This window comes from Solibacillus sp. FSL W8-0474, from assembly GCF_038004065.1.
Lineage (GTDB): Bacteria > Bacillota > Bacilli > Bacillales_A > Planococcaceae > Solibacillus > Solibacillus faecavium.
The window spans coordinates 515,856-573,526 of record NZ_JBBOQJ010000001.1 but is presented as its reverse complement, the minus strand read 5'-3'; the positions used below and the strand labels follow the sequence as shown (position 1 = coordinate 573,526).

Here is a 57,671-nt window from a genome sequence, read left to right as displayed (position 1 = left end):
TGCCCGGCTATTATACCGGGCATTAATTATATAATATCGTAAATTAAATGAAAATGGGATTTTCTATGTTAATTACAATATATGAGAAGTTAGAGTTGACCGTACTTTGGTTTTTTGGCAATGCTGTGACGCCCTTCGATAAAGCGTACTGTACCGGATTTTGCGCGCATAACAACAGAATGTGTCAGTGCATAGGAACCTTTATATTGAACACCACGTAAAAGTTCTGAGTCAGTTACAGCAGTCGCTGCAAAAATCGCATCGTCCCCCTTAACTAAATCATCCAACATTAATACTTTATCAACATCAATGCCCATTTTTTTACAACGTTCTAGTTGTTCTTCATCTTCCGGAACTAGTTTAGCTTGGAAATCGCCACCTAAACATTTTAATGCTACTGCTGCGATAACACCTTCTGGAGCGCCACCCATACCAAACATAATGTCGATACCAGTTTCGTCAAAAGCTGTATTAATTGCAGCAGCTACATCGCCATCTTGAATAAATTTAATACGAGCACCTGTTTCACGGATCTCATCAACAATATGTTGATGACGATCACGATCTAAAAGAGTTGCTACAACATCAGAAATATCCTTATTTTTTGCCTTCGCTACTTGCAGTAGGTTATAAGTAACTGAGGCATTAATATCAACTTTACCTGCTGCTTCTGGACCTACTGCAATTTTATCCATATACATATCCGGTGCGTTTAAAAGATTCCCACGATCTGCAATAGCTAGTACTGTCATCGCGCCATTTGTTCCTTTTGCTACGATATTCGTACCTTCTAATGGATCCACTGCAATATCAACTTCAGGTCCGCCATTTCGAAGCCCTAATTCTTCACCGATATAAAGCATCGGTGCTTCATCCATTTCTCCTTCACCAATTACAACTGTCGCATGCATTGGGATTGTATCAAACATAACACGCATTGCTGTTGTTGCTGCGTCATCTGCTTCAATTTTAAGTCCGCGCCCCATCCATTTCGCTGATGCAATCGCTGCTGCTTCTGTTACACGTACTACTTCCATTGATAAACTACGTTCCATTTTGTGTTTGCCTCCTGTAATCGGTTAAAGCCGATTTTAACAGCATTAAAAACCGCTGTTTTGAAATTATATAGTTTGCTTACTTTTTTTTCACATTTAATTTTAACATATTCTAAAGATGTGTGAATTTGCGCATCAATTATGGCAAATTTTATGCTTTATTATTCGTTTTAATGACAGTTGGCTCTTTGCGGATATTCGCACCTAACGCACATAATTTTTCAATTAATGAACTATACCCGCGTTCGATATGATGAATCTCATGGATTTCAGTCTCGCCTTTTGCAATTAAACCAGCTAAAACTAATGCCGCACCTGCACGTAGATCAGTTGCTGTTACAGCCGATCCTTCTAAAGAGGCAGGTCCTTGTATGATTGCGGTATTCCCTTCTACTCGTGCTTTTGCACTCATACGACGTAATTCATCGATATGTTTGAAGCGTGCTGAATAAATAGTATCCGTAATCATCGATGCGCCTTCTGCCTGTGTCATTAATACCGATAAAGGCTGCTGTACATCAGTTGGGAAGCCTGGATATACAAGAGTTTTAACATCAACTGCCTGTAATTTCGTTTGTTTGGGAATGTACAGGCTTTCTTCGTTCTCTTCCACGATTACGCCCATTTCCCGAAGCTTCGCTGTCACTGCCTCTAAATGTAGTGGAATAACATTGTCGATTACTACGCCATCACCAATCGCCGCTGCCATTATCATAAATGTTGCAGCTTCAATTCGATCCGGAATAATCGTATGTTTCGTTCCTTTTAGCTCATCGACACCTTCAATACGTATAACACTTGTTCCAGCACCTTTAATATTTGCGCCCATATTTGTTAAAAGTGTTGCAACATCAATAATTTCAGGCTCTTTAGCAGCGTTTTCAATAGTTGTTTTACCTTTTGCCCGCACTGCTGCTAGCATAATATTGATTGTTGCACCTACACTTGCCACGTCTAAATAAATTTTTGCACCGATCAGTTCATCTGCACGCAAATAAATTGCACCGTGCTCATTCGTCACTTTTGCACCTAAAGCTTCAAACCCTTTAATATGCTGATCAATTGGACGCGGGCCTAAAAAACAGCCTCCTGGCAAACCAATTACGGCTTGCTTAAAACGTCCTAACATAGCACCCATCATATAGTAGGATGCTCGTAATTTTTTTACATTGCCATTCGGCAGAGGCATTGCTACCATTTTCGACGGGTCTATTGTCATCTTCCCATCTTCAAATGTTACTTCCCCACCGATTTCTTCAAGTAGTGCTTTTAATGTCCACGCATCCGAAATCTCCGGAATTCCTCCAATTGTAACGGAAGAATCCGCCAAAATTGATGCAGGAATTAAAGCAACTGCACTATTTTTTGCACCACTAACAGTAATTTTCCCTTTTAGTCGACGTCCGCCTTGAATTTTAAATACATCCATTTTGTGTTCTCCCTTATAATTGGACAAATTTCACAATGAACCAGATTGCTGTGAAGTATTCTTATTATTTCCCTTCACGCTTTGCCCAATCCGCTAAAAATCCTTCAATTCCTTTGGCTGTTAATGGATGGTTAAACAGTTGCTGTAAAACTTTATATGGCGTAGTCGCAATATGTGCACCTGCCAATGCCGCTTGCGTAATATGTTGTGGATGACGAATAGAAGCAGCAATTATTTCAGTATCAATCTCATGGATTGCAAACATTTCAGCAATTTCACGAATTAATTCAACACCGTCTTGACCAATATCATCTAAACGTCCTAAAAATGGAGATACATATGATGCGCCAGCACGAGCGGCCATTAATGCTTGGTTTGCAGAGAAAATTAATGTCACATTTGTTTTAATCCCTTTTTCAGAGAAGTGTTTACATGCTTTTAAACCATCTGGAGTCATCGGCAGTTTTACTGTAATGTTTGGGTGAATTGCCGCTAATTCTTCCCCTTCACGAATCATTCCTTCAGCGTCTAAAGAGATTACCTCACCTGACACCGATCCGTTTACTAATTCCGCGATTTCACGTAAGCGATCATGGAAGTTTACACCTGATTCTTTCGCTACTAATGATGGGTTCGTTGTTACACCTGAAAGAATGCCCCAAGAGTATGCTTCTTTAATCTCGTCAAAGTTTGCTGTATCAATAAAAAATTTCATTATATGTCCTCCGATTTATGTGTACTTAGAAAAACACATCCCGCCCAGTTGTGAACGAGATGCTTGAAGTTGAAAACAAGTGTTCACAAAGAAATGTGCTCTACTATGCGCATTTCTTTTGTGGAATCATTTATTTGTTAAGCTTTCCCCGAGCTACCGAATTCACGCATTTTTCCGATTACTGTTGCTTTAATCGCTTCACGAGCCGGGCCTAAATATTTTCGTGGGTCATATGTTTTCTTGTCGCCATCCAAAAATTCACGGATTACTTTAGTCGCCGCGATTTGGTTTTCTGTATTTACGTTAATTTTAGCTGTACCTAACGAGATAGAACGTTGAATATCCTTTGTTGGAATTCCAGTACCACCATGTAAAACTAAAGGTACATCCGTTAGTGTAGAGATTTCTTCCATTTCAGTGAATCCTAAGTTTGGCTCCCCTTTATAAGGACCGTGTACTGAACCTAGTGCTGGTGCTAGGCAATCTATTCCTGTAGCTTCCACTAAAGCTTGGCACTCTTGTGGGTTAGCATACATAATACCACCGATAACTCCATCTTCCTCGCCACCTACTGTACCCAATTCAGCTTCTACAGAAACACCTTTTGCATGGGCATATTCAACAACAGATTTTGTTGTTTCTACATTTTCTTCATATGGATGATGGGAAGCGTCAATCATAACAGAAGTAAAGCCAGCATCGATTGCTTCTTTACATTTATCGAAGCTCGAACCATGGTCTAAATGAATGGCAACTGGAACTGTTGTTTTATAGCTTTCCATTAAGCCCTCAACCATTTTTACAACAGCAATGAAACCGCCCATATATTTACCGGCACCTTCTGAAACACCTAAAATTACTGGTGATTTTTCTTCTTCTGCTGCCTGTAGAATAGCTTGTGTCCACTCTAAGTTGTTAATATTAAACTGACCTACTGCATAACTTTCTGCTTTTGCTTTAATTAACATTTCTTTCATTGAAACTAACGGCATTATTAAAATCCTCCTCGAAGATACATAAATAGTTTGCTACTAGAAAAACATAGTTTGTGCAATATGCTTTTTTTAAGTATTTTTTCTATTGTCAATTCTATGCAAATTCACAAGAATTGATATAAACATTCAGATTAATCATAACAAAAACAGACAGTATGCGCTACTGCCTGCTCACCGGTTCCTTTATATTTTTTCGTGGATTGTTAATATTTTTTTGACTTCATCCCGTATTTCAAATATATTGAATGGTTTAGAGAAGTACTTTGTCACGCCAAGTTCTGTTGCGGTATCAATCATATGCTGTTCAACATACGCTGTCATCATTATTACCGGTAAATCGGGATTTTCACTTTTTAAATGCGCTAAAATCTCCAATCCATCCATTCCAGGAATTTTCATATCCAGTAAAACGCAATCTATTGCATTTTCCTTTGCTATTTTTAATGCATCGTAACCATTTGCAGCCAGATGTGTGATAAAACCTTCTTTTTTAAATAATTCATCTAACAGCAACCTTATCCCTCTTTGATCATCTACGATTAATATTTCCCTCATAGTCATTCCCCATTTACGATAATGATTTTATATTACTAAGAATTCAATTTTTATCTTTATTTTCCTTCTTTTACAATAAGTATATATGATTTTGCTTTTTCTTGAGCACAATTTTATAATAGCTTTGAGGTGGAATTATGTCTAAAATTTTAACTACACAATTAACAGGGCTATTTCAGCGCATTCAACAGTCCGAAGAAGAACCAATTGAGGAAACAGCCCGTTTATTGGCACAGGCAGCAATCGGGCAAGGAACTATTTACTTTGCTGCTTTTGGTGAAATGGACGCTGTTGCAATCCATGCAGAGCTTGGTGCAAGTCCTTTTGCAAAATTTGCACGTTATACGGATGAGGTAGAGCTGTTACCTGCCGATCGTCTCATTATTTTTACGCAGCATGCAACGGATGAACAAGCGTTAAAACTGGCGCAAAAAATGCATGATGACTTTATTCCCTTTGCAGCTGTGGCAAGTGAGGTTGCTGAGACTGGCAATCAATTAAGCGAGCTTGCCTATACGTATATTTCGTTGAAAGTACGTGGCGGAATTTTACCCCATCCAACTAAACTTGGTGAGCGAATTGTGTTCCCTCATTTAATGGCTGCTTTATATATTTATGAGGCGATTAAAATGGAATTTGATGAAATGCTGGTCGATGATGACGAAAATGACGAAGAGGAATCTATCTCTCCATTTGCTTAAATCGCAAACGATTCTTATTACGTATTACAACGTAATGGGGGTCGTTTTTTATTTGGGTTTTCAGCTCTTCAAAAATTAAAGCGTGCCCCATTTAAAATAGGACACGCTTCTGAAGCATTATTTTCGGTTGTTAAACGCAGCTCCAACAAACTCACGGAATAGTGGCTGTGGGCGTTGTGGGCGAGAAATTAATTCTGGGTGGAATTGACCTGCCACAAAGAATTTTTTCTCTGGTAATTCAATAATTTCTACTAACTTATTATCGGGTGATACGCCTGAGAATACCAAACCTTCCGCTTCCATTGCTTCACGGAATTCATTGTTGAACTCGTAGCGGTGACGGTGACGCTCATACACTAATTCTTCACCATTGTATGCAGCGCGTGCGCGTGATCCTTCTTTTAATTTACATGGATATAGTCCAAGACGTAACGTACCGCCTAAATCGATTTCCTCAGATTGATCTGGCAGGAAGTCAATGATTGGGTACTTCGTGTTTTTATCTAATTCTGTTGAATGTGCACCATCTAATCCCATTACATTACGCGCAAATTCAACAGTAGCCATTTGCATACCTAAACAAATACCGAAGAATGGAATGTCATTTTCACGTGCATAGCGAATGGATTCGATTTTACCTTCAACACCACGGTCGCCGAAACCACCTGGTACTAAAATACCGTCTGCTTGTCCTAATAATTGCTCCACGTTTTCAGCTGTAATATTCTCAGCATTAATCCAGTCAATTTCGATATCCGAATTGTAAACATAACCTGCATGCTTTAATGCTTCTACTACTGAAATATACGCATCCTGAAGCTCTACATATTTACCGACTAATGCGATACGTGTTTTATGTTCTAAGTTTTTCACTAAATGTACAAGGTCTTTCCAATCTTCCATATTTGCCTGTGGTGCGCTAATGCGGAAGTGGTCAAGAACGATTTGATCGAATCCTTGTGCATGTAAGTTTAATGGTACTTCATATAAATGTTCGGCATCACGCGATTCGATAATATCAGAAGATTGCACGTCACAGAATAGGGCAATTTTCTCTTTCATATCCTGAGGTACCGGCTGTTCAGTACGTAAAACGATAATGTTTGGCTGAATACCTAATGAACGTAACTCTTTTACAGAGTGCTGTGTTGGTTTTGTCTTCATTTCTCCTGCAGCCGCGATGTAAGGCATTAATGTACAGTGGATATACATGACATTTTCATGACCTAGATCACGACGCATTTGACGAATTGCTTCAAGGAAAGAAAGGGATTCGAAGTCACCTACTGTACCGCCAATTTCCGTAATTACCACATCCGCCGAAGTTTCACGGCCTGCACGTTGAATACGGTCTTTAATTTCATTTGTTACATGAGGAATTACTTGAACTGTGCCACCGTTGTAGTCACCACGGCGCTCTTTATTCAATACAGACTGATATACTTTACCAGAAGTTACTGTTGAGTGTTTTCCTAAATTAATATCAATGAAACGCTCATAGTGTCCTAAGTCTAAATCCGCCTCTGCGCCATCATCAGTAACGAAAACTTCACCGTGCTGGTAAGGGCTCATTGTACCTGGATCGATGTTTAAATACGGATCAAACTTTTGGATTGTTACTTCCAATCCACGGTTTTTTAATAAACGACCTAAAGAAGCAGCTACAATTCCTTTACCAAGAGATGATACTACCCCACCTGTTACGAATATATACTTTGTCATATAATAAATTCCTCCTTCTTTCTAAAACAAATTAGAAAAACACCCGGTTACTTACTTGAAGCAAGTGAATGTTTTTCTAATATACATATAAAAAAATAAAAAACGCTCCTCCTGCATCAGTTTGCAGGGGGAGCGTATTACTTATACGGTCAATCTCCTTTTTAAAGGAGCCCAAGTAAAAGATTATACGTAACTGAAAAAGAAGTCAAGCACTTTCAATTTTTCAATTGAAACACTACTTATTTTAAATCTTCTTCCTCTTCCAGCTCTTCATCCAATTCCTCTTCATCGTCATCCTCGATAATAAAAGTATCATCTTCATCGATCAGCTCTTCATCGATGTCGGCGTCGATTTCCTCGATGTCTTCTTCTACAAAGTCAATGTCTTCTTCCACTTCATCTTCATCGTCTTCGTCGTCTACGAATTCATCATAATCTTCCTCGAATAATACATCCTCTTCTTCAAGGTCAAGTACTTCTTCATCTTCGTCATCCGCGACTTTAGCTTTCTTTTTACGCGTCTTAATAGTCGGTGCAGTTTCTTCTTCGATTGTTTCTACTTTATACCATTCACGTAATCCCCAACCATTTTCCTGGTTTAATAAGAAACGACCTTCTACATTTAAGTCTGTATAAAATTGTACTAAACGAGATTTCAAGTCTTCATCAGAAATTCCATTTAATTCTTGGATACCTTTTAATAATTCATTTAAAGGCATTGCTTGTTTTTTTTCTTCTAGTAGTGCGTATGCTAAGTCGATTAATGACTCTTCTGCTAATTGTTCATCTGTCATACCACGAAAGTTCAAATCGTGCACGTCCTTTCTTATCTTACATATCTATTTATCCAGAGGCACTATGTTCATTCAACCACACTCAAACACCAGCCGAATGAAGATAAGCATAATACCCATTATATACAAACATGCCTTCACTATGCTAGTTTCATTTCTTGTTTTTTAAATTTGTTGCTTTTTTATATGCTACATAAAATAAAATGAATGATAATATCAGCAAAGGGACTGCTGCTAATTGCTGATTGTATAAAAAGAAGGTTGCGATCAGGCATGCTAATATTAAAATGTAATGTAAATATTGCTGCACAATGCCGCACCTTCTTCCTTTAAAATATCATGTGTTTACTAGTATAACGAAATTTACTGTCCACGTGGTATGCCAAATTAATTTATTTGCAATTTTTGCAAAATATTAGTGATTTTTTGCTTTTTCTATTACATATTGCGTCGGTATTGACCTCCAACTTCATAAAGAGCTTGCGTAATTTGCCCTAAGCTTGCTACTTTTACAGTCTCCATAAGCTCTTCGAAAATATTGCCACCCGTTTTTGCAACTTCCTTTAACTTATTAAGTGCTTCAGTGCAAGTATGTGCATTGGCACCTTTAAAACTTTCTAAATTAGCAATTTGTAAATCCTTTTCTTCTTTTGAGGCACGTGCAATCTCCATATTATTGATCGTATCCTCAGAAGGTGGATTTGGATTCAGGTACGTATTTACGCCAATAATCGGCAGTTGCCCTGAATGCTTTAAATGCTCGTAATACATTGATTCTTCCTGAATTTTCCCACGCTGATACTGTGTTTCCATCGCACCGAGCACACCGCCGCGATCATTCATGCGATCAAATTCCTCAAGCACTGCCTGCTCCACCAATTGTGTAAGCTCCTCGATAACGAAAGCGCCTTGTAAAGGGTTCTCATTTTTCGATAAACCATGCTCTTTTGTAATAATCATTTGAATCGCCATTGCACGACGAACCGATTCTTCTGTCGGAGTAGTTATTGCCTCATCATATGCATTTGTATGCAATGAATTACAGTTATCCTGTAACGCCATTAATGCCTGTAATGTTGTACGAATATCATTAAAATCGATTTCTTGTGCGTGCAGGCTGCGACCCGATGTTTGAATATGATACTTCAACTTTTGTGAGCGTTCATTTGCTCCATACTTTTCACGCATAACGACTGCCCAAATACGACGCGCTACACGGCCAATCACAGTATATTCAGGGTCCAGTCCATTCGAGAAGAAAAAGCTTAAGTTCGGTGCAAAATCGTCAATATTCATACCACGACTTAAATAATATTCTACATAGGTAAAGCCATTTGCGAGTGTAAATGCCAGCTGTGAAATTGGATTTGCTCCTGCTTCGGCAATATGATACCCCGAAATCGAAACAGAATAGTAATTACGGACTTTATGATCGATGAAATATTGTTGAATATCCCCCATCATACGAAGTGCAAATTCTGTTGAGAAAATGCATGTGTTTTGCCCTTGATCCTCTTTTAATATATCCGCTTGTACAGTACCGCGCACGACTTGCAATGTTTGTTCTCTTGTTTCCGTAAACTCTTCCATAGTTAATGTACGACCAAGCTCTTGTTCGCGCTTTCGGACTTGTTGATCTATTGCTGTATTCATAAACATCGCCAAAATAATCGGTGCCGGTCCATTTATAGTCATCGAAACAGACGTTGAAGGTGCACATAAATTAAAGCCTGCATACAGCTTCTTCATATCTTCAAGTGTACATATACTTACTCCTGATTCGCCAACTTTCCCGTAAATATCCGGGCGTGTATGAGGGTCCTCCCCATATAGAGTTACTGAGTCAAATGCAGTTGATAGGCGCTTTGCATCATCATCCTTCGATAAATAATGGAACCGTTTATTTGTACGTTCTGGTGTTCCTTCTCCAGCAAATTGACGTTTCGGATCTTCTCCTTCACGTTTGAACGGAAACACGCCCGCTGTATAAGGGAATTCCCCTGGTACATTTTCTTTATACACCCAGCGTAAAATTTCACCGTAATCCTTAAAGCCTGGCAATGCTACTTTTGGAATTTTCAAGCCCGCTAAAGACTCTGTTCGTAAAATGGTTTTAATTTCTTTATCGCGTACTTTAGTAATTAACTCATCACCCGCATACGCATCTTTTAATGTTTGCCAATTTTTTAAGATACGCTTTGATTCTGCTGTTAGTTCATTTTGTACCCCTTCCAATAAAGAATCAATCGACAGAATCAATGCTGATTCATTTTCGTTCAGCAACGCTTTTGTTCCTTCGAGCTGATACCATTTTGTTGCGAGGTCCGCCTGTTGTTCTGCATGCTTATGATAGTTACGTACTGTTTCTGATATTTCGCGTAAATAGTAGCGGCGATCATTTGGAATAACAATGTTTTGCTTTTGTGTTTTCACAAATTGCTCATAGGAAGTTTCCCAATTGTAGCCGAACTTTTCATTGATTTTGGATACGAGTGCAGCAAACAATGAATTCGTTCCTAAATCGTTAAATTGTGAGGCGATTGTTCCGAAAACCGGCATTTGTTCAATTGGCTCATCCCAAAGCTCACGTGAACGCTGGAATTGTTTTTGCACTTGGCGTAGTGCATCTTCAGAGCCTTTTCGCTCGAATTTATTGATTGCGATTAAGTCGGCAAAATCTATCATATCAATTTTTTCGAGCTGCGTTGGCGCACCAAACTCACTTGTCATTACATACATTGAAAGATCTGTATATTTTGTGATTTCAGCGTCCCCTTGCCCAATGCCGCTTGTTTCGACAAGAATTAAGTCAAATCCTGCTGCACGTACTACATCGAGTACATCGCCAATTGAGCTTGATAATTCTGTATGCGAGCCACGTGTTGCCAAACTACGCATATAAACCCGATTATTAAAGATGGCATTCATACGAATACGGTCACCAAGCAATGCACCGCCTGTTTTTTGCTTCGTTGGATCGACTGATATAATAGCGAGCTTTTTATCCGGAAACTCTTGCAGGAAACGTCGGATTAATTCATCCGTTAATGAAGATTTCCCTGCTCCACCAGTACCGGTAATTCCAATAACCGGTGTGTTTAAATTCTTGCTACGTACAAGCTGTAGCATATTTTGAATCTCTTCTCCATCACCATTTTCGGCAGCTGTTATTAAATTCGCCAAAATTTCCGGTGTATCTGTCGAAAGCTTTTCTAAAAGCTCTTTATAATTCCCGTTTAATGTAGAAAAGTCCGCGCCTTCTAGCTTTTTATTGATCATTCCTTGCAAGCCTAATTGACGACCATCTTCCGGTGAGAAAATGCCTGCAATGCCATACTCATGGAGCTCTTTAATTTCACGCGGTAAAATAACTCCCCCACCACCACCAAAAATCTTAATATGTGGTGCACCTTTTTCACGAAGCAGGTCATACATATATTTAAAATATTCCATATGTCCACCTTGGTATGATGATATCGCTATCCCTTGTGCGTCTTCCTGTATAGCAGCGTTAACAACTTCCTCTACTGAACGGTTGTGACCTAAGTGAATTACTTCTGCACCACTTGATTGTAAAATTCGGCGCATAATATTAATCGAAGCATCATGACCATCAAAAAGACTAGATGCTGTAACGAAGCGAATATGATTTTTTGGTTTGTATACTTCAATTTTCCCCATTTTATTACCCCTTTGTTATAGTGAAATAATGAAAAAACACCATACAAAGCACACTTCCTAAAATAGTTGCTCTACATGGCGTTTTTCCTTTCTTATTTTTCAAACTGCATAATGCCTTGTAAAAACATTTTTGTTTGCAATTCAATATATTCTTCAATTGTATAGCGTTTTTGTAATGCCCATTTACGGAAAGCCCAACTTTGCCCCTGAACGACAATTTGATGCGCCGCCAAATAGATGGCATCGTTTGATAAAGATAAATTACCAGAGTCGACACAATCTTTTAGTATACGCTCAAAGATCGCGACCATTTCAATCTCCTTGTCGAGAATATAATGCATTGCTTCTTTCGGCAGTGACTTCGTTTCTTGGTACATAATCGTAAACTCTTCCGGCATTTTATCAATGAGCAAATAATATTGACGGATTGCTTTTTCCAAACTTGCCACTGAACCTATTTCAGAGGGAAATTCCAATAAGCATTCCGTCACTTCATTGAAGATATTGTCACACACTAAAAATAAAACATCTTCCTTAGTGCGAATATATTCATACAATGTCCCAATTGAAAATCCGGCAGCCTTTGCAAGTTCTCGTGTTGTTGCACGGTGGAAGCCCTTTTCCTTAAAGAGCTTCACACCAGCATCGATAATTTGCTGGCGCCGCTCTATAATTTTATTTTCATCCTTTATTGACGATCGTACGTGCAGCTTATCATTGTTCGCCATACACTATTTCGTAATCATACGCGAAATTACGAGGCGTTGAATCTCTTGTGTACCCTCATAAATTTGCGTAATTTTCGCATCACGCATATAACGCTCTACCGGATAGTCTTTTGTATAGCCGTAGCCACCAAAAACCTGAACAGCTTCTGTCGTTACTTTCATCGCTGTATCTCCTGCAAGTAGCTTCGCCATTGCCGATGCTTTTCCGTATGGTAAATCATTTGATTCCAACCATGCTGCTTGGTACGTCAATAAACGTGAAGCTTCAATTTCTGTTGCCATATCTGCAAGTTTAAACGAGATACCTTGATTTGCTGTAATCGGTTTTCCGAATTGGACACGCTCTTTTGCATAGTCAACCGCTGCGTCCAATGCGCCTTGTGCAATTCCTACTGCCTGTGCAGCAATCCCGTTACGTCCACCATCAAGTGTTTTCATGGCAATTTTAAAGCCTTCCCCTTCTTCACCTAACACATTTTCTTTCGGTACACGGCAATTATCGAAAATAATTTCCGTCGTTGGAGATGAACGAATTCCTAGTTTTCTTTCCTTCTTGCCTACTGAGAACCCTGGGAAATCCGCTTCAACGATAAAGGCAGTTGTGCCGTTTTTCGCCTCTGGATCTGTTACTGCGAACACGACATAAATATCTGCGATTCCACCATTTGTTATAAAGATTTTTGAGCCATTTAAAATGTAGTCATCGCCGTCTTTTACCGCATATGTTTTCATCCCACCAGCATCTGAACCCGATGCCGGCTCTGTTAAGCCGTAAGCACCGATTTTCTTGCCTTCAGCCATTGGTCGAAGATATTTTTGTTTTTGCTCTTCATTTCCGAATTTGAAAATCGGCCATCCTGCAAGTGATGTATGTGCAGACAATGTTACTCCTGTTGATGCACAAACTCGTGATAGTTCTTCTACTGCGATACAGTAAGCTAAGTAGTCAAAGCCTGCTCCGCCGTATTCTTCCGGCCATGGAATACCAGTTAAACCTAGCTCTGCCATTTTGTCAAAAATGCCGCGGTCAAATTCTTCATGCTCATCGCGGTGTTCCGCTGTTGGTGCTACTTCATTGATTGCAAAGTCGCGAATCATTTCGCGTAGTTGTTGGTGTTCTTCTGATAATTGAAAGTTCATATCCCCATATCCCCTTTAAATTAGATTAACGTTACGGTTAAGGTTTCCGCGGGTTTTTAACATTCGTTCCTCTTTACTTGCGTCCACCGTGAAGCAACCTTAACTACATATTAAAAATATCTAACCAATCACATGCTTACTAATAACGATGCGCTGGATTTCGCTTGTGCCTTCATAAATCTGTGTGACTTTTGCGTCACGGAAATAGCGTTCTACTGGATAGTCTTCTGTATAGCCATAGCCACCGAAAATTTGTACCGCTTCGATTGCTGTGTCCATCGCTGTTTGAGAAGCGAATAATTTGGCCATTGACGCTTCCTTACCGCAAGATAATCCTTCACTTCGTAAGTTTGCAGCACGGTAAACGAGTAACTTTGCCGCTTCAACTGCAGTCGCCATATCTGCAAGCTTAAAACCAACACCTTGCTGCTGGGCTATCGGTTTACCAAATTGAATGCGCTCTTTTGCATAATTCGTCGCAGCTTCCAACGCAGCTTCGGCAATGCCTAAGCTTTGGGCTGCAATACCGATTCGACCAACATCTAAATTAGCCAAGGCAATTTTAAAGCCTTCCCCTTCTTGCCCGAGCAAATTTTCTGCAGGTACTCGCATATTTTCGAATGTAAGCTGTACAGTACTAGAACCATGCAGTCCCATTTTGCGTTCATCTTTACCGATAATAAGACCTGGTGTATTTTTTTCTACGATAAATGCGGAAACACCACGTGAACCCGCTTCCGGATTTGTAGAAGCAAATACGATAAAGATATCCGCTTCCCCGCCATTCGTTATGAATACTTTTGCACCATCCAGTACATAATGCTCTCCATCTCGAATCGCCCGTGTTTTTAAAGACGCTGCATCACTTCCCGCACTTGGCTCTGTTAAACAAAAGGCCCCGATATATTCACCACTTGCAAGCTTCGGTACATATTGTTTCTTTTGTTCATCATTGCCGAAATACAAAATTGGATTTGTGCCAACAGATGTATGGACTGATAATATAACACCCATTACTGCACTCACTTTCGATAGCTCATTGATGGCAATAATATAGGAAGTAAAGTCCATTTCCGCCCCGCCGTATTCAGCAGGTGCTGTAATGCCCATCAGGCCGAGCTCCCCCATTTTCTTTAGTAAATGCCTGGGGAATTCGCCAGCTTCCATTTGCTCGATAAATGGCTCGATTTCAGTTTTGGCAAAATCACGTACCATGTTACGCATCATTATCTGCTCATCAGTAAATTGTAGATTCATAGGAGTCCCTCAGCTTTCGTATATGTAGAAACCTCGGCCGCTCTTTTTGCCTAACCAGCCGGCTGCCACATATTTGCGTAATAATGGACAAGGGCGGTACTTACTATCACCAAGTCCTTCGTGTAAAATTTCCATAATCGATAAACATGTATCCAGCCCAATAAAATCAGCTAATGTGAGGGGACCCATCGGATGATTCATCCCCATCTTCATCACGTCATCAATCGCTTCTTTCGTTGCTACCCCTTCATATAAGGCATAAATTGCTTCATTAATCATCGGCAGTAAAATACGATTCGAAATAAAGCCTGGGAAGTCATTTACTTCTACACCTGTTTTACCAAGTTGCTTTGTCATGTCAGCAACCGTTTCATATACTGCATCTGTTGTTGCAAGACCGCGAATAATTTCCACAAGTTTCATGACAGGTACAGGATTCATAAAGTGCATGCCAATAACTTGCTCCGGACGCTTAGTCACTGCTGCAATTTCTGTAATTGGCAAACTTGATGTATTCGTTGCTAAAATCGCATGCTTTGGTGCAATTTCATCAAGCTGTTTAAAAATTGATTGTTTAATATCCATATTTTCAACGGCCGCTTCAATAATAATGTCGGCGTTTTTTGCATCTTCAATGGCCACAGATTTTGTAATTCGTGCTAATATAGCCGATTTTTCTTCTTCTGTTTTGCGACCTTTTTCTACATCACGTGTTAGGTTTTTCGTAATGGTATTTAAACCACGTTCGAAAAACTCATCCTTCATATCATTTAAAATGACTTCATAGCCTGCTTGTGCACAAACTTGCGCGATCCCGGAACCCATTTGACCTGCCCCGATAACCATAACTTTTTGAATCGTCATTTATTTCATCCCCTTAGTTTGTTACTTCGATTAATACCGCGTCCCCTTGGCCACCGCCTGAACAAATTGCCGCAATTCCTAAACCACCGCCACGACGTTTTAATTCGTAAGCAAGAGTTAAAATGATACGGGCTCCACTTGCTCCAATTGGATGACCTAATGCAACTGCGCCGCCATTGACATTCACTTTATTCTCATCTAATCCGCTAATTTGATTGCTTACTAGCGCAACTGCCGCGAATGCTTCATTAATTTCGATTAAGTCAATGTCTGCCAATGTTTTACCGGACTTTTCAAGCAATTGATTAATAACCAGTCCTGGTGTTTGAGGGAAATCTTCCGGCGCTACCCCCACTTCTGCATGTGCTAGGATTGTTGCAAGTGGCTGGCGGTGTTCCTGTTGCGCCTTTTCTTCACTCATAAGTACTAATGCACAAGCTCCGTCATTTACACCCGGTGCATTTCCGGCTGTAATGGATCCATCGCTACTGAATGCCGACTTTAATTTTGCAAGCGTTTCCACTGTTGTCCCTAAGCGTGGTGCTTCATCCGATTCAATGCGAAGTGGCTCACCTTTTCTTTGTGGAATTTCTACAGGTACAATTTCCTCAGCAAATTTGCCTGATTCAATTGCTGCAAGCGCTTTTTCATGGCTACGTGCTGCCCATTCATCCTGCTGTTCACGGGATACCTCAAACTTGCTCGCTGTTTCATTACCGTAAATGCCCATATGCACTTGTTTTGGATGAAATGCACATGACAAACCATCATAAATCATTCCATCTACTAAACTCGCATCGCCCATACGCAATCCGAATCTTCCTTTCGGCATATAGTACGGTGCATTTGACATCGATTCCATTCCACCTGCAACGATTACATCTTCTTCTCCTAAACGTATAAGCTGATCGGCAAGTGTGACACTGCGCATTCCTGATGCACAAACTTTGTTAATCGTTTCTGTTTTCACATTCCATGGTATACCAGCTTTATTTGCAGCTTGTCGTGAAGGAATTTGCCCCTGACCTGCCTGCAAAACTGTTCCGATAATCACTTCATCTACAGCTTCTGCTGCAACGTTTGCTTTTGCCAATGCCTCTTTAATGGCAATTCCACCTAAATCACTCGCTGTTAATGAACTTAAACCACCACCAAATTTACCGAATGGTGTTCGTGCTCCGTCTAAAATGACTGTTTTCGACAATCCATACACCCCTTTGTTTGAATCTGCTGATTTTGCAAAATCCAAAGTAGAATTTTGCCTATTTCCCTACCTTTAAGTAACCCCTTACTTAATATCCCTTTGTTTAAATCACTTTTTTTCTTATTCGACTGAACGCTCGCTCAATCAATATTTAGAAAAAAATGAGAGTAATAGCTACTCCCATTTTTTCACTTAATCTCATTGTATTAAATAGTTTTCTAAACTGCAACAATTATTCAAATATACTGAATTTAAATATTATTCTCTTTAATTCTTATTTTCTTTATCTTGTTCTCCATTTCCCTCTAAAGGACTCTGCACTGAATTTTCATCCGTTGCGACTTGCTGTTCTTCAGTAATCGATGATTGTTCAACAGGTGGTGCTTCTTTTTCAACTTCTACAAGTTCTGTTTCCTGCACTTTTTCAATAATCGGTTCTTCAGAAACTACCACTGGTGCTAAAACTATTTCTTCTTCGATTTCTTCTACTTGCTCTTTTTGTACTTGAACTTTTTCCGGTGTACCGAATACTGCTCGTTCTAAAATTTCTGCAATATCAAATGTTCCAACCGTTTCTTCCACTTCTTTTGCTTTCGTACCATCTGAAAGCATTGTTAAACAGTACGGACATCCTGATGAAATTACAGAAGCCTGTGTTGCCAGAGCCTGCTCTGTACGTGCTACGTTAATACGGTTTCCGACATGCTCTTCCATCCACATTAAGCCACCACCAGCACCACAGCACATACCGTCTTGACGATTACGTGTCATTTCAACCAGCTTAACACCTGCTATGCCTTTTAAAATTTCACGTGGTGGATCATATACATCATTGTAGCGACCTAAATAACATGAATCATGGAATACAATCGTTTCATCCACCCGATAGTCCATCGTTAAACGACCTTCTTGGATTAAATCGTATAAAAGCTCTGTATGGTGAAGTACTTCACCTTTCCATCCGAAATCCTGATATTCATTTTTGAAAATATTGTATGCGTGCGGGTCAATTGTAACAATTTTCGTTACACCATTTTTTTCAAATTCATCAATATTTGCTGTTGCCAGCTCTTGGAACAGGAATTCATTTCCTAAACGGCGTGGTGTATCACCGGAGTTCTTTTCCTTGTTACCTAAAATTGCGAACTTAACCCCAGCCTTATTCATTAATTTAGCGAATGCTAATGCGATTTTTTGTGAGCGGTTGTCAAATGAACCCATTGAACCTACCCAGAATAAATACTCCATTTCTTCGCCTGATTTTTTAAGCTCTTTAACTGTTGGAACATGCACAGATTCGTCCAGCTCTCTCCAGTTTTCTTTTTCTTTACGGTTTAAGCCCCATGGATTACCTTGGCGTTCGATATTTGTCATCGCTCGCTGTGCATCCGGGTTTACTTTACCTTCTGTCATTGTTAAATAACGGCGTAAATCAATAATTTTATCCACGTGCTCATTCATTACCGGACATTGATCTTCACAGTTACGGCACGTTGTACAAGCCCAAATTTCCTCTTCTGTAATAACATCACCAATTAATGATGGGCTATAAATATCTTCGATTACCGCGCCTTCTGCACCCGCTGCCATCGCTAATTGGTTTCCTTGTGTATTGTTGAAGAAAGAAAATGGTACCCAAGGCTTTTTCTTTAATTCAACTGCCCCTGTAAATGTTAAATGATCACGTAATTTTACAAGTAAATCCATCGGAGACAGCATTTTTCCTGTACCTGTTGCCGGACACATATTCGTACAGCGGCCACATTCAACACAGGAATATAAATCGAGCATTTGCTTCTGCGTGAAGTCATGAATTTTACCAACACCGAGCGGCGGCATACTTTCCTCGTCTTCCGCTTCTTCCAAAGCAGCAAAATCGATTGGACGTAATGTACCCATACGTTCCTGACGATTAAAATAAACGTTTAAAATCGACGTGATTAAGTGGAAGTGCTTACCTTGTGGAATATAAACAAGGAATGCTAATAGCGCTAATAAATGAGCCCACCACATTACAAAGAACATTACAGCAGCAATTGTTGGGTTCATCCATTGGAATACCCATGCAATAGCTGAGGCAACAGGTTCAGAGCCTGTTAAGCCATGATCATGCCAAATTAAATAAAAACCGTTACCAAATAGTGTAGCAAACATTAAAATTGCTAAAAACATATATACTAAACCGTTTTTAAATCCTTGCTTTAAACGAGCAAGCTTCTCCATATAACGACGGTAAAATGCCACTGCAACTGCGATTAAAATCGTTAGTACGACAAGCTCCTGTGTAAATGTAAATACTGGGTATAAGCCACCTAACGGCAAATGTGAACCTGGTGCTAGCCCTTTCCAGATCAGGTCAATTGCTCCGAACTGAACCATTAAAAACCCGTAGAAAAACAGAACGTGTACAAGTCCCATCTTCTTGTCTTTTAATAATTTTGATTGACCGAATACTTTCTCAATAATATCTTCCATACGCTCAGAAAATTTTTGATTAAACTCCTCTTTACGGCCAAGCTGAATGTAGTCATAGCGTGTTTTCAATAAGTATGCAAATAACCCTAATGCATAAAGTAACACAGCAATGAATGCAATCCAGTTAATAATTAAAAATGTATTCATACTTTTCCCCCCTGGAATACTAAGTTTCCGAACCCCTTTGTTCCTACAAACTATATTACCCTATTAATCTATAACCTCATTGTAGTTATGAATGAGCATTCAGTCAACAAATTTCATCATTAATTCTGAAAATTAAATCAAAATATAAAAAATGCTAGCTTGACAATTTATTTGTCTAAGCTAGCATTTTCCTACTTTATTTAAAGACGTCACCACTGCGAATGTACTCAACATCCGGGATGGATAAGCGATAATTCACTACCCGCGCTGCAGCAAATAGATAATCAGATAAACGATTTAAATACTTTTGTACGACAGGTGAAACATCTTCAATTTCTTTCATTAATGATACGGTTTGTCGTTCTGCGCGACGGGCTATCGTGCGAGCAATATGCAATGTGGCAGCAGCAGGTGCGCCTCCTGGTAAAATGAAACGTTTTAATGGAGGTGCTTCTTCAGATAATAGGTCAATCCGATTTTCTAGAACTGTAATAGGTTCCTCTGCTAATTTATAGTGACGTTCCTTCATTACATTGGCCAAATCGCCGCCGCCATCGAACAATTCATGCTGGATAGCTGTTAAATCTTCAATAATGTCCTCAAATTTACTTGAATCCAGTTCCGAAACTGCTTTACCGATAAATGAATTTAATTCATCAATTGTTCCGTATGCTTCTACACGTAGATGATCTTTATCAACACGCCCTCCAATAATGCTTGTCTTCCCTTTATCGCCTGACTTTGTGTATAATTTCATCAAATTTCATCCTTTCAATTTAGCATTGCATTAAAGAATTGTATGCTCTTTATACTTTTTTATTGCGGATACGGTAACTTCAAAAACGGCTCTACCGATTAATTTTCCGACTTCAGTAACGGGTCCTGCATACGGCATTTCTTCACCTTGCTGTGTCGCGGCGATTAATAAGCTGTCCGTTGCGGTACTAGTTGCCGTTGTGTTTGTTAAAGTGTCTTTAATTTGTTGGTCTGCCAAGGCTTTTGTTTTCGCTTCAGTTGCCGTAATCATAGCTTGGATAAATGCTTCATCCGTTAGTTTACCATTAATGAAGACCCATGTATTAATAGTCCCGATATGTGGCTCGTCCTCGCGTAAATAAGCTTTTGTGACATCAACACCATTTCCTACCCCTGCTGTTACCATAACACTAATTTCAACTTCATCTTTTGAAAAATGCTGAATGGCAGCACACTTCGTTTTCACAGCTGTTAACATAACGACCGTATTTGTTGGTGAAAAGTGATTATGTTGTAAAAATTGCTCTGTTTCTTCTTTTACATTGTATATATCATATTCCGGAGCAATCGCCCGGTTTAAAAATGTATCATACCAGCCTATTCCCGCATTATGTACTGCCGAAGAAATAACTTTTAATGGGGATGGAGAAATGTACTTAACATATTCATCTGTTATTTTGAAATTATTTTTATTTATAATCGACTGTTTTTGTTCTAATTCATTCGTTGGCATCATTGTTATTTGTGGCTTTGGCAGTTCAGGATGTGGATAAGTTACCACACGCGCCTGGTAGACATCAGCAATTTGATCTTGCATGATGACTTCATGTGGCTCCCCAAAAGCACGTATTTCCCCATTTTCAATTAAAAGCAGTTCATCACAATATAGTGACGCCAAATTAATATCATGAAAAATTGATACAACCGTTAATCCATTAAGTTCGACTTGCATTCGAATCATATCTAAAATTTGCTTCTGGTGGGCAATGTCCAAATGATTTGTCGGCTCATCCAAAAGAAGCAACTCCGAATCCTGAGCTAGTGCCTGTGCAATAAACACACGCTGTTGCTCACCGCCGGAAAGAAACTCCAGATGTCGATTTCTGTAATGCGAAACCCCGGTGCTTTCCATTGCACGGTTTACAAGGTTTTCATCTTCCTTTGACCATGTGGAAAAAAAGCCACTTTGATGTGGATATCTGCCCAATGAAACTGCGTCATATACACTGTTCGTAAATACACTCGCGTTTAATTGAGGAAGAACAGCCATCTTTTTTGCCAACTGTTTAATATCGTAGCTATTAATCGGGCGATCATCAATCAGGATTTCCCCCTGAGTAGGTTTTAAAACGCCACTGATCATTTTTAATAATGTCGATTTTCCACTACCGTTTGGACCAAGAATCCCGAGGATTTTACCTTTTTCCACGTGAAACGTCATATTTTTCACAATCTGTTTTCCGTCATAACCACCTGACAATTCGTTCACTTTTAACACTAGGCAACAACCTTTCTACGTTGCTTAAAGAAAATATAGGCAAATACCGGTGCACCAATAAACGAAGTAATTACGCCAATTGGGAGTTCTACAGGTGAGATGATGGTCCGTGATACTAAATCGCAAATGACGAGTAGACTTGCACCATTTAAAAAGGATAATGTCAGTAAATGTCGATGATCGGCTCCAACTAATAGACGAATCATGTGCGGGACAACTAATCCGACAAAACCAATCGTACCGGATGCAGCTACAGCCGACCCTGTTAAGATTGAGCCACCTGCTAAAATCATATATTTACTGCGCTTCACATTTACCCCTAAGTATTGAGCACGTTCCTCTCCGTATATCATTGCATTCAGCTCACGGCGATTGAACCATATCATACTCGTACCGATAATCATGAATGGCAAAATCATATTTACATATGACCAGCCGCGCATCGATACACTGCCAAGCAGCCAACCAATAATCGCTCTAAGCTCTTCCCCCGTTAAAGCAACCATTAATGAGATACATGAACCTAAAAACGAGCTGAATATAATTCCTGTTAAGATTAACGTTTCCATTTTCATAGAACGATCCACAAGTCGAGCAAAAGATAATACAATGACCATTGTACATGCGGCACCTGCCATGCTGAATACAGGTAATGTAAATGCACCAAGAAACGGAATCGAGATGCCTAAGAAAATTGTCATAACGGCTCCGACTGATGCTCCTGATGAAATCCCTAGCGTATAAGGATCGGCCAATGGGTTTTTTAATAGCCCCTGGAAAGCCGCCCCTGCAATCGCCAGTGATGCACCAACGATTGCGGCTAAAATTACGCGTGGCATCCGAATTTTCCACAGTATACTGTACGCTATCGGATCTGTCATTTTATCCCATAATGTCGAAATGGGGATATTAACCGTTCCAAATGATACTCCGATCCACATGCTGCAAAGAAGCAATGCAATTGAAATAACATAAGCATATATATATTTTCTATTCTTTAAATACATCTGGATAAATTGCCTCACCTAGTGATTCAATACCTTCTACAATACGTGGACCTTGGCGACTCGTCGTATCCCCATCTACGACATGAACATTGCCATTTTTAATTGCATCCATTTCGGTATAGGCAGAGTTATTTACGATGCTATCATAGTCGTTTTCATACGTTACAATAACTTCGTCCGGATTACTTTCAACAAATTGCTCAGAGCTATACATCGGCCATCCAAGCTCTTGTACTGCATTTTCTACATTTAACACTTCTAGCATTTCATTGATAAATGTTTCTTGTCCTGCTGCATATAAGTCCGGCTCTGTGCCCACTACGATAAACACAGATTTTTCTTCTAAATCAGCCACTTTAACTTCAATATCTTGAATTCCTTTTTGAATGGATGCAATCATCTCTGTTGCCTCAGCGGTTTTCCCTGTTAATTGCCCAATTTGTTCAATAGTCGTATATGTTTCTTCAAATGTTGTAGTATTTTTCACTACAAATACAGGAATGCCAACTGATTCAAGTTGCGCAATCCCTTCTTCGTTAAAGCTATAAAGACCTGATTCATGGGCTACTACTAGATCTGGCTGCAATGCAATCAATTGTTCCAAGTTAAATTCCATCCCACCAACTTTTTCTTTTGTCTGAACTTCTTCCGGGTAATTATCATTGTCAGATACCCCAATAATTTGTTCATTTAAGCCTAAGCCAAATAATATTTCTGTATTGGATGGAATAAGGGAAATAATGCGTTCAGGAGCTTTTTCCACTGTCACTTCTTTGTTTAAAGCATCCGTTACCGTTATAGGGAACTGTGCTTGTTCCTCAACAGTTTCTATCGATTGTTGAGCTGTATCTTTTTCTACTGCTGTTTCTTCAACCCCACACCCTGCAAGGAGCATAATGGAGATAATTCCTGTTGAAGAAAGTCGTTGCCAAGTTTTCATATGTAATTAATTCCTCCTAAAATTGTTCTAACCTGTAATTTTAAACAAAAATAAAAAGCCTCCTACAAACTAGGAAGCTTTATGAAAGCAAATAAATTCAAATAAAAAATTCATTTACCACATCCTATCCGCGTAGGCATTAATCGGGCATTATAAAGGCAGGTCTCCTGGCTTATGCATTAACGTTTATGAGCTGCCTTCCCGAAAATTTCAGTGGCATATAGCTCAAAACTAGCAATTACAGTGGCGGGACCGCATCGGATTTGAACCGATTTCCCTTTTACTTCTTACTTTAATTAGATATAGTAAGAACCTTTATAGTAATATTTAATTAATAATATTATTATAGCGGATATTTCATTAATTGTATGCAAAATTACCAAAGTTTCAGATAATTTGTTTATAATTCAGTTTCTGCGTATTAAATAACAGTTCATTCTTTTGTTTTTAAATTCTTTTCAATTGCTGTCTCTGCTAAACGCTTAATTGTAATGTCATCCATTGGTGGATTGTGTAAGCCTGCACGTACATCACGGTAATAGCGTTGAAGTGGGTTGGAACGTTGAAGGCTCTTTGCGCCAACTAAACGCATCGCTTTATCAACGACTTCAATCGCTGTATTTGTCACAACATGTTTAGCAATATTGATTTCGTTAACTAAGGTCGCCTTCTTCGTCGGGTCATTATACAGTCTTGCTACTCCATAAATAGTAAAACGAGCTTTTGTTAATGCTAAATCCATTTCTCCGATGAGCGTTTGAACATTCGGCAATTGTGCAATGGTCCCTTGAATACTATTTGGTGAATGGCTATTCGCAAAATCAACCGCATAATCACGTGCTGCCTGTGCAATCCCTAAATAAGTCGCCGGGATAAGCAGTAACCAGCCGTTCAACTTAAAGCCTGTTGTATAGTTTGGGATTTCCACTAAGTTCGTCTGATCAATGCGTACATTGACGAGCACTAAATCATCGCTTCCCGTACCGCGCATTGATGCCACATCCCACGTGTTTTCGACCGATACTCCTTCAGCTGTTTTCGGAACAAGGAAAAACCCTAACTGATCCTCATCTTCAATCCATGCAGATACTAAAAAATAATCGAGATCCGGTGCACCGCTCGTATAGTTTTTACGCCCGTTAATTATATAATGTTCGCCATCACGTTTTGCGGAAGTCGCCGGACGCCCACCACGCACTGGACTTCCCATCGCAAACTCACTTACTGCACGATTTACTGTCGCACCATTTGCAATTTCTCCACCAAACCAATCAAGCTTTTGAGGATTCCAGTAACGGTTTTCAAAAATCTCGCCTACATTTTGAATTGTCCACGAAACTGCCAACCCCGTACTTCCGCAATAGCTTGCCAATGTTTCATGTAGTAAAAGCGCATCATATACGGTGAAGCCATCTCCTCCGTATTCCTTTGGCAACGTTATTTTTGTATAGCCAATTTTGCGTAGCTTTTGGAAATTTTCAAATGGAAATGTCGCTTGCTCATCTGTTTGTTGAGCCAATTGTTTTATACTCTCTGAAATTGTTTCGAGCTTTTCCAACCATTGTCGCTGCTCGTCCGTTTCAATAAATAATTCCTTGCTCATGAAAAGCACCACCCTCGTCTGTTGTCTTACGTAGTTATTTCTTCAAATTAATAGTACGTTTCAGAAATTTACAAGTCAATAGATATCCCTAGTTTCTTTGTAGGGATTCATTCACTTAATAAATAAGGGGGTAATTTCCAATTTAAAGTGGAACGGTGGCGGGAGAAAATATTCACGCTAATGTAGAACGTTACGATCCAAAAGGAGAACCTTTACAACAAAAGGTAGAAAGGCTCAGTTAAAAAGTAGAAACATCGCATTTCGAAAAAAAACACCCTATTTTCCGTTAATAGAAAATAGAGTGTCGTGAAATTTTGGATTACATTTTCTCAGGTGCACTTACGCCGATTAATTTCAACGCATTTGCCAATGTTGTTTTTACTGCTGTAATTAACGCTAAACGAGCTTGAGTTAGCTCTTTATTGTCTTGATTTAATACTTTTTCTGCATTGTAGAAGCTGTGGAATGCTGCTGCTAAGTCTTGGATATAGTTTGCGATACGGTGCGGTGTGCGGTGTTTCGCTGCATCTGCCACGATTTGTGGGAATGCGCCAACCTTTTTCAGAACATCTTCTTCTTTTTCTGCTACTAGTAAGTTCAGGTTTTCCAATGATGCCTCAAAACCTTGCTCGCTTGCTGCACGTAAAATTGATGAAATACGTGCATGCGCATACTGTGCATAATATACTGGGTTTTCATTTGATTGTGATACTGCTAAGTCTAGATCGAAGTCCATATGTGAATCCCCTGCAGTTTTTACAAAGAAATAACGTACTGCATCCAGACCTACTTCTTCCACTAACTCACGCATTGTAACGGCATTACCTGTACGCTTACTCATTTTGAATTTCTCACCGTTCTTGTATAGCTGAACCATTTGAATTACTTCGACTTCCAATGTTTCACGCTCATAGCCTAGTGCTTCAATCGCTGCTTTCATACGTGGGATATAACCGTGGTGATCGGCACCCCAAATATTGATTAATTTATCAAATCCGCGACGTAATTTATCTTCATGGTAAGCAATATCTGGTGTTAAATATGTGAATGAACCGTCGTTTTTAATTAATACGCGGTCTTTGTCATCGCCAAATGTAGTTGAACGGAACCAAGTTGCTCCATCTTCATCAAATACATGGCCATTTGATTTTAATTTCTCTAATGCAACATCAATTTTGCCGTTTTCATATAATGAAGTTTCAGAATACCAAACATCAAATTCAACACGGAAGTTTTTAAGATCGTTTTGTAGTTTTGCTAATTCTAATTTTAAACCGTGCTCACGGAAAAATTTGAAGCGTTCTTCTTCTGTTTTATCCAAAATTGAAGCACCAAATTCTTCAGCTAACTTGCCTGCAATACTGATAATGTCTGGACCGTGGTAGCCATCTTCCGGCATCTCGGCATCCATGCCTAATGCTTGTTTATAACGTGCCTCCAATGAGTACGCTAAATTGTTAATTTGATTACCTGCGTCATTAATGTAGTACTCACGAGATACATCAAAACCGGCAAAATCCATTACGTTACATAAAGAGTCCCCTACAGAAGCACCGCGGGCATGTCCTAAGTGTAAGTCACCTGTTGGGTTCGCTGATACGAACTCGACTTGTACTTTTTCACCAGCACCTGCAGTAGAACGACCGTAATTTTCACCTTGTTCGAATGCTGCTTTTACTACACCTGCTAAAAAGTCTTTACGAACTGTAATGTTTAGGAAGCCAGGACCTGCGATTTCGATTTTTTCGATATCTGTCCCTTCTGTTTTTACATTCTCTAAGATGCTTTCTGCAATGGCACGCGGTGGCTTTTTCGCCAATTTAGTTAATTGCATCGCTACGTTTGTAGCAAAATCACCGTTTGCTTTCTCTTTTGGTGTTTCCAGGTGAATATTTAGTTCTGTGCCAGCTTCGACTAAGCCTGCCTGATTGATCGCCGCTTTTAAAGCGTCTTTAATCGATTGCTGTAATTGTTCTACTGCATTCATGAATATACCTCCGTAAATTGAATTTCCAATGTGTATTGTCCGACAGAATTGCCGCCTATTATAAGATCATATTGCGTTTTAAAACGCCCTGATACTTTTTCGCTTTGTGTTACTTCAATGGCTAACTGATGTGTATCGGTAACGATTGGCAATGATCCGAATGGACTTTCATAATGTCCATTTTCCCGTAAGCCCGGATTTAAAGGGAGACGCATGTTGACTCCACCGCTTCGCATTATAAAGGCTTTCGCTTCATCTAGCTTTATCGTCGTTTGAATTCGTGTCTCTTCCTGAATTTCTTCATAGCGTAAATAATGATTTGCGCCTTTTTCTACACAGTTGCCTTCCAGCCACATTTCGTATTTTTCAAGCTCGCCCTCGGTAGGAATGATGGAGGAAATTAGCTTAATTTTGACTGTTTTCCCATTCTCGTTCGCCACAGCAGTCAGCTCCTATGCATATATTTCTATAACCTTTTTATTATAGGATAAGTTCCTCTCTTTAAGCAACATCGAACTTAAACTTTACCTTAGTACTTTTATCATCTAGTTTTGAGTGTTTTTCCGTTATTTAAATCATTTTTATAGTATTTTGGGTAGAAAAGAGTAATGATTATTTTATAAAGGAGTTAATTATGTTTATAGAAATATTGTCTTATTTTTGTATATTATTTACGTTTACCCTATTAATTTACTGGCCATTTATCAATCACTTTAAAATTACGCCACTTATGGACCGCTCCATCCCTTTTGTAACAGGTATAAAATTCGGTGTGACAGGGCTAATTTTAACCTATTCCGCAATTCATTTAGTTGACGGTGTATTGGTAAATTCCCAGTTCATATCCGTTCTGTTCAGTGGTTTATTAGGCGGACCATTTGCGATATTAATTAGCGGACTTATTATAGGGATTGGTCGCTTTTTCTTTTCAGAAGGAACGATGGTTTCATCAATATTTAACTATAATTTTATTTTGCTAGTATTGTTCCTGTTTCTCCTTACACGAAAATATGAAATGACTACTAAAACCGTTTTCATTTATTTTTGGCTTTGTTTGATTGAAACGATTTTGATTTCATTTATAGGTCTTTGCTTTAGCAGTAATGCATACGCATTCCTCCTGGTATATGGTTTATTTACAGTTTTCGCATTTTATTTTATTTACATTGTTATTCATCAGGTGAAACGTACAAATGATACTGTACAGGAAACTACTTATTTGCGAAAAATTGATTATTTAACACAGTTGCCTAATACAGCAGAATTAGAGAAGTGTCTTCAACAACTTGTTAAGAAAAACGGTGTTTTCAGTTTATTATTGGTAGATATTCGGGATTTTAAAATGATTAATTCCCGATACGGATTTTCAACAGGCGATTTAATCATTAAGCAGTTGGCTTTTCATTTACAAGAGTATGCAGCTAAAAATGATGCATTTGTTGGCCGGTTAGGTGGCGAGGAGTTTGCCATTATTTTGAGGGATATCCCTCCAGCTCTAGCGATTTTTGAGGCGGATAATTTAATAAAGACTATAGCCCAACAGCCTTTTAATGAAATAGGTAAAGAGGAAATTTATATATCCGTTACGATTGGATTAAGCTCTTATCCGGATAATGGTCCAAATTCACATAGTATGATTGAAAATTTAATTAGAGCTTCTCAACATGCCAAATCGAATCTAACATCAGGCTACTTTCATGCAAACAACTTAAAGTAAATGCTTAAAAAGCGAGCGACAGAAATTCTGTCGCCCGCTTTATTTTTCTTTTTATTTCACCCAGCCTAAAGTGGAGTGCTTGCATTAAGGGAATTAAAATGTTTAGAAATAGCGGTTTATCAATATTTCTTCGATATTTCGATTTTTCCGAGTATGCATTAGAGTGCATGTAATTACTTTCAAGTGGGACAACATTGGGGCAACTGAAGAAATAAATTCTACGCTTGGTAGGCATGTTTATAGGAATGAAAAAAAGGCAACTTCTGCGTTAACCGTAGACAGCTTGCCTTTTTTCATTATTTAATGCACCATTGACTCCGTTAACGTATCATGTAGAAACGCTACTTCTAATATTTTTTTCACAAGGTTTTCTGTATCCAAAGTTAAATTCCATGCTGGTTGATCTCCTAAAATAACTACCTTTTTATTAAGTGCTAATGCTTCAAACAAGACCTCTTTCACTAAATCGTTTACGTTCCCTAATGCATCTAATTCTTCAATAGTTAATTTTTTGCTGATTTCAACTTTCATTTCAAGCACTCCTTTAAATACATATTTGATTACTATGATGCTAGTGTAATTCATAATTTTTCATCTTGCAGACAGAGTTTGAAATGTCGGAAATACGAAAACAGATTTGCTGGAATAGATTTTATATGCATTATGTTTTTTCCTTACCCTTTTTTATAAAAATATCTTAAAAAAAGAGTGGTAGTTGCTCTTTTCAGGAAATAAGTACGATTTTGAATCAAAGAGGAAAATCCATTAAAATGAGGGTTTATACATACCTATTAATTTAAATTCGGTACATTTCATTCGACAATGGTGTACATTTAGGTGCATTTAAATATACACTATTGTCTATGTGACCCGACTGCATATACCTATAATGCGAAAACCCTTTAATACCAAGCTTTATAAAGCGGCAAAACACATGCTAAAATTGGAACAATATATTCTAACCAACTAAAAGTCCGATGCAAAAATTGCCACTTCATCAATGACTGACTTTCACATAGAGACTCAAAGAATATTTTATACCGTATTCAATTCCACTCAATTGGGTTGTGCTTTTTCTGTGCAAGTATCTACTGAATTTGCACTTTTCTTTATTTAAATTCAATAAACCTCCGGGGTCAAAAGTATAACTGAGCCAACGTATAGCGAAATATGTCTTCAATTGCTTCTCAAAAAAGCGATCAGGATATTAATACTTACCCAATGTGCAAATCCGTTACATTTATTTTAAAACCTAGCTGAGCTTTTATTTTGTCATTGTAACCGCTAATAGTTACTAATAGTGATCACCATTAGTACCTTAGCTGCCACAAGGGATTAGTTTAGTTAAACAGAGTATATTATCTGTTATTATTTCTATTAGAACCTTTAATAGTCACTAATAAAAGTAACCCCTGGATGTTACTATATTCCTGCTCACAAAAAAAAGCGCCCAATATGAGTGCTTTTTAATCTTCTTATAAATTAAGAGCAGTCACCAGATATGCTACCTTTTGCGACCACTCCGAATGTGCTAAACTATATTACGTATATTTTATTACTTAGCTGATGTTGGCGCATCGGCTTTTTCATTTTCTTCTTTAAATAATTTGTAAGCCTTTTTAGAAGAAGTATCTAATTCTTTGACCGTCTTATCCATCTCCCTCTTTAATGGAAGGAATGCCATATCAATTAATCTTACTGTTCGTTCAATTTCTCCTATTGCCATACACGCCATACCTTTTTCTTGATTCCACCCATTATTTTTAATTTCATCGATACGATCCATTAATTGCGCTACTGCATCTTGCACTGCATCCAGCTGGATAATTTGTACATTCAATTCGTATGAACTATTTTCAATATCCTGTACTAATCCCTTAATTTGATGAATAGTTTGTTGCATTTTTCATTCCTCATTTCTATTAATATATGATTTTTTAAGTGTCTCTTTATTTATTTCCTTTAAGAAGCCTCCATTAATAGCTCCAATTCTTTGTACAATTCTTCGCGATCGTCTTCGCTTAGGCTCAATATTCGATAAACCATATCGCGTATTTTATAAAAACTGTAAATATCCAAATTCATATCCTTAACTATTTCAAATAAAAATTGGTCAACATCTTGTACAGGTTGTTGCATTTCTTTTCCCCTTTTCTAATTGTTATTTTTAAATGATTGTTACATAAACGAATAAAACAACCGCTACAATAAATGAAATAGATCCGTAAAAATAGGGGCGTACTTCCTCGCTCTCTTCGTCACCTTCCACAAAGAAAATATCATCTACAGAACGAGCAGCTTTCTTTATCTGATGTGTAAGTAACTGCATGTAGCCTTTTTGTAAGTCGTAGGCTATCTTTTTAGCTTCAACACTGGGAAGTTGCTTCATTTATATTCCCCCAATAATTTAGTGCCTGATTCCTTCTCAAAAAACTCGATTGTTTCTTTACGTTTTTCATCATCTTGTTTCGATAACATAAACATAAATTTTATGATTGTTTCGATTAAATCCTTTTGAAATTCTTGTTCTGACATGCTCATTCCTCCGTTACTGTTATATTTTGATATTCTACTAACTCACCTAATAGCGCGTCGTTTATAAGTACTGAAAGTTCCATTAACATACCGTTAAGGTCCATCAATCGCCCTAAACGTTTAAGTGAACGTGAATCTTTTTCCATTTGTAAATACTGCTCTTTCTTTGCATCGTAGTAGGCACTATGTTTGTCATGCTTCGCCATTAGGATTTCAGATTTCTTCATACCACTCACTCCCTTCTACTTTTAGATGTACGGTTTATTTCTTGTTCATTCACCGTTAACCTTTGATGGTTATTCGCAAAACTAAACTATTTGTTTAACTTTCTAAATATAGAATAAACTCCCTTGAACTAAATGTCAACATATTTAAATAAAAAGTTTAGATTTCTAAACATCAGTGTTATAATAAAGAAAAAGAAAGGAAGGAAGGAAGGAAGGAAGTAATAATGACTTTTGAGTATAAACCGCTATTTAAAACCATGATTGATAAAGAGGTAACTCGCGAGGATTTAAAGAAAGAACTGCAATTATCTTCTGCTACAATGGCGAAATTAACTAAAGGTGAATATGTTTCAATGGCTGTATTAGATAAATTGTGTAGCTATTTAAATTGTGAAATTGAGGATATTATCCAACATAGTAAAATTGAAGAATAAAACAAAAACGCTCCCAAGTTATAAATTCAAGGGAGCGTTAAACTTTATTTTCTTAAATAGCCAAAAAGATCTTCTATTGATATATTGAAGTAATCAGAAAGAATAAAAGCCTCATTTAATGTAAAATCTTGTTCCCCTCTTTCCTTCCTCCCGTACGATCCACTGTGAACCATTATTTTTTTCGCAACATCTCCTTGTTTTAACCTTCTCTCTCGTCTAGCAACGTACAAATTACTCGGATTATCCTCTGTTCGTATCTCCGGTTTTTTTATATATGTAACCCCATCTACTAAAATTTCACATCCGTCTGAATTAAAATTAATCTCAATTTTAGTATTACCATCCATCTTTATTCCCCTCCCTTTTGCTATTATTATACAAAAAATGCTCCCAGCTGCATTTAAACAGTTGAGAGCGTTTTAAATTTACTTCCTTTCGATATAAGGATATTTTTCGTGGAAGAAAGCAATTGGTATCTTTCCACGTTCTATCCAATACCCTTTACTTTTCAACTCTTCGTTCATAAATTGAATACGTAAATGCGCTGTTCTTAAAGAAGTGAAACCTAACATTTCCTGCACTTCTTTTGCTGTGTAGAAATTCTTTTGCATAAATTATCCCTCACTTTTTAAGAGTGGTTTTATATTATATAAACCATTATTTCACCTCAAAAAAGCCGTACCGCAATTGGCACGACTTTATGTATTAGTTATTTTCCAGATAATCTAAACCTTTTAACTGGATTTTTGCATTCTTTAAATAAACAAGAACTACTTTATTTCCTTGACCACCACGTTGAACATTTGCTCCGGTAATTAAATCTTCATTCTGCATTATTTCGACTGTATCTCCGAAAGTATCTTTGTCGACGCCTAAGTCATTAAAATTCGGTTCTATGTTCTCATTTAATGATATAAGTATCTTTTTAATTAACTCATTTTTATCCACTATTTTCACCTCCTATCCATCTATAATTGTAAATTAATTGGAAACAAATGGACATCATACAAATTTGATAATAAAAAGCCGTCAGCAATCGCCAACGACTTTGATATGATATTTGTTTGTGTAAATTATATGTTTCTTTGTGATTTAAATACTATACCTAAAGGGTACTTCAATAACTTCAACAAGAAATTCTTTATTCCTTTTTTAAACAATAAAAAAAGAATCCCAAAATCAGAATTCGTTCTTCGTATGTTGCTTCACAATGTGTCGACTGTATGTGGCAACACATTAGTGCTGGTGGGTTTAATTATTTTGCTTGGTTCTAATTTAAATGGAATCGAGCCTGTTTTCTTTTTCTTCTTCAACTGATTCTTATTCTATAAACGCGCCCGTTTGTTGAAGATCTGTTATTAGTGAAAAATTAAAGCCCACAATAAAAACAGCAGGTCCATTGTACTTTAATATGACAGTGGACTACTTAAAATTAATAATTCCCTTTACTACTTCTTACAATTTATTCTTTCGATATTAACTTTAATTCTTCATAGCCTTCGACTTTTAATAAAAGCGACTGTTGCTCATTCCAAATGCTGTACGGGAAAACAAGGCTTATGACGGTTGTATCCATTTTGTAATCGCCAATCTGGTAGTGCCATTTTCTTTTAAAAATTGGTCGCTTATATGTACATGGTGTTGTGTCCTTCGGTTACGGCATAACATATTAACTTTTTGGGTGAATATTCATTTATTGCCCGAGATTTTGGAACTGGATGCATGCTCTATGTCCAATTAGGAAAAAAGAAAACCCTGATTTTTTCTACTTAGCGCAGAAAAAATCAGGGTTTTATCTTCTAAGAAGTTCCTTAGCGTATAATCGCCGCATTTTGTCACCAGGACCCCTACCAGGACCCCTTAATGATTGAAATCTATAAAAGTAGCCCTTTGATCATTTGATTTAGTACCTGTGAAAGAAACACTCAACACACCAAAATTTAAACCCATAGAACCTATCCCAGCTAAGGAATGAGTATATAAACTATGAAATTGAGATGTTCCAGTTAACGTTTTTACTTCTCTTATTCTTATTTTAGAAGTTACAACTATAGGTCCCCCAAAGTCTGGTAAATTGGCAGCCCAACCAACTCCTGTAAAACTTGATGAATACAAATTATTTGATGAATGAGTAACTTTTCCATTCTTCCTAACTTCTACGCTAGAAGTATTAGGTACAGCGTTAAATTTATTACCATCCCATGCAAATCCAATTAAATCTGTTCCTGTAAAAAATGGATTAGTCGTCCATTTATAATCAGATCGCAAAACAAATTCATCCATACTACTCGGAACAACCTGTCTACCCGCTGTTTGTGTAACTGTCATGCCTTTAATTTGACCGTAAAGCACTATTGGGGGATTAGAATCTGTATAATCATCAACAGATATAATATTATTATTTAAATCATATGTAATAGTTTTAGCACCTGCATATTCTGTTATTCCATCATTAAGTATATCTCTTTTACTAATATTTGATAATTCATCAATCAACCTTTGTGGATATCCGTATTCTAATAACTTTTCATCAATATCTTGCTCATCTTCCATAGGGTAATTTTCAGATGCATTTACTTGGAAATTATCACTAAAAACTGCGACAATACTTAACAAAGAAACAAAAAATAATTTACTTAAAAATTTCATACTATACCTCCATTTTATATTTATATCACCTGGTAAAATAATATCTAAACTGGATATTTTACCAATTGATATATCTTATGTTAACATAAGTTTTGGGATAAAAGTATAAAATTACTACTTTTTATTAAATTTAGGTACAAGGTGGCAAAAATATTATGAATGTACGTAAAAAAAAGTTATTATTTATAACAGTTTTAAGCATTATTATTTTTTTGATAACAACTAATGTTTTTAAAAATAATAAAACTATTTATCATACATCTACAATGAACATTAAAGTAATTGATAAATATATGACAGAAGAAGACATAACACAATATTTTTTAAAGGGTAAAAATATAAATGATCCTTTCCAACAAATTATAATTGAAGTTAAAGATGAAAACATATGGAACTTAATTGATATTAACAATTATTATTTTGTTAATGTTAGTTGGGAAACTAATACACCTGATTCGAATATCCAAAATAAAAGTACAATATTAATTCAAATTGACCAGCTTTAAAATACTATTTTAGATGAGCCACATTATTCAGAATTTACAACGTTAATGAAAGAAAAGTCCCCAACGACGCTTGGGAAGGTTTCTTATAATAAAATTAACAAAAGCGTAAAAATATGAGGTGGTTCATTATAAGCATAGGGGTTTTAATATTATTAACGGCACTTAATTTGTTCTTTGCTATCGGCATACTATTTTCTAATGGGAAAGGTGCATTTTTAGTAGCAGGTTTAAATACAATGCCGAAAGAAGAAAAAGAGCAGTAAAGTTAAAAGATCCAGTTATTATTTTGTTCCGCAAAAGGAATGGATTATAGGAATACGTTGAAAAAATAGAGGCCCCCTGTTTTTTTATTAAAATAAAAAGTTTGAGCCAAATAATGATCTAATTTGTCACGTGTCGCACCCAAAATATGGCCCTATAACGGAAAAACGCGATCTTCTTATTGAAGAATCGCGCCCGATTGTTTAACAACAGTTAAATCATATCCTTCAAATATATAAAAACGTTTGAATAGACCACCCATAACAGAGTGGTCTTTTTTTATTTCTCAAAATCAATAATTTCTCGTATATCCTCAATTTCTAGTACTTCAGCAATTTTACATATCGCCTGTTTAGGAATCCTTTCTATTTGATTATTTACTAATTCGGAAATCGTTCGTGTTGTTAATCCAGTCATTTCAGATAGCTGATACTGTTTTATATTCCGCTCTTTTAAAAGCTGCTTTAATTTAATTTCAATTTCCACAGTGATCACTCCACAATAATTTTTTCTTTTCAGGAATATTATTATTACGTTAAACGTAATATTACATAAAACGTAATACACTAGATTGATTAACAAATCTAATAACAAATGAAATACCACTCCATAATTTCTACCTGTTACATTCGAAACCCTTTAATGCCAACCATCTAATTATTGTTTTATAAGTAACAAATTGCTGCAACTCTTACTATGTAAGAGAACCCGTGGGCGTACAAAGTTAGAGGAAGGAGAGGTTAAATGCTTTTTGAAATTTTAACAACTTCATTTTTTGGAGGAATTGCCGCAACTGCTTTCTTTAAAAAGCAAGGCATGACAACAAATGAAAGCGGAAAAATTCAACGTATCATTTCATTGAGTGGTTTAAATGTGAAGGATGGTAAAAACACCTTAACAACTCAATTGATCCGTAAAAAGAAACATGATTGGGGATGGGAATATAAATACCGGATTCCTTTGGGTCGTTCATTTGATGATTATGTATCTAAATTCCGAACACTGGAAGATGGTATTAATAATAGAAGGAAACGAATTTTATTTGCTGATTTGAAAAAATTACAATTCGATTCGGACATTACCCAACAACTAAAAGAATTGTGGAAGGCCAAACTGACCGAGCGAAAAGAAATTGAATTAGATTTTGATGGACTGTTGATTATTCGAGTGTATGATAAGCCCTTACCGCAACAAGTCAATTATTCACCGGGGATTGATTGGAAAGTACCTGTTGGATTAACAAGGGATAAAAACGCATTTCGCTATCATGATTTCGAACGCATTCCACATTTAGTGCTTGGCGGTGCTACTCGTTACGGTAAAAGTAACTTTCTTAATTCATTGATTGTCAGTTTATTACAAAGCAATCCAGATCACGTTCGTTTCTTCCATGTTGATTTAAAAGGCGGTATTGAGCTTTGTGATTACGAATCGATTAAACAAACATTATCAATCGCATACGAACCAGAAGAAGCCCTCCACACATTGCAAATGGCTTATACGAAAATGAGGGAAATACAGCAGTTAGTTAAAAGTAAAGGTAAAAAGAACGTACAGGAAGCAAATATTAAGGAAAGGTATTTTGTCATTGTGGATGAAGTAGGAGAATTGAATCCTCAAGAAGCTGTAACATCAGGAGAGAAACGGTTAAAACAAGAGTGCCAAACTATTATGTCTCAAATTGCACGGCTTGGTGCCGGTCTTGGTTTCCGTTTAATTGTTGCTACACAATACCCTACTGGCGATGTAATACCGCGACAAGTGAAGCAAAACAGCGATGCTAAATTATCGTTTCGGGTACAATCTGCAACTGCTTCGAGAGTTGTTTTGGAAGAAACTGGAGCCGAACTCCTTCCACAGATTAGAGGCAGAGCAATTTACCAAACAGCCGATAAACGTGAAATTTTACAAACACCTTTAATTACCTCGGATATTATCCATGAAACGATAGCCCCTCACATCATTAAGAAGGAGGATAAATTTGAAAGTCAAACAGTTGAGTCAACGGAACGAACAAATACTGTTACTTTTGAAGAAGTTTGATTTTCTTACACGCGATCAAATATCCGTTTATTTTAAACTAGGTAAAATTTGCAATACGAACAGAGTCCTTAGAAATTTATCGGATTATTTAACATGTGTTCGTGATGGTTATCAATCAATTTATTATTTAAATAAATGCGGCCGTGAATATGTGGACTGTGAAAGGATAAGAAAAAAAGGCGGCCATGTGCAGCACATTGTTATGCGAAACGATTTGTGGTTGTATTTCAAATGTCCAAACGATTGGCGAAATGAAGTTAAAATATCAGACGAAAATACGTCAGTTGTTGCAGATGCAGTTTTCACTCGAAACGGTTTTTATCACTTTTTAGAAGTCGATAATTTACAAAGTATGAAAGAAAACCGCGCTAAAATTAACCGCTATAAAAGCTTGTCTGATAGCCTTGTAAAACAATTCGGCTATTTCCCTACTCTTGTATGGTTAACGACTACAGAACACCGCAGAAAGCAATTAGAGAGTGCATGTAATGGTCTGAATTTCAAGGTCTTCACAATGAACGATATTCGATAAGGAGGTATATAAATGTTCTTCAAGAAGAATAATGCTAAAGTTGTTCCTGTCAGTGAGTATACGGATTACTCGGAGAGATTTAACGATTTGGAGAAAATGAGAGCTGAAGAAGGTTATGCAACAAAAAAGGATGTTGTAGTAATGTCCTCTATTCCAGTATTAGGTGCTGCTGGATATGTAACATATCAAAAATTAAATAGCGTGAATGAAGTCGCAACGACAACTATTAGTGAACCGATAAATGTTTTATCGCAAGCGCCTATTCCTGACCCTTCCACACTGATAGAAACATACACACCTATCGCAGTAAATACAATTCCCGTTAATTCAATTCCACAGCAAACAGGTTTCATTGCAGATAAATCATTAGAAATATTAGCAAACGCATTAGATCCGTTAGTTCAAATATTGGTTGCGATTAGTTTTCCTATCGCTTCGGTAATAATGGTAGGAGCTTGTTTCTTCTTCATGTTCGGTAATTCCGAAAAGGCTTGGAACATGATTATGAACGCTGGATTAGGTTATGTCTTGATTCAACTTTCACCACTATTCTTACAAATTCTAAGAGAAGTTGGCGATGCTGTTTAATAATTTTAGTAAAAAAGAAATAGTAATTTTTGTATACAAACTATATTTTTTCCAATAAAATGAAAAAGGAAGGGAGAGATTTACCTATGGATGATATATTTATGATTTTTTTATTGATAAGCTTTACAGCAATGTTTGTTTTCGTTATCCTTTCCTTAATTCAATTTGCTAAGAGAGACAAAATTAAAGGTATGAAACAAATAAAATTTGCCGGTGTATCGCTACTGATTTTAATTATTTCCTTTGTTGGTGTTGGAACGACAACTGAATCTACAACTATTTCAAATGAAGACAAAACGGAAAAAATTGAAGTAAATGCTGAGGTAGAGAAACCTGAGGAGTCAAGTGAAACAGAAGAAGAACGAAAAGCACGTGAACAAAAAGAAGCAGAAATTATAGCTGAACAAAAGGCTATAGCAGCAGCGGAAAGAGCTAAAGCAGAAGAAGATGCTAAAGCTAAAGCGGAAGCCAAAGCGAAAGAAGAAAGTATTCCTAGAGAATATAAGTCTGCATTAAGAAAAGCAGAATTGTATGCCGAAACTATGCATATGTCTAAGGCTGGTGTCTATGAACAATTGACTTCCGAATATGGAGAAGGTTTTCCAAAAGAAGCTGCTCAATATGCTATAGATAATATTGTATTTGATTGGAAAGAAGCCGCATTAAAAAAAGCGCAAACATATGCTGAAACTATGGCTATGTCGGATTCAGCTATATACGATCAATTGATTTCTGAATACGGAGAGAAATTTACTCCAGAAGAAGCGAAATACGCTATCGATAACTTAGAGTAACAAAAAATAGCCGTCCACATATAGTTGTGGATGGCTTTATTTATTATCGTACCATGTAAGCTCTAAGTTGATGTTTAATCCCATTAATTTTTACGTCCTTCATGTCATTTAATTTCACTACATATTCTACATCTTCGAACCTTAAAAAAGTTGCATCTTTAAATATCACAGGTGTTAAGGAAGTTATATGATACTCACTTTTAAATGCTAAAATATGACCACAGTTCGTCGTGAATTGATACTTATACATAACATCGCCCCCTTATTACTATTTAATTTACAATATGATTAAAGCAATGCGAAGAAAATATTCAAAAATTTATTTTTGGGCATGTTGTCGAGAAAATATGATATAGATTATTGTCTATCCGCGGGAGTGCGATATTCCATTCCGATGACACGTTTCATCTCTTGGCTAACCCAGTTTCGCAAAGCAATATTCCCATAACTTCTTGTTTCATTCATCCCTCTAAACAATATAAAGTACTCGGTTATAAAATCGTCCGAACTTTTCTTTTCAATTTTGCATCCCTTCTTATATAAATAGTCCTTCATTTTTTTAAATTCCTGAAAGGTTTCATTTATTTTCACATCGTACCATTCTTCAAAAATCTTACTCATTTTCAATACGTTTAAATGATTTTTGTCCCGTTCCAATGTCTTTAAGAACAATTCCAATATGATGTAACGGTGAATGTCATCACTAATCTCCCTAATTTCTTTATACATTTAAAACACTCGCCTTATTTAATAATGGGTATGCAACTAAGATATTATTGGATTTAAAGGTGCGTTTAGCATGACGTGTAAAACAGTACGCTTGCACAGTATCGCCTACAATTTTAATTAACTGTAATCGTCGCTTTGTGTTGGTATTATCTTTGGCAATGTACATAATATCTACGATTTGGTTGTGCTGCATTGCCTTTTTTATTTGGTCTTTCATAACAACACTCCGTTCTACTTTTTATTTATTATAGAACAAATGTTCCCGTTTTAAAACATGGATTCTTTAGATATAGTGAAATAAATGAGTCGGAGGGAAATGTTATGGAAAGGAACAAAGGGTTGGATTTAATCGGACAAGAATTTGGACGTCTGAAAGTTGTAAGTGATACAGGAAAAAGGCACCCCACAAAGGGGAAGATCTGGCTTTGTATCTGCGAATGTAATTCTACCAAAGAGGTTGCTTCCACGTATTTAAAACGAGGTAGCGCTAAGAGTTGCGGTTGTCTACGCAGGGAGAGCAAAAGAAAAGGAAAAACTTTTACTCAAAAAATTTATAACAAACCCACTGTGGAAGCAGTCATAGAATCTAAAAAGCATATAGATTATGCAATTGTGGAGGATGGTTTGTTTTTAGTTTTTAAGGATAAATCTATTTACTCTATCCGTGATAACTATGCCTTACTAAGGAAAACGATACCATTAAATGAATATCAAATTGTGACCGTTGTGGTTAATAAAAGGCAAAGACATTATTATACGCATCGTTTATTAGCATTAGCTTTTGTTCCCAATCCGGAAGGTAAAAAAGTGGTGTCTTTTAGAGATGGGAATCCAAAAAATCTTGAGATAGAGAACCTGTTTTGGTTATCCCAAAACGAATTGATAAAAAACAATGAAAAAGAATCCGTGCCATGCAATCACTGTGGAAAAAATAAGCAATCCAGAAACCTTTTATGTGTTAATTGCAGTAATTTAATTAAAAGGGAAAATGCCAAATTAGAAAGAGAAAGATTAAGGATTAAAGAATTAAATGATACTTTTCCTGAACAAGTTTGGATTCATCTGACCGAAAAACAATTACTATATATTAAACTGTACATAAAAGGCTATAAACAGAAGGAAATAGCTGAAATTTTTGGTGTGAGTAGTCAAGCTGTAAACAGATCGATTGCAGATGCTAAAAAACGAATTAAGAAAATTAAGGGGATTTAACTTAAAAGTATTAATCACAATTTTCCCCTTGTTGATGTATTACCGTTCCTTCAATCAGCCCAATAACAAAGTCGAATTGTTCTTGCTTGAAATCTAAATCCTCGCGTTTTAAATACCAGCAAGTCTATTTTATCTTTTTGTAATCAGCAATAGATTCAGCATATTCTAAAGCCACCTTAAAATTATCTGAATGAATGTGTGTTAAATTAATCTACATCACAATCCAACGAGGAACCGATCTAAAGGAGAACCTTGATTTTCTTTTTTAGGTGGCTCAAGGTTTAATGATCTAGTATTGAATTGAAATCTGTCAGAAATACGAATTTCAATATCCTTTCGTAATGATTCATTTCCATGTGTTCATCGCCTTTCAAGCATAATAAAAAGCCACAGCCGAATGGATGTGACCTTGAATATCTTGATTATATTTTCGATAACAACTTTGATGTTATTTCTTTAATTTCATCTTCTGAAAGACCTTCTCCACTTAATATTGAAGATGAATAAGGTTCTAATATTTCACTTATTTCTACTTTAGTTAAGCCAGTTTTCGACATCGTTTCGTTTAAAGCTGTAAATAATCCGTGTGTTTCTGGTGCCATTTCTAACGCTTCAAGCAATGTTGTGTTTTTATCTATCTCCATTGATTTCCACCTCCATCCATACTAATCATAACGCTATTGGAAATTATTGTCACTACTGTAAATCACAAAAATAAGCATCTATGTTGAATATTTTTGTTATTTTAATTACCTTTATACTATAATTTATTTATCATCCACAATTTAGGAGGCTTACATGATTTACATAATGGGGAATGCTGCTATTTATTCAAGAAATTTAAATATTATAAAAGAATTCACCACTAGTAAGGCTATCCCTTTCTTAGTGGTTAAAAAATCATCGATTAAACAAATTAACCCTGATTCAGTTGAATGTGATATTTCGTTTATTATTCAATTGCCAAATGACCCGGAATGTAAATCTCTAGAGGATTACAGAGGAAAAGAACTTATTTTCCTTGTAAAACACCTCAATGTATTTGTACGTAGGACCGAAATTATTAATATTTTCGAATCAGAAGATTCTATAAAACATATTACAGAATATTTTAAAGACCTCTAACAATCTAGGGGTCTTTGCATTATTTTCAGGACGTTTTTAATAAACAAATATTTAAAGCCATTAGCAATCGCCAACTAATTTGCACATGCTATCAATTAATCGGTTTTCCTAGTAAAAAAATCAAATCCATATGGTCGATTACATAGTTGAGAAACTTATTATGCTTAATGTGAAAAACATATAATAAGAAATAAGCCCTCCACAGATTGTGGAAGGCTAAATGACACCAATTAACTATCTGAAAATAAATTTGAAAGGTGAATCAAAGTCTTCCCCTTCTTTGTAATACAAAATCTCTTCTCTTTCTAATTTCTTCATAAAATGATGTAGATACAAAGTATTTTCTTTAAAGCCAATTTTAAATGAAATTTCGTTGTAAGTTTTCCCTTTACTTTTTCTTAATTCATTTAATAAGCTTTCTTTAACACTCAAATATAGATTGTCAAAATACTCTTGCCCTAGTTGAGTAACTTGTCCTATTTCATCATCATAGTATCCCATTTCATGTAGTTTTAAAGCTGCCTCTCTGTTATTCGGTTGAGTTAAATAAAATAACCCATAACACTCGTAACGATGCTTTAATAATTCATGTAGTATTTCTTTTTCAATTGTAATCATTTTATTCACCCTTTCACCTACTAATTTCGACGAAAGGGGAAAATCTACCTTCAATAAGTGTTTGCTATTCTAAAGAAAATTGAGTTACTACACAATTTGGAACTATTACCCTTTAACAGGTACCTAACCACATTATACTCGTTCCCCTGTGGCGTTGCTAGAATCATATCGCACTCTTCTTGTGTAATTCCTTTCGGTACATATGATTGCACCTTTTCCGCACTAATCTTTTGCATACTCCACATATTTAATATAAATATTGCCAAATCTTCACTACCTTTTCTTTGTTTACAAAATCGAAGTACATATGTAATTGATTAAATAACTACCTCAACGGCACAGCTATTAAGGCGAATGTACCACCAACAAAGAACACATTATTTCAGCAAATTTTGTTAACGTTGTATCGTCAGTAAAAAAGAAAAAGTACAATGATATAAAAATAAGCACTAGTAAGCATATTTGATATGTACAATTATTACAATTACCAATAAAATGTAAAATAAAAGGGGTGTTTCAATGAATTGGTTTAAAAAAATATTTTCTAAGAAGCCAAACGAAAATGAATCCATTCCATCAATACAACAAGAAGAAAGAATTGACTACACTGTAAAACTACGATTAGATTCAGATAGAGTAAGTGTACCTGTATTAAATGTAGATTTCGACGTACCTAAGCCTAGAAGAATTACCGATAATTCAAATCATCTAACCTATTCGAAAGTCCGTAAATTAACACCTGACTTCACCGTATTAGATTTTGAGACAACTGGATTTGATCCAGAAGAAGATTCAATTATTCAAGTAGCTGCTGTTAAATACCGGAACTTTGAAAAGACAAACGAATACATTACATTCGTTAATCCGATTTATGAGATACCACCAAAAATCATGAAAATCACAGGCATAACCGATGATGATGTTGGTAATGCCCCTTACTTAAGTGATGTAATACCCGACTTATTATCATTTTTAGAAGATGAGACAATCGTTGCCCATAACGCTTCATTTGATATGACATTTCTACTAACAAGCATCAATGAATATAAATTGCCTTATGTGAGATATAAAGTAATCGATACGTTGTTACTCGCTCGGAAATGCATTGATAACACATCAAACCATAAGTTAGTTACACTGAAACGATTTTTAAAATTGAACCATTTAAAATCACACAATGCGCTCCACGATTGTTATGTGACCGCTGAATTATATAAGTATTGTTACGAAAAAAGTTTGGTGACAAAATAAAAATAGCCCTCCACAATTATCTGTGGAAGGCTTTTTATGTCTGCACTCGATGTTGTTCATTACACCCAATAACTTTCATTTTCTAATGCATCAATTACTGATTCTTCTACTGCCAAAAGTGTGGCTTCTTTCGTTGGTCGGTTCATACAACTCCCTTCAAAATTTTTACCATCAGCTCTTTCGATTTCATAATCGGCACTATACATCTCAAATACAGCTTCTTCTCCAAAAATCTTTAAATCAATGTGAGCAACAGCACTGTGACTAAGTAATTCCATTGAATATGATTCGACACGATATTCATAAATTGGTTTTACAAATGAATTTGATAATATATACATTTCCCCACCCCATTATTACCAATTAATTTACAATACGGTAAATAAAAAGTGAAGCAAATGTCCGAAAATTTCTTTTTGGGCTATTTTATATTTAGCAATGCACATCCAAAGCCCTGATTCTCCATGTGTTCACCGCCTTTGCTGCATAATAAAAAAAGCCACAACTCTTAATAATCGTGACTATGCTGGTATTCTTAAACTTATTTAGTTGAGTGAACAAATCTCGCTAAATTATATAATTCATTCAATTTCCTTAGCTTAAGCGAGGACCAAAAATAATAAGATGTCATTAAAAATATGTATATTAGAAGAATAAAAACTAATAACCAATTTTGATTATTGTCAAAAACAGAAATCATTATTGCAAATAAGGCAAAAAATATAGAAAGAAACGTTAAAAAAAGACTGTTAGCACCATTTTGATGTTGAATTTCCAAATGCAATGTTTCCTTAATAATATCCAATTGTTTTTTTGATGCATTTCTTAATTGGTCTTCCTTCTCATAATTCTTTAATACTTCATTAGCAAAATATAAATTTCTTGGAGAACTACTACTTCCTGGTGAACTACTCAAACGAATTACCTTCCTTTATTAAAATTAACAATATTATACAACCAATATTTATAGTTTAGAAGAGAATTCCGACATTTTTATTACAATTTGTCTCTTAGGCATAATAAAAAGCCACACCCAAATGTATGTGACCTCTGTAGTTTAATTATAATTTTCTTAATCAAAAATTCCATGTCTGTAGTCATCCATCATTACTTCAGCATGCCATACTGCGTTATCCATCACGGTGAAAAGCCATTTCACCTAATTACAATACAGTAAAATTCATATTGGTGGTCATCTAAATTCTTTTTTAAAGATTAATTTCTAATTCTCCTCTATTGGTAATACTCGTCAAAGTAGAAATAGCTGGAGAAACATATTTTCTTAATGTTGGCCAAAATTCGTTGTATATCAATTCTGAAATTACTTTAGGATCTTTTTCTCCTTCATTTTCAAAAATAAATTCACCCTTAATTTCTATAACAATCTTTCTATATCCCACTGTATCAATAACAACAACAATACCTGAAATAAGCGTTTTAGTTAATTCTTTTGTAAGCTGTATATTTACTTCTTCTTCTATGAGTATGTTATCCTCTTCTTTTTCTTTTATATTTCTTTTTAAACGTTCTTCAATTTCTTCCGCACCTATTACTTCATAGTTTATTGAAGTAATCTCATGGCCTTCGAAACCTAATAATTTCATATATTAACTCCTCTTAATAAATATAAGTATATTCTCCATATGAATTTGAATGTTCCTCTGTATTATTCAATGTTAAGGACCAATTTTTTTGAATAACTTCATTAAGCCCTATAAAATTATTTTTATCTCTATATGATTTAATACGCGATGGAGGTATAGAACTTTCAGTTGTATGAGTAGATTTAGAATTTAAATAACTCACGGTAGTTTCCATTATTGCAGCAATTTCAAAAGTGGATACCTCAAAAGCTTTGCTTATATTAAATGAAAATTCTCCATAAACCAATTGTTGATCAGAAGCTGTTTGTTCATCTTGAGCCGAATTTTGTTCCTTGAATACATTAATTTTAAAAATTGCTTCTTTATACTCGCTAACCGGAACAGAAATATCGCCACTTTCTAATCGAAGATACTTATTATGGCTACTACCAATAATTTTAGCCATTTTTCTTGATTCTTCTCCAAGTTCAGTCATTAACCCAATTATCTCCAAAGATAATTTGTATTGTTCTGATTCATATTCCTCTGCTAATTCAGGATGTAAGGCTAACAATTCATTTAAAAAATCATTACTCATTGATAATCCACCCCCTTCTTATGTATATGGTACTTCTTTGACACATCAGAACTCAACAAACTATATAAATTAGTTTTTACGTCTATTACCGAAGGAGTTTTTGTAAAACCAAATGTAAATAACACGAATGAAACTAATTGTTGATTTTCCATAATAAATAACATTCTATAATAATTAGGAGGTTGATCTATTTTAACTTCGAAAACGTCGCACCTTAGCTTAGACGTGTTCAATCGTTTTATAATTTCCCCACTATAGGAGTGATTCTGTAAAACAAGATGTACTTCTTTCGGTTTATTATAAAAATCAGGTTGAGAATTTGCTTTAACACTAGATAATATAACCAAAATTTTATTAAATAATCGTGGAACCAAAGTGTTCGTGTTGTGTAATATGTTATCATTAATATATTTAAAAGCAATTTCATTTTGGTCTAAATATGTTGTTGAATATTGTGATAAGCGTCTAATCTCCAAAAAATTCACCATTTCTCCTATAATTAGATTTTAAATACTCTTTCTATAAAAAAACAAGTAATCCTGCTCCTATTCTATCAATATGGATACTAATTTTACAAGAAAAGGAATTATTTAAATTAAAATGTAAAAATAAACCAATGTCATAAGACAATAGGCATTAGATTTTAGTTCCATTAAAAATCGACATAGCAGCCAACGCTAAAATCAATTTATCCCCTTCTCAATACCATTTAATGAGAGCTGTTAATAACCCATGTACGCGCCTCCTCCTTTTCTTCCACAGTAGAATTAGCTATGGGAGGCTTTAATTATTACTCTCACGCACATTAAAGATTACAAGATTTTTATCTTATAATCTTAATTACAAAGTTAAGTGTATACAGTATTATTCGCATGCATATCCATCCCCATCACGGTCGAACTTTTTCTGATAAGCTGAGTGACTCGATGATACTCCATTTGGATATACTTTTTTCAGTTCAGTACAATTTTTAAATGTCGACTGTGTTGTGGTTGGTGTTGAAGGTGTTGTTACAGTTGTAGGTATTGATACTGGCTGCGTAACAGTATTTTCTTCCAAAGGCTCACATGCCCAACCATCATTATCTGCATCATGTTTTGATTCATAAGCTGAATGACCAATCGACACCTCATCTGGATAAACTGTATTTAACTCTGCGCAATTGTTATATAAACTTTTTGGAACTTCTACAGGCTTTGTAACAGGCTTCGATTGAAGTGGCTGTTTAGTATCCGTTTTACCTGGCACAATCATTTCCTTGGCAGAAACTTTATAGGACTTCCCATCCGTCTTTATTATAATGGTCCCACTCTCGGCCGTTGAATAAACTTTTGATTTAGCTGCTTTTAATCTCATTAATACATCACTGTGAGGATGTTTATAACTATTATTCTTACCATAACTTAAAATCGTTACCTCTGGCTGAACTGCATCTAAGAAATATTTTGAGCTACTAGTGTTAGACCCATGATGGCCAGCTTTTAGGATTTGTACTTTTAAGGAGTCGTATGAATCGACAAGTAACCCTTCTAAATCTTCACTTGCATCAGCCATTAACAAAAACTCTACATCCTTATAACCTACTTTTAATACAATGGAAGCGTCATTTGTATCTTTAGCAAGTGAATCTGCAAATAACGTTTGCATGTAGAAATCCGAGGTCCAATTCCCTATAAGTATCTGTTCAATTTCGGGTTCGATATATTTTATTTTTTTAGTCTTTACTAACGATAAAATCTGACTATATGTATCAGTAGTATGGGCTTTTCCACTATTCACAAAATTTTTAACTGAAATTGAATTTAGAACACTAACTAACCCACCAACATGATCTGCATCAGGATGCGTAGCTACAACATAATCAAGTTTTTTTATTCCTAATTTTTTCAAATAGTCTACAAGTCCTTTTCCTGCTTTGCGAGGACCACCATCCACTAAAATATTTTCTCCTTTTGGTGTTTGAATTAAAATGGAATCTCCTTGACCTACATCAATAAAATGAACTTCAAGTTGCTTGGAAGTTGCACTAGCAGTTGGTAATGCAACTGATACAAATAACACAAGAGTAAATAGTAAAACTAGTATTTTTCTCACAATATCACCTCTTGCACAAATTATATAAGTAATGGGTAATTTTTACAATACTTGCAAATATCCTTTCCATTTATTTTTATTTGACGATGAACTACAGACTTTTACGCATTTAAGAGTTATATCATCATCGATTAATTATCATGTGTTCAACACCTTCCACATATTTTTAGGGCATAATAAAAAGCGACACCATATTAGTTATAACTTCAAGATTTTCATTTTTTAATTAGGAATTCTTCTATATCTAATTCAATTTGTTTTGTGGGTAAATCTAAACTTGTACTTATTCCTACTTCGTTAAATAATTTCTTCTTTAACTCTGTAGACCAAACAAAATCACAAAAACCACGTCCTATAAATTCATTATTAACTAAAATAGAACCTACAATAAACTCTCCAATATCCCTTAATTCTGGTTCGATAACTTCATTGTTATTTACTTTCGTTAGATAATTATTGATTGTGCTAGATAAGATATCACCCGCTTGGATTAGAGGATGTTTCATTGAGTCACCCATTTCAAAATGTTTCAACTTAAGTGTGGAGAATACCATTTCTGTTCCACTTGATAATATTAGTGTTTCTTTACTTTTTGATTTTGAATAAATTTGAAATATTTCCGGAAAAACTTTTTTGAACTGAGCTATTTCATCATGTACCATTCTAACTTTATTAAAATTTATATTTCTAGAAAACAATTCGATTAATTGAATAAATGAAACAAACACAGGTAAATTAAGAGTTTTTAAAGCTTTTTTTTCCATACCCGATTCTGTATAAGTTTCTTCTTCAAGAATTTTATCCAAATGGTTACCTGAACCTTCAACAGCATAAGCTAACTGATCATAACCATACTTTCTAAACTCCTTTATTAGTTGTATCTGAGTATCTTTAATATTGGCAATTGATGGGGACTTATGTACTTCTGCAAATTTTTCTATCGATTCCTCTGAAATATTATAAATTATTTCGGCTATTATTTTCCTTATGTGGTTATTCCAAGATAATGTAGTTGAAATTCTATCATTGTACTCACTGTCAAAAAAAGCATCAACAATCTTTGCCGCTAAGCAATACCTTTTCTCTGCAACTATAAAAAAAGGTGTACACCCTAATTGACCCATTTCTTTCATGAAATTTGCGCAAAAACGTTTCCCATTGCTAGTTTTTAATAATCTAGCTCCCTTTAATTCATTAACTTGAGGAAAATTTTCCTTCCTCAAACTTATAACTTTATCTTTAACTCTATAACTTGAATTTCTTTCGACCATCCATCCCGATATTACATAGAGCGGTTGATTCTCGTCCAAAAAATTTGTACCAGTATTACCTGATTCGTCACAGTAGATATCATAATTCATCTTTCCATCTCCTCAAATTTCTTTAAACTAATCATAATGTGAATGGGAATAATTGTCACTATATTTCAGGATAATAAAAAGCCGTCAGCAATCGCCAACGACTTTACTACACAAGCCCAACGAGCGGTAGGTTTTCCATTGAAAAATTTATATTTGCACCCACAGTTTCTAATGTGAAAGATTTTTATTTATAGATACCCTCGATAAAACTATACTTGTGAATATGCATCCATCACTAGTTGTTTATATTCTTTTACCGTTTTATAAGCTCCGAGAATATAAACTACTGATTCTGGTGTAGCATCTCTGAACTTCCATATTTTAATTGCATTTTCAATCGGCAATAGATTCTGTTCAAATTCTTTGAAAATGATTTCCATAGCTCTTTCTATTTCTATAAAACCTGTCGCCTTGACGTCTTTCCTCATTTTCTTGATTAAAATTTTGATTTCCTTAATTTCTATTTTTATGAGTTTAATGGTACCCTGTTGAATTATTAAATTTTCATTCTTAATCATTTACACACCCCATTCCATTGCGAGTTGTCGCTGTGATTGTGTATATCTGCGAGCAATTTCTGACGGAGATGGGTTATTTCCGTATACATGAATGTGCGTATCGCCATTTTTATATGACCTTGATTTATCTATACTAGTCGATACTCCGTTCATTCTGCCCATAGAGATTGAATCCATAGGTTGCGTTACAGCAGACGCTAACTTTTTGCCTGCGTTTACAACCTGTTTAATTTTATCTTCCATACCGATAATTAAACCTTCACCTATGTTTTCACCGAACCCCATCATGACGCGTGATGGTGATTTGATTTTTAAAGCACTCTGAATGGTCTTGCTGATAGAGTTAGCAATTTCTTGTGCTTTCTTTTGTAATGCGCCTTGTGTGGATGCTAGACCTTGTAACAATCCATTACCAGCATCAACACCGATTTGTTTTAAGCTAGATAATTCGGTAGCAGTCGTTTTAGTCAACGACTTAATTTTTGTATCCCACTCATTTTTTAACGTGTCTAGTTGTTTATTGGCCGCATTCCGTAATTCGGTAATTTGCTTATCAGTATCATTTTTCATGCCAATCATTTCCGTTTCAGCTTGTGTACGAGCAAGTTTCGATTTCTCTTTATACAGATTACTGTATTGAGTTAATTGAGAGCTTGTCATGTTGTTCAATGCAATCAACTGTGGAAGGGCATTCGGTCCCATCTCACGTAATTCAGCTAATAAGCCTTTATCAATCGCCTTTTCAGATAACTTCTCAATCTCTCTTTGCCATACTTTAAAACCTTCAACTTGCGTCCCTAAGTTAACAAGTAATTGGTCACCTGTTGTATCAATCTCAACTTTAAATTCATCGAATAAGTTTTTGAATGAATACAACGATTTGGCGCGCTTGTCTACAGCATCCTCATAGGCTTTTGTGAGCGTTTCTTCTTGCTTAATTAACTCTTCGTTCACCTTGTTAATTTGACCTTGGAAATCCTCGTTAATCGCTGTAATTTCCTTATTTACTGCTTCGGTAGCTTTTTTATATTCTTGTTGTGCTTTGATGCGTTCTTTAGTACCTGCAGCGAATAGATTCATTGACTTTTCCCAAATTAATGCTTCATCAACTATAGATAATTGATCTAATGACTTTTTATCTGCAATATGCTTTTCGACTTTTTCGAGACGCTCTTTATTTACCGCTTGTATGGCCTTATTGTAATTTTGTTGAGCTTGAATTCGTTGTTTCGAACCCTCTACAAACAATTCAATAGATTGCTCCCAAATTTCCGCTTCATCTTCAACTGATAATTTATTCAATGACTTTTTATCATCAACATAATTTTTAATAACAGTAAAATATTCTTTCTCCGATTTCTCAACCAATGTTTTGTACTTTTTGTCAAAATTGATTTTATTCGTACTTTTTTGGTCTAAATAGGATTTCTCTAACCTTTCAATTTCCTGTATTTGTGATTTTGTTAATGCCTTCTTTTTCTTGGCTGCTGTATTACGGATGTCTTGTATTTTCTTAAGTGCTTGATCTTCTTTGTTTTCATTTTTCTTGTTGTGTTCACTTAGTAAATCCGAATACTCTTTCTGGAATGACTTTGAAACTGTTAAAATGCCATTACCGATATTCTCCATGGCTTTATTAACATTTTTACTAGAACTATCTAATCCGATTACTAACCCTTCACCCGTCCACAGACCAATCTCTTTAAATACGCGAGAAGGTGAATGAATACCCAACATACTTTTTGCTGTGTTTACAATTCCGTTTACTACATTTGAAATAGCCTTTATTGCATCAAGTGATTTAATACCATTTATCAATCCATTCATTATGTCTTTACCGATTTGTAAGAACTTACTCGGTAATTCTTTAACGGTATTAATAAGGCTAGTAGACATTGATTTAATGAGATTTACCACAGTCGTTCCTAAATTTCTAAAAAGATTAGCTACACTAGTCGCCATTCCGCTAACTGTATTAGGAATTGAAGACGCGAATGATTTGAAGGTACCTGCAATGGTAGTCCATTTTGTTTTAATCAAATTGATTGCAGTTTTAGAAAGATTCGTAAAGATTGTGCGTATACCGCCCAAGAAGCTTAACGAAAGTACTCCTATTATTAAGTCGATTGCACCGCTAAATATTTGTTTAATACCTTCCCACATACCTTTGAAGTCACCTGTAAATAAAGCACTGAATGTTTTAACAACGCCCATAATGACATCAAGCGCACCTGTGATTACCCTTTTAATTGCCGTCCACACATAGTCAATGACAACTAATACAGCAGGCATAATTGTTTCTATCACTTTTTTTATGACACCGAAAACATTTTCTGTAGCCTTCATTATTTGTTGTCCGTTATCATTCCAAAAAGTAGTTATCGTCTTTAATTTTTCTTGAACGAATGAAGCGACGCTTGTTAATGCTTTGTCCGTAATATCCTTTACTGCTGTAAATACTGTGTTTACCTTATCTCTAAATCCGTCGAAATTTTTATAAGCCGCTACCATTGCAACCCCTATAGCTACAATAGCTGCTATTGCTAATCCAATCGGACCTGTTAAGGATGTAAAAGCGAGTTTTAGCGCCCCCATTACTCCACCCGCATTTGCTATTGCTACCGACATACCCCCGAACGCACCTGCAATTGAACCTATTGAAGATGCCAATATCCCTCCCACAACTAATACAGGACCGATAGCAGCTACAATACCCGCGAATGCTAAAATAATCATTTGGAATTTCACATCTAATTCAGCTACCTTAGTGATTAACGGTCCGACAATATCGGCAAATTGCATTACGTAAGGAAGTAAATTATTTCCGAATGCAATTCCAACTTCTACAAGTCTATTCTTCAACGAACTCAATACGGAAGCAGTCGTTTCATAACGTTGTGCCGCCTCCTCTGATAGAGCTGTATTTTCACTCCAAGCAGTTGCAGACGTTTCCATCGCTCCACCAAATAAATCTGCAGCACCCGCAAGTCGTAGTAATGTGTCACGTTCGTACTGCCCTTTGATACCTAAACCAGCAAGCATGGTCGTTAAGTTTGCGCCTTTTTCGGAACTCTCTGCAAGCCCTTTGATGAAGGTATCTAATGCTCCTGCCGCATCAGTTTCGAATGCTTTCTTAAATTCAGTTGAAGTCATTCCCGCGGCTTTCGCGAATCCGTCTAAACTCTTTCCACCTTTACCAACCGCTGTATTAATTTTGCTCAAAATCATACTCATTGCGGTACCGCCCGCCTCGGCGTTAATACCAAGCGAACTCATCGTTGCGGATAACGCTAAGATTTGTGATTCAGTCAACCCTACTTGTGAGCCTTGTGCAGCTAAACGCATAGCCATTCCCATGATTTCAGATTCCGTTGTTGCCATGGTGTTACCAAGCCCAACTATGGATGAACCTAAGCGGTCAAAATCTTGTTGTGACATGCCGACGATATTTGCAAAACGAGCAAATTCAGTAGCGCCTTGTTCAGCGGTCATGTTAGTAGATTCACCTAAGTCAATGATGGTACGAGTGAAAGATAAAATATTATCTTCTGCGATACCTAATTGACCTGCAGATTCAGCAACCGCCGCAATATCACTTGCACTTGCTGGTAGTATTCGAGCCATTTCAAGAATACCTTTTTCTAATTTTGCAAAGCCCTCTTCGCTTGTATCGACTGTTTTACGTACCCCGGCAAAAGCTGATTCAAAATCAACTGCTGATTTAACCATCCCAACACCTAAGGCAGCAATTGGAGCTGTTAATTTCATTGATAATTCCTTACCAACATCTTTCATTTTGTCGCCAACACTTTTCATTTTATCTCCAAATGCAGTAGCGCTTTCGCCTATCTTGTTCCAATTGGATTGAGCTCTTTTCATTTCCGCTTCTTGCTTTTGTAATTCCGCTGTTATTTGTGATAATTCTGTTTCGGTACGATTCATTTCAGCAGATGCCTTATTAAGCTGTACCGCTAATTTCTCGGTTTGCGCAGAATGTTCGCCTGTTTCCTGTTTAGCTTTCTCATACTCGTCAGCAAGCTTTCTAACTTTGGTCTGTTGCCCCTCTAATAAACGTGAATGTGCATCTTGTTTCTGCCTTAAACCGTCAAGCGATGCTCCCCAATCCTTACCTTTGTTTTGCAACCCTCGAACCTCTTGACCCATTGCTTGCAAAGTACGATTCATTGATGCAATAGATTTTTCAAACTGCGCGTTGTCTAATGAAAGCCGCACAGCTAAATTTCCTACTTCTGCCATTTAACTCACCTCATTTTTGGAATAAAAAAAGAGCACAAGATAACCGAATTCGGTTTCTCATGCTCGCTGGTATGTCCAGTAGAACAATTAATAATTTTCTTTTGTGGTAGTCTCAATTTGTTTCACTTCACCATTGTGAACCTTTATTAAAATTTCACCGTATTTCACGGGATCTAATGCGGTCCATTCACCTTTAACATTTATTAAAATCTTTTGGTTTTCTGTTAATACTGGAATAGTAGTAGTCACCGTTTCCACTCCCTCATTTTTTAGATAGTGCTAATCTATGGACTGGCACATATATTCCGAGCTTTTCCCCCCTTTCATAAACCCATCCGCGTAGCAAAGGAAGGGGTCCGCCGGTAAACGGCGATTTTTAACCCGAATTATGACCTAGGGGGGCTATGTTCACCCTCTGCGTCTATTTCGAATAAAATTATGGATTAACTTTTTTCGATTTTTGCCATGTAAAAGACCTCCTAGTTTTTATTTAAAATAAATCGTTAATATCATAGCCGCCCTTTTTCGTTTCAAATTCAAATGAGCGTTCGATCGCTAGCAAAGCCGTATTAATTTTATTACGTTCACTGATTAACGGATGTGCTTTGGTAAAACGTTGGGCGCCATTTTCAGTAACTAATGTTTCCCCTTCTTCTTCAATGGTTTTACTCATACGATTAAAAGAGCTGACTAATGATATATAACGTTCTACCTTCTCGACCTCGACTAAATTTTCTTTGTCGATTTTATCCATAAGCTGTTTTTGTAAACTTTCAACGTTCACTGCCATTGTTTCGCTCCCCTCATATTTACCCCCCTCCCCCTCCCCTTCATGAGATTTCTGAAAAAAACCAGACAGTAGATACCCTGCCGCTCCCAGGACAAAAAATAGTGAATCAAACCTGTCGAATGGGGGGGACTTTTCACCTACCATCTTTCGTCTTGCCACTTCTTTTTCTTTTTAACTTTTCCTTCGAAACGATTGTGCCGTAAATTGTGACATGAACGACACAAAACCCTTAACAAACTCAAGTCAATCGCTTCCTCGTATGTGCATTCTTCTAAAATTTTGGTATGATCCACTTCTAAGTTTGTTACGGTGACTAACCCTTTCTCTTTACACCACACACATTCTTTGTCACGTTTAACAGCTTGGTTACGTACACCATTAACTCCCCTTCAAGCATTGCTCTTGTAAAACTTCATACGTCCTTCTTTTGTTTTGAAATTGTACTCATTCATTTACTATCACCACCCTTCAATGAACGATGTTCTTTAAAGTGCTTTGTGAATACAGCGTGTTTCTCTTTAATTGTCGCGGCATTCAATCCTAGTTCATCTGCTGCTTCATCCAGTGAATAACCTTCGAAATATTTTAGTATCAGTACATTTTCAAATGATTTTTCAACTTGCTTTGAACGAACTAAATCGAATAAGTCCTTTAAATTTTTCTGTTGATGAGCAATTTCCTTTTCGGCAAATTTTTTTACTTCATGGCATTCCAAGTTGCCCTCTAAAATGGATTGGTAGTCTTCTATTCTTCCTTGGTAATAATTCGCCATATCCATCCATTTGCAAATAGTTTGCAACTTACTCTTATTCAATTGACTTCATCCCTTCCGATTTCAACGTAAAGTTTTCCGTATCTTAGCAAGCCGTTTCTTTCGCTTTTCCTCATCTGCCTTTGGAACAATGACTTCAGAAGGTCCCTCTATATCATCCGATAGTTCCATACTGCGTTTTAATGCATCCCGTTCGTATTTTTTATAAACTGACTCAATGTACTTCAAGTGCTTTCGGATAACTTCTTTCACGTCTTTTTCATCAACTTCTAAGGTTGTACAGAAGGCTCGTATTAGTGTCTCCTTATCACCAAACGGTAAATGTTCCAAAATTGTATGAAAGCGTTCGTGCTTTAACCTGTAACGGTTTATTCGCTTTTCATACCATTCTTTAAGAGCAATGATGTTAACCACATGATAAAATGGATCACTTCTACTTCCTGGAACACCTTCTTCATATGAACGGGTACCAAATGAAAATTTATAAAGTTCACGAATTGCATTATCTTTTTCTATTAATAACTCTTCTATGGCCTTGTTACGTTGCGCATCCACCTGTAGGCAATAAAGCAATTCATTGACTTTAGTCCTTATAGATGAATGCGCAATTTCTGGCTTCGTGACTATAATCGCCAATGAGCTGCACCACCTTTTAAAGTTTTGTCGGTTCTGTAATGTAACCTAGTTCTTTTGCTGTCTTAGTCATAACGAACGTTCGGATCTTATACGTTTTAGCAACAGACATATTGAGAATGTCAGCCACTTCTGCATATTCATAAGTAGGCGAAAGTTCTTCCCAGTAGCGAACTTGAATGAATCGCTGGAATTGCTCGTTTAATTCTCCATATACTTTTTCGATTGCATCAAGAATGGCAACTAACTTTGGATAACGTATATCTGCATTTAATTCATCTGTTGCATATACTTTTTCAAGTAGGTTGCGTTCGCGTTTAAATAATTCATGATTTTTCCAATACCCTTCAATTACTTTCACATCTTCAGGATTCAATTCATTCAGCTCCTTATTTTAAAAATCGTATATCCAACCTAATTCGACTGCCAACTTCTCCAATAAGTGCTTTTTACAACTGTTCAAACGTGAAATGGTATATCCGATTTCGTCTGCCACATCTTCTGGATATTGAGATTTATAAAAGAGTAGGTCAATAACTTTTTTATGTGTATCAGTTGAACTAAAATAAAGGTTATTTATTGCGGTAAGGA

General features: G+C 36.3%; 64 protein-coding genes and 1 riboswitch (1 of these 65 only partly in view). Of the genes, 12 read left to right on the top strand and 52 right to left on the bottom strand.

Going from position 1 to position 57,671, the window contains the following annotated elements; genetic code table 11:
- Nucleotides 1-89: 89 nt before the first annotated feature.
- The 5 genes from glpX to NYE67_RS02910 all read right to left on the bottom strand — a co-directional run bounded on the left by glpX (nucleotide 90) and on the right by NYE67_RS02910 (nucleotide 4,755).
- Entirely contained in the window at nucleotides 90-1,055 is a 966-nt protein-coding gene (glpX, locus tag NYE67_RS02930; RefSeq protein ID WP_340726924.1) for a class II fructose-bisphosphatase, read from the bottom strand.
- 151 nt (nucleotides 1,056-1,206) lie between these two features.
- Nucleotides 1,207-2,484 carry a UDP-N-acetylglucosamine 1-carboxyvinyltransferase gene (locus NYE67_RS02925; RefSeq protein WP_340729097.1) on the bottom strand — a complete coding sequence of 426 codons (1,278 nt, stop codon included), beginning with the start codon at nucleotides 2,482-2,484 and terminating at the stop codon, nucleotides 1,207-1,209.
- Between the two features lie 64 nt (nucleotides 2,485-2,548).
- A complete protein-coding gene (gene fsa / locus NYE67_RS02920; protein ID WP_191700789.1) occupies nucleotides 2,549-3,199 on the bottom strand; it encodes a fructose-6-phosphate aldolase in 651 nt (216 codons plus the stop codon).
- Between the two features lie 137 nt (nucleotides 3,200-3,336).
- A complete protein-coding gene (locus NYE67_RS02915) occupies nucleotides 3,337-4,191 on the bottom strand; it encodes a class II fructose-bisphosphate aldolase (RefSeq protein ID WP_340726922.1) in 855 nt (284 codons plus the stop codon).
- A gap of 186 nt (nucleotides 4,192-4,377) precedes the next feature.
- A complete protein-coding gene (locus NYE67_RS02910; protein WP_340726921.1) occupies nucleotides 4,378-4,755 on the bottom strand; it encodes a response regulator in 378 nt (125 codons plus the stop codon).
- Between the two features lie 131 nt (nucleotides 4,756-4,886).
- On the opposite strand from NYE67_RS02910, the gene NYE67_RS02905 reads away from it, so the two are divergent.
- The gene (locus NYE67_RS02905) at nucleotides 4,887-5,450 is read left to right on the top strand and encodes a DUF2529 family protein (protein WP_340726920.1); all 564 of its coding nucleotides are present in this window, start codon (nucleotides 4,887-4,889) and stop codon (nucleotides 5,448-5,450) included.
- Between the two features lie 117 nt (nucleotides 5,451-5,567).
- On the opposite strand, the gene NYE67_RS02900 is transcribed toward NYE67_RS02905, so the two are convergent.
- The 16 genes from NYE67_RS02900 to NYE67_RS02825 all read right to left on the bottom strand — a co-directional run bounded on the left by NYE67_RS02900 (nucleotide 5,568) and on the right by NYE67_RS02825 (nucleotide 27,693).
- On the bottom strand, nucleotides 5,568-7,172 hold the full coding sequence (locus tag NYE67_RS02900) for a CTP synthase (RefSeq protein ID WP_339215113.1): 1,605 nt from the start codon (nucleotides 7,170-7,172) through the stop codon (nucleotides 5,568-5,570).
- Between the two features lie 239 nt (nucleotides 7,173-7,411).
- The gene (rpoE, locus tag NYE67_RS02895; RefSeq protein ID WP_340729096.1) at nucleotides 7,412-7,990 is read right to left on the bottom strand and encodes a DNA-directed RNA polymerase subunit delta; all 579 of its coding nucleotides are present in this window, start codon (nucleotides 7,988-7,990) and stop codon (nucleotides 7,412-7,414) included.
- 414 nt (nucleotides 7,991-8,404) lie between these two features.
- Nucleotides 8,405-11,647, bottom strand: a complete 3,243-nt coding sequence (gene icmF, locus NYE67_RS02890) for a fused isobutyryl-CoA mutase/GTPase IcmF (RefSeq protein ID WP_340729095.1) — start codon at nucleotides 11,645-11,647, stop codon at nucleotides 8,405-8,407.
- A 92-nt stretch (nucleotides 11,648-11,739) separates the two neighbouring features.
- Complete coding sequence (locus NYE67_RS02885) at nucleotides 11,740-12,375, bottom strand: TetR/AcrR family transcriptional regulator (RefSeq protein ID WP_340726917.1); 636 nt, start codon at nucleotides 12,373-12,375, stop codon at nucleotides 11,740-11,742.
- A gap of 3 nt (nucleotides 12,376-12,378) precedes the next feature.
- Nucleotides 12,379-13,515, bottom strand: coding sequence for an acyl-CoA dehydrogenase (locus NYE67_RS02880; protein WP_340729094.1), 1,137 nt, complete (start codon nucleotides 13,513-13,515; stop codon nucleotides 12,379-12,381).
- Between the two features lie 120 nt (nucleotides 13,516-13,635).
- Nucleotides 13,636-14,772 (bottom strand): acyl-CoA dehydrogenase, encoded by a 1,137-nt coding sequence (locus NYE67_RS02875; protein WP_340729093.1) that lies wholly within the window; start codon nucleotides 14,770-14,772, stop codon nucleotides 13,636-13,638.
- A 9-nt stretch (nucleotides 14,773-14,781) separates the two neighbouring features.
- Nucleotides 14,782-15,636, bottom strand: a complete 855-nt coding sequence (locus tag NYE67_RS02870) for a 3-hydroxybutyryl-CoA dehydrogenase (RefSeq protein WP_340729092.1) — start codon at nucleotides 15,634-15,636, stop codon at nucleotides 14,782-14,784.
- A gap of 13 nt (nucleotides 15,637-15,649) precedes the next feature.
- Nucleotides 15,650-16,840 carry an acetyl-CoA C-acetyltransferase gene (locus NYE67_RS02865; protein ID WP_340730875.1) on the bottom strand — a complete coding sequence of 397 codons (1,191 nt, stop codon included), beginning with the start codon at nucleotides 16,838-16,840 and terminating at the stop codon, nucleotides 15,650-15,652.
- Nucleotides 16,841-17,107: 267 nt separating this feature from the next.
- Nucleotides 17,108-19,462: a (Fe-S)-binding protein gene (locus NYE67_RS02860; protein WP_340729091.1), complete on the bottom strand. Its 2,355-nt coding sequence runs from the start codon at nucleotides 19,460-19,462 to the stop codon at nucleotides 17,108-17,110.
- Nucleotides 19,463-19,658: 196 nt separating this feature from the next.
- Nucleotides 19,659-20,219 (bottom strand): cob(I)yrinic acid a,c-diamide adenosyltransferase, encoded by a 561-nt coding sequence (locus NYE67_RS02855; RefSeq protein WP_340729090.1) that lies wholly within the window; start codon nucleotides 20,217-20,219, stop codon nucleotides 19,659-19,661.
- A 30-nt stretch (nucleotides 20,220-20,249) separates the two neighbouring features.
- Nucleotides 20,250-21,716, bottom strand: coding sequence for an adenosylcobinamide amidohydrolase (locus tag NYE67_RS02850; protein ID WP_340729089.1), 1,467 nt, complete (start codon nucleotides 21,714-21,716; stop codon nucleotides 20,250-20,252).
- Nucleotides 21,716-22,723 carry a FecCD family ABC transporter permease gene (locus NYE67_RS02845; RefSeq protein ID WP_340729088.1) on the bottom strand — a complete coding sequence of 336 codons (1,008 nt, stop codon included), beginning with the start codon at nucleotides 22,721-22,723 and terminating at the stop codon, nucleotides 21,716-21,718. Before NYE67_RS02845 ends, NYE67_RS02850 begins: the two co-directional genes overlap by 1 nt.
- A complete protein-coding gene (locus NYE67_RS02840; RefSeq protein ID WP_340729087.1) occupies nucleotides 22,707-23,663 on the bottom strand; it encodes an ABC transporter substrate-binding protein in 957 nt (318 codons plus the stop codon). Before NYE67_RS02840 ends, NYE67_RS02845 begins: the two co-directional genes overlap by 17 nt.
- A 140-nt stretch (nucleotides 23,664-23,803) precedes the next feature.
- A riboswitch (cobalamin riboswitch) is annotated at nucleotides 23,804-23,995 on the bottom strand.
- A 101-nt stretch (nucleotides 23,996-24,096) separates the two neighbouring features.
- Complete coding sequence (locus tag NYE67_RS02835) at nucleotides 24,097-25,266, bottom strand: acyl-CoA dehydrogenase family protein (protein ID WP_340729086.1); 1,170 nt, start codon at nucleotides 25,264-25,266, stop codon at nucleotides 24,097-24,099.
- Nucleotides 25,267-25,585: 319 nt separating this feature from the next.
- Nucleotides 25,586-27,253 carry an arginine--tRNA ligase gene (gene argS / locus NYE67_RS02830; protein WP_340729085.1) on the bottom strand — a complete coding sequence of 556 codons (1,668 nt, stop codon included), beginning with the start codon at nucleotides 27,251-27,253 and terminating at the stop codon, nucleotides 25,586-25,588.
- Complete coding sequence (locus tag NYE67_RS02825) at nucleotides 27,250-27,693, bottom strand: DUF1934 domain-containing protein (protein ID WP_340729084.1); 444 nt, start codon at nucleotides 27,691-27,693, stop codon at nucleotides 27,250-27,252. The genes argS and NYE67_RS02825 overlap by 4 nt, the downstream gene beginning before the upstream one ends.
- Before the next feature lie 194 nt (nucleotides 27,694-27,887).
- On the opposite strand from NYE67_RS02825, the gene NYE67_RS02820 reads away from it, so the two are divergent.
- Nucleotides 27,888-28,970, top strand: coding sequence for a diguanylate cyclase domain-containing protein (locus tag NYE67_RS02820; RefSeq protein ID WP_340729082.1), 1,083 nt, complete (start codon nucleotides 27,888-27,890; stop codon nucleotides 28,968-28,970).
- Nucleotides 28,971-29,270: 300 nt separating this feature from the next.
- Here the strand turns inward: NYE67_RS02820 and NYE67_RS02815 are convergent, their stop codons facing one another.
- From NYE67_RS02815 to NYE67_RS02790, 6 genes are all read right to left on the bottom strand, one after another.
- Nucleotides 29,271-29,501 (bottom strand): hypothetical protein, encoded by a 231-nt coding sequence (locus NYE67_RS02815; RefSeq protein WP_340729081.1) that lies wholly within the window; start codon nucleotides 29,499-29,501, stop codon nucleotides 29,271-29,273.
- 1,024 nt (nucleotides 29,502-30,525) lie between these two features.
- Complete coding sequence (locus tag NYE67_RS02810) at nucleotides 30,526-30,873, bottom strand: hypothetical protein (protein WP_340729079.1); 348 nt, start codon at nucleotides 30,871-30,873, stop codon at nucleotides 30,526-30,528.
- 59 nt (nucleotides 30,874-30,932) lie between these two features.
- A complete protein-coding gene (locus NYE67_RS02805) occupies nucleotides 30,933-31,109 on the bottom strand; it encodes a hypothetical protein (protein WP_340729078.1) in 177 nt (58 codons plus the stop codon).
- Between the two features lie 28 nt (nucleotides 31,110-31,137).
- On the bottom strand, nucleotides 31,138-31,359 hold the full coding sequence (locus NYE67_RS02800) for a hypothetical protein (RefSeq protein ID WP_340729077.1): 222 nt from the start codon (nucleotides 31,357-31,359) through the stop codon (nucleotides 31,138-31,140).
- Entirely contained in the window at nucleotides 31,356-31,505 is a 150-nt protein-coding gene (locus tag NYE67_RS02795; RefSeq protein WP_340729076.1) for a hypothetical protein, read from the bottom strand. The genes NYE67_RS02800 and NYE67_RS02795 overlap by 4 nt, the downstream gene beginning before the upstream one ends.
- Nucleotides 31,506-31,507: 2 nt before the next feature.
- A complete protein-coding gene (locus NYE67_RS02790) occupies nucleotides 31,508-31,732 on the bottom strand; it encodes a hypothetical protein (protein ID WP_340729075.1) in 225 nt (74 codons plus the stop codon).
- 224 nt (nucleotides 31,733-31,956) lie between these two features.
- Here NYE67_RS02790 and NYE67_RS02785 point away from each other — a divergent pair, with 224 nt between their 5' ends.
- On the top strand, nucleotides 31,957-32,166 hold the full coding sequence (locus tag NYE67_RS02785) for a helix-turn-helix domain-containing protein (protein ID WP_340729074.1): 210 nt from the start codon (nucleotides 31,957-31,959) through the stop codon (nucleotides 32,164-32,166).
- A gap of 44 nt (nucleotides 32,167-32,210) precedes the next feature.
- Here NYE67_RS02785 and NYE67_RS02780 read toward each other — a convergent pair whose 3' ends face one another.
- The 4 genes from NYE67_RS02780 to NYE67_RS02765 form a co-directional block, all read right to left on the bottom strand.
- Entirely contained in the window at nucleotides 32,211-32,513 is a 303-nt protein-coding gene (locus tag NYE67_RS02780; RefSeq protein WP_340729073.1) for a helix-turn-helix transcriptional regulator, read from the bottom strand.
- A 78-nt stretch (nucleotides 32,514-32,591) separates the two neighbouring features.
- Nucleotides 32,592-32,777, bottom strand: a complete 186-nt coding sequence (locus tag NYE67_RS02775) for a hypothetical protein (protein ID WP_340729072.1) — start codon at nucleotides 32,775-32,777, stop codon at nucleotides 32,592-32,594.
- Between the two features lie 94 nt (nucleotides 32,778-32,871).
- Complete coding sequence (locus NYE67_RS02770; protein ID WP_340729071.1) at nucleotides 32,872-33,114, bottom strand: YjcQ family protein; 243 nt, start codon at nucleotides 33,112-33,114, stop codon at nucleotides 32,872-32,874.
- A gap of 912 nt (nucleotides 33,115-34,026) precedes the next feature.
- A complete protein-coding gene (locus NYE67_RS02765) occupies nucleotides 34,027-34,815 on the bottom strand; it encodes a hypothetical protein (protein WP_340729070.1) in 789 nt (262 codons plus the stop codon).
- A 155-nt stretch (nucleotides 34,816-34,970) separates the two neighbouring features.
- On the opposite strand from NYE67_RS02765, the gene NYE67_RS02760 reads away from it, so the two are divergent.
- Nucleotides 34,971-35,321, top strand: coding sequence for a hypothetical protein (locus NYE67_RS02760; RefSeq protein ID WP_340729069.1), 351 nt, complete (start codon nucleotides 34,971-34,973; stop codon nucleotides 35,319-35,321).
- A gap of 113 nt (nucleotides 35,322-35,434) precedes the next feature.
- On the top strand, nucleotides 35,435-35,584 hold the full coding sequence (locus tag NYE67_RS02755; RefSeq protein ID WP_340729068.1) for a DUF3784 domain-containing protein: 150 nt from the start codon (nucleotides 35,435-35,437) through the stop codon (nucleotides 35,582-35,584).
- A 277-nt stretch (nucleotides 35,585-35,861) separates the two neighbouring features.
- Here the strand turns inward: NYE67_RS02755 and NYE67_RS02750 are convergent, their stop codons facing one another.
- Nucleotides 35,862-36,068 (bottom strand): helix-turn-helix domain-containing protein, encoded by a 207-nt coding sequence (locus NYE67_RS02750; RefSeq protein WP_340729067.1) that lies wholly within the window; start codon nucleotides 36,066-36,068, stop codon nucleotides 35,862-35,864.
- 258 nt (nucleotides 36,069-36,326) lie between these two features.
- Here NYE67_RS02750 and NYE67_RS02745 point away from each other — a divergent pair, with 258 nt between their 5' ends.
- From NYE67_RS02745 to NYE67_RS02730, 4 genes are all read left to right on the top strand, one after another.
- Nucleotides 36,327-37,625, top strand: coding sequence for an FtsK/SpoIIIE domain-containing protein (locus NYE67_RS02745; RefSeq protein WP_340729066.1), 1,299 nt, complete (start codon nucleotides 36,327-36,329; stop codon nucleotides 37,623-37,625).
- Nucleotides 37,564-38,157: a replication-relaxation family protein gene (locus tag NYE67_RS02740; RefSeq protein WP_340729065.1), complete on the top strand. Its 594-nt coding sequence runs from the start codon at nucleotides 37,564-37,566 to the stop codon at nucleotides 38,155-38,157. The genes NYE67_RS02745 and NYE67_RS02740 overlap by 62 nt, the downstream gene beginning before the upstream one ends.
- Before the next feature lie 12 nt (nucleotides 38,158-38,169).
- Nucleotides 38,170-38,745, top strand: coding sequence for a hypothetical protein (locus NYE67_RS02735; protein WP_340729064.1), 576 nt, complete (start codon nucleotides 38,170-38,172; stop codon nucleotides 38,743-38,745).
- 86 nt (nucleotides 38,746-38,831) lie between these two features.
- Nucleotides 38,832-39,539, top strand: a complete 708-nt coding sequence (locus NYE67_RS02730; RefSeq protein WP_340729063.1) for an Ltp family lipoprotein — start codon at nucleotides 38,832-38,834, stop codon at nucleotides 39,537-39,539.
- Nucleotides 39,540-39,582: 43 nt separating this feature from the next.
- Here the strand turns inward: NYE67_RS02730 and NYE67_RS02725 are convergent, their stop codons facing one another.
- The 3 genes from NYE67_RS02725 to NYE67_RS02715 form a co-directional block, all read right to left on the bottom strand.
- On the bottom strand, nucleotides 39,583-39,789 hold the full coding sequence (locus NYE67_RS02725) for a hypothetical protein (protein WP_340729062.1): 207 nt from the start codon (nucleotides 39,787-39,789) through the stop codon (nucleotides 39,583-39,585).
- Nucleotides 39,790-39,896: 107 nt separating this feature from the next.
- A complete protein-coding gene (locus tag NYE67_RS02720) occupies nucleotides 39,897-40,268 on the bottom strand; it encodes a hypothetical protein (RefSeq protein ID WP_340729061.1) in 372 nt (123 codons plus the stop codon).
- On the bottom strand, nucleotides 40,261-40,485 hold the full coding sequence (locus NYE67_RS02715) for a transcriptional regulator (RefSeq protein WP_340729060.1): 225 nt from the start codon (nucleotides 40,483-40,485) through the stop codon (nucleotides 40,261-40,263). Before NYE67_RS02715 ends, NYE67_RS02720 begins: the two co-directional genes overlap by 8 nt.
- Nucleotides 40,486-40,589: 104 nt before the next feature.
- On the opposite strand from NYE67_RS02715, the gene NYE67_RS02710 reads away from it, so the two are divergent.
- Nucleotides 40,590-41,480 carry an HNH endonuclease gene (locus tag NYE67_RS02710; protein ID WP_340729059.1) on the top strand — a complete coding sequence of 297 codons (891 nt, stop codon included), beginning with the start codon at nucleotides 40,590-40,592 and terminating at the stop codon, nucleotides 41,478-41,480.
- A 422-nt stretch (nucleotides 41,481-41,902) separates the two neighbouring features.
- Here NYE67_RS02710 and NYE67_RS02705 read toward each other — a convergent pair whose 3' ends face one another.
- The gene (locus NYE67_RS02705; protein ID WP_340729058.1) at nucleotides 41,903-42,124 is read right to left on the bottom strand and encodes a hypothetical protein; all 222 of its coding nucleotides are present in this window, start codon (nucleotides 42,122-42,124) and stop codon (nucleotides 41,903-41,905) included.
- 154 nt (nucleotides 42,125-42,278) lie between these two features.
- Here NYE67_RS02705 and NYE67_RS02700 point away from each other — a divergent pair, with 154 nt between their 5' ends.
- Complete coding sequence (locus NYE67_RS02700) at nucleotides 42,279-42,605, top strand: hypothetical protein (RefSeq protein WP_340729057.1); 327 nt, start codon at nucleotides 42,279-42,281, stop codon at nucleotides 42,603-42,605.
- Between the two features lie 234 nt (nucleotides 42,606-42,839).
- Here NYE67_RS02700 and NYE67_RS02695 read toward each other — a convergent pair whose 3' ends face one another.
- A complete protein-coding gene (locus NYE67_RS02695; RefSeq protein WP_340729056.1) occupies nucleotides 42,840-43,223 on the bottom strand; it encodes a hypothetical protein in 384 nt (127 codons plus the stop codon).
- Nucleotides 43,224-43,742: 519 nt separating this feature from the next.
- Between NYE67_RS02695 and NYE67_RS02690 the strand changes: the two genes are divergently transcribed.
- Nucleotides 43,743-44,474 carry a 3'-5' exonuclease gene (locus NYE67_RS02690; protein WP_340729055.1) on the top strand — a complete coding sequence of 244 codons (732 nt, stop codon included), beginning with the start codon at nucleotides 43,743-43,745 and terminating at the stop codon, nucleotides 44,472-44,474.
- A 59-nt stretch (nucleotides 44,475-44,533) separates the two neighbouring features.
- Here NYE67_RS02690 and NYE67_RS02685 read toward each other — a convergent pair whose 3' ends face one another.
- The 15 genes from NYE67_RS02685 to NYE67_RS02615 all read right to left on the bottom strand — a co-directional run.
- Complete coding sequence (locus NYE67_RS02685; protein ID WP_340729054.1) at nucleotides 44,534-44,815, bottom strand: hypothetical protein; 282 nt, start codon at nucleotides 44,813-44,815, stop codon at nucleotides 44,534-44,536.
- Between the two features lie 200 nt (nucleotides 44,816-45,015).
- Nucleotides 45,016-45,390 carry a hypothetical protein gene (locus tag NYE67_RS02680; RefSeq protein WP_340729053.1) on the bottom strand — a complete coding sequence of 125 codons (375 nt, stop codon included), beginning with the start codon at nucleotides 45,388-45,390 and terminating at the stop codon, nucleotides 45,016-45,018.
- A gap of 292 nt (nucleotides 45,391-45,682) precedes the next feature.
- Nucleotides 45,683-46,078, bottom strand: coding sequence for a hypothetical protein (locus tag NYE67_RS02675; RefSeq protein WP_340729052.1), 396 nt, complete (start codon nucleotides 46,076-46,078; stop codon nucleotides 45,683-45,685).
- 13 nt (nucleotides 46,079-46,091) lie between these two features.
- The gene (locus NYE67_RS02670) at nucleotides 46,092-46,655 is read right to left on the bottom strand and encodes a hypothetical protein (protein WP_340729051.1); all 564 of its coding nucleotides are present in this window, start codon (nucleotides 46,653-46,655) and stop codon (nucleotides 46,092-46,094) included.
- 864 nt (nucleotides 46,656-47,519) lie between these two features.
- Nucleotides 47,520-48,749, bottom strand: coding sequence for an excalibur calcium-binding domain-containing protein (locus NYE67_RS02665; protein WP_340729050.1), 1,230 nt, complete (start codon nucleotides 48,747-48,749; stop codon nucleotides 47,520-47,522).
- Nucleotides 48,750-48,964: 215 nt separating this feature from the next.
- The gene (locus NYE67_RS02660) at nucleotides 48,965-50,110 is read right to left on the bottom strand and encodes a DUF3800 domain-containing protein (protein ID WP_340729048.1); all 1,146 of its coding nucleotides are present in this window, start codon (nucleotides 50,108-50,110) and stop codon (nucleotides 48,965-48,967) included.
- Between the two features lie 209 nt (nucleotides 50,111-50,319).
- Nucleotides 50,320-50,628: a hypothetical protein gene (locus NYE67_RS02655; RefSeq protein ID WP_340729047.1), complete on the bottom strand. Its 309-nt coding sequence runs from the start codon at nucleotides 50,626-50,628 to the stop codon at nucleotides 50,320-50,322.
- Nucleotides 50,629-54,885: a phage tail tape measure protein gene (locus NYE67_RS02650; RefSeq protein WP_340729046.1), complete on the bottom strand. Its 4,257-nt coding sequence runs from the start codon at nucleotides 54,883-54,885 to the stop codon at nucleotides 50,629-50,631.
- Between the two features lie 87 nt (nucleotides 54,886-54,972).
- Nucleotides 54,973-55,134, bottom strand: coding sequence for a DUF2292 domain-containing protein (locus NYE67_RS02645; protein ID WP_340729045.1), 162 nt, complete (start codon nucleotides 55,132-55,134; stop codon nucleotides 54,973-54,975).
- Between the two features lie 241 nt (nucleotides 55,135-55,375).
- On the bottom strand, nucleotides 55,376-55,675 hold the full coding sequence (locus NYE67_RS02640; RefSeq protein ID WP_340729044.1) for a P27 family phage terminase small subunit: 300 nt from the start codon (nucleotides 55,673-55,675) through the stop codon (nucleotides 55,376-55,378).
- Between the two features lie 137 nt (nucleotides 55,676-55,812).
- Nucleotides 55,813-56,013 carry an HNH endonuclease gene (locus NYE67_RS02635; protein ID WP_340729043.1) on the bottom strand — a complete coding sequence of 67 codons (201 nt, stop codon included), beginning with the start codon at nucleotides 56,011-56,013 and terminating at the stop codon, nucleotides 55,813-55,815.
- A gap of 110 nt (nucleotides 56,014-56,123) precedes the next feature.
- Nucleotides 56,124-56,489, bottom strand: coding sequence for an ECF-type sigma factor (locus NYE67_RS02630; RefSeq protein ID WP_340729042.1), 366 nt, complete (start codon nucleotides 56,487-56,489; stop codon nucleotides 56,124-56,126).
- Nucleotides 56,490-56,510: 21 nt separating this feature from the next.
- Entirely contained in the window at nucleotides 56,511-57,083 is a 573-nt protein-coding gene (locus tag NYE67_RS02625; protein WP_340729041.1) for a hypothetical protein, read from the bottom strand.
- 16 nt (nucleotides 57,084-57,099) lie between these two features.
- Nucleotides 57,100-57,456, bottom strand: a complete 357-nt coding sequence (locus NYE67_RS02620) for a hypothetical protein (RefSeq protein ID WP_340729040.1) — start codon at nucleotides 57,454-57,456, stop codon at nucleotides 57,100-57,102.
- Nucleotides 57,457-57,474: 18 nt separating this feature from the next.
- A protein-coding gene (locus NYE67_RS02615; protein ID WP_340729039.1) for a hypothetical protein crosses the window boundary here: on the bottom strand, nucleotides 57,475-57,671 show its 3' portion. 130 nt of this gene lie beyond the right edge of the window; 197 of the gene's 327 nt are visible here — the last part of the coding sequence; its start codon lies off the right edge, out of view; it ends in the stop codon at nucleotides 57,475-57,477.

Coding starts and splice junctions, on each gene's coding strand:
- glpX (WP_340726924.1), bottom strand. CDS start 1,055: ATGGAACGTAGTTTATCAATGGAAGTAGTACGTGTAACAGAAGCAGCA.
- NYE67_RS02925 (WP_340729097.1), bottom strand. CDS start 2,484: ATGGATGTATTTAAAATTCAAGGCGGACGTCGACTAAAAGGGAAAATT.
- fsa (WP_191700789.1), bottom strand. CDS start 3,199: ATGAAATTTTTTATTGATACAGCAAACTTTGACGAGATTAAAGAAGCA.
- NYE67_RS02915 (WP_340726922.1), bottom strand. CDS start 4,191: ATGCCGTTAGTTTCAATGAAAGAAATGTTAATTAAAGCAAAAGCAGAA.
- NYE67_RS02910 (WP_340726921.1), bottom strand. CDS start 4,755: ATGACTATGAGGGAAATATTAATCGTAGATGATCAAAGAGGGATAAGG.
- NYE67_RS02905 (WP_340726920.1), top strand. CDS start 4,887: ATGTCTAAAATTTTAACTACACAATTAACAGGGCTATTTCAGCGCATT.
- NYE67_RS02900 (WP_339215113.1), bottom strand. CDS start 7,172: ATGACAAAGTATATATTCGTAACAGGTGGGGTAGTATCATCTCTTGGT.
- icmF (WP_340729095.1), bottom strand. CDS start 11,647: ATGGGGAAAATTGAAGTATACAAACCAAAAAATCATATTCGCTTCGTT.
- NYE67_RS02885 (WP_340726917.1), bottom strand. CDS start 12,375: ATGGCGAACAATGATAAGCTGCACGTACGATCGTCAATAAAGGATGAA.
- NYE67_RS02880 (WP_340729094.1), bottom strand. CDS start 13,515: ATGAACTTTCAATTATCAGAAGAACACCAACAACTACGCGAAATGATT.
- NYE67_RS02875 (WP_340729093.1), bottom strand. CDS start 14,772: ATGAATCTACAATTTACTGATGAGCAGATAATGATGCGTAACATGGTA.
- NYE67_RS02870 (WP_340729092.1), bottom strand. CDS start 15,636: ATGACGATTCAAAAAGTTATGGTTATCGGGGCAGGTCAAATGGGTTCC.
- NYE67_RS02860 (WP_340729091.1), bottom strand. CDS start 19,462: ATGAATACATTTTTAATTATTAACTGGATTGCATTCATTGCTGTGTTA.
- NYE67_RS02855 (WP_340729090.1), bottom strand. CDS start 20,219: ATGAAATTATACACAAAGTCAGGCGATAAAGGGAAGACAAGCATTATT.
- NYE67_RS02845 (WP_340729088.1), bottom strand. CDS start 22,723: ATGTATTTAAAGAATAGAAAATATATATATGCTTATGTTATTTCAATT.
- NYE67_RS02840 (WP_340729087.1), bottom strand. CDS start 23,663: ATGAAAACTTGGCAACGACTTTCTTCAACAGGAATTATCTCCATTATG.
- NYE67_RS02835 (WP_340729086.1), bottom strand. CDS start 25,266: ATGAGCAAGGAATTATTTATTGAAACGGACGAGCAGCGACAATGGTTG.
- argS (WP_340729085.1), bottom strand. CDS start 27,253: ATGAATGCAGTAGAACAATTACAGCAATCGATTAAAGACGCTTTAAAA.
- NYE67_RS02820 (WP_340729082.1), top strand. CDS start 27,888: ATGTTTATAGAAATATTGTCTTATTTTTGTATATTATTTACGTTTACC.
- NYE67_RS02815 (WP_340729081.1), bottom strand. CDS start 29,501: ATGAAAGTTGAAATCAGCAAAAAATTAACTATTGAAGAATTAGATGCA.
- NYE67_RS02810 (WP_340729079.1), bottom strand. CDS start 30,873: ATGCAACAAACTATTCATCAAATTAAGGGATTAGTACAGGATATTGAA.
- NYE67_RS02805 (WP_340729078.1), bottom strand. CDS start 31,109: ATGCAACAACCTGTACAAGATGTTGACCAATTTTTATTTGAAATAGTT.
- NYE67_RS02800 (WP_340729077.1), bottom strand. CDS start 31,359: ATGAAGCAACTTCCCAGTGTTGAAGCTAAAAAGATAGCCTACGACTTA.
- NYE67_RS02795 (WP_340729076.1), bottom strand. CDS start 31,505: ATGTCAGAACAAGAATTTCAAAAGGATTTAATCGAAACAATCATAAAA.
- NYE67_RS02790 (WP_340729075.1), bottom strand. CDS start 31,732: ATGAAGAAATCTGAAATCCTAATGGCGAAGCATGACAAACATAGTGCC.
- NYE67_RS02785 (WP_340729074.1), top strand. CDS start 31,957: ATGACTTTTGAGTATAAACCGCTATTTAAAACCATGATTGATAAAGAG.
- NYE67_RS02780 (WP_340729073.1), bottom strand. CDS start 32,513: ATGGATGGTAATACTAAAATTGAGATTAATTTTAATTCAGACGGATGT.
- NYE67_RS02775 (WP_340729072.1), bottom strand. CDS start 32,777: ATGCAAAAGAATTTCTACACAGCAAAAGAAGTGCAGGAAATGTTAGGT.
- NYE67_RS02765 (WP_340729070.1), bottom strand. CDS start 34,815: ATGAAATTTTTAAGTAAATTATTTTTTGTTTCTTTGTTAAGTATTGTC.
- NYE67_RS02760 (WP_340729069.1), top strand. CDS start 34,971: ATGAATGTACGTAAAAAAAAGTTATTATTTATAACAGTTTTAAGCATT.
- NYE67_RS02755 (WP_340729068.1), top strand. CDS start 35,435: ATGAGGTGGTTCATTATAAGCATAGGGGTTTTAATATTATTAACGGCA.
- NYE67_RS02745 (WP_340729066.1), top strand. CDS start 36,327: ATGCTTTTTGAAATTTTAACAACTTCATTTTTTGGAGGAATTGCCGCA.
- NYE67_RS02735 (WP_340729064.1), top strand. CDS start 38,170: ATGTTCTTCAAGAAGAATAATGCTAAAGTTGTTCCTGTCAGTGAGTAT.
- NYE67_RS02730 (WP_340729063.1), top strand. CDS start 38,832: ATGGATGATATATTTATGATTTTTTTATTGATAAGCTTTACAGCAATG.
- NYE67_RS02725 (WP_340729062.1), bottom strand. CDS start 39,789: ATGTATAAGTATCAATTCACGACGAACTGTGGTCATATTTTAGCATTT.
- NYE67_RS02720 (WP_340729061.1), bottom strand. CDS start 40,268: ATGTATAAAGAAATTAGGGAGATTAGTGATGACATTCACCGTTACATC.
- NYE67_RS02715 (WP_340729060.1), bottom strand. CDS start 40,485: ATGAAAGACCAAATAAAAAAGGCAATGCAGCACAACCAAATCGTAGAT.
- NYE67_RS02710 (WP_340729059.1), top strand. CDS start 40,590: ATGGAAAGGAACAAAGGGTTGGATTTAATCGGACAAGAATTTGGACGT.
- NYE67_RS02705 (WP_340729058.1), bottom strand. CDS start 42,124: ATGGAGATAGATAAAAACACAACATTGCTTGAAGCGTTAGAAATGGCA.
- NYE67_RS02700 (WP_340729057.1), top strand. CDS start 42,279: ATGATTTACATAATGGGGAATGCTGCTATTTATTCAAGAAATTTAAAT.
- NYE67_RS02695 (WP_340729056.1), bottom strand. CDS start 43,223: ATGATTACAATTGAAAAAGAAATACTACATGAATTATTAAAGCATCGT.
- NYE67_RS02690 (WP_340729055.1), top strand. CDS start 43,743: ATGAATTGGTTTAAAAAAATATTTTCTAAGAAGCCAAACGAAAATGAA.
- NYE67_RS02685 (WP_340729054.1), bottom strand. CDS start 44,815: ATGTATATATTATCAAATTCATTTGTAAAACCAATTTATGAATATCGT.
- NYE67_RS02675 (WP_340729052.1), bottom strand. CDS start 46,078: ATGAAATTATTAGGTTTCGAAGGCCATGAGATTACTTCAATAAACTAT.
- NYE67_RS02670 (WP_340729051.1), bottom strand. CDS start 46,655: ATGAGTAATGATTTTTTAAATGAATTGTTAGCCTTACATCCTGAATTA.
- NYE67_RS02660 (WP_340729048.1), bottom strand. CDS start 50,110: ATGAATTATGATATCTACTGTGACGAATCAGGTAATACTGGTACAAAT.
- NYE67_RS02655 (WP_340729047.1), bottom strand. CDS start 50,628: ATGATTAAGAATGAAAATTTAATAATTCAACAGGGTACCATTAAACTC.
- NYE67_RS02650 (WP_340729046.1), bottom strand. CDS start 54,885: ATGGCAGAAGTAGGAAATTTAGCTGTGCGGCTTTCATTAGACAACGCG.
- NYE67_RS02640 (WP_340729044.1), bottom strand. CDS start 55,675: ATGGCAGTGAACGTTGAAAGTTTACAAAAACAGCTTATGGATAAAATC.